This window comes from Caulobacter sp. P1_D6, assembly GCF_056406095.1.
In genome coordinates this window covers 1-52,571 of record NZ_JBFUAW010000036.1, presented here as the reverse complement: position 1 = coordinate 52,571, position 52,571 = coordinate 1, and the positions used below count along the sequence as shown (strand labels likewise).

The window sequence follows — 52,571 nt, the reverse complement described above, 5'->3', positions numbered from 1 at the left end:
CGTCCAGCTTGCTCTCGATCCGGGCCAGCGAGGCCCGGGTGGCGTCGGCCTGGGTCTCCAGCCGCGCCAGGCGCTCGGCGACCGGGGCCTGGGCGTCGAGGCGCTGGCGCAGGTCGTCGATCCGCGCCGAGGCCCGGCCGGCCCACATCAGGGCGGTCGCGGCCTGCAGGGCCACGGCGACCAGCAGGCCGATGGAGACCTGGCGGTCCAGCCGCCAGCGGGTGGGTGATGTCATGGGTTCGTCCCGCTAAATCCCTCCCCCTGTGGGGGAGGCGGCCGAAGGCCGGTGGGGGGAGTATTGGGGTGGTCGATCCGGGAGGACGGCGCCTGCCGATCACTCTCCCCTCCGTCGCCTACGGGCGACACCTCCCCCACGGGGGGAGGGCCTAAGAGAAACGGCTCGGCCGCCTACCCCTCCAGCCCCGCCAACCTTCTCCGCTCGGCGTCGGTGAGGAAGCTGGCCCCCTCCAGCCGCGCCCACAGGGCGTCGCGCTCGGCGGACAGCGCCGGCACGGCGTCCAGGTCGCAGGCGATGCGGGCGCCGGGGAACTTGGGCTCCAGCCACGCCGACAACGCCCGCGCCGCCCGCTCGGCCAGGGGCACGACCGTGTGGCGCCAGAACGCTCCGTTGGCCTCGCGGTAGTTGGCGTAGGTCGCGTCGCCCGGCACGCCCAGCAGCTGGGGCGGGACCCCGAACGCCAGGGCGATCTCGCGGGCGGCGGCGTGCTTGCCGGCGATGAAGTCCATGTCGGCGGGGCTCAGCGACATCGGCCGCCAGTCGAGCCCGCCCTCCAGCAGCAGCGGCCGGCCGGCGTTGGCGGTCCCCGCGTGGGCGTCGGACAGCTCGGCCTTCAGCCGCTCGAACTGTTCGGCCGAGAGCCGGTCGCCGGCCTCGCGGTTGGCGTAGACCAAGGCCCCGGACGGCCGGGCCGAGTTGTCGAGCAGGGCCTTATTCCAGGCCCCCGAGGCGTTGTGCACGTCGATCGCGAAGGCCGCCGCCTCGAGCGGGCTGAAGCCGTAGTGATCGTCGGTCGGGTTGAACAGCCGCAGGTGCAGCACCGGCAGCCAGCCTGCGGCGTCGCGGCCGATCCGGGCGGTGCGGCCGGCGGCCTGGTAGTCGTAGGCCAGCGGCCAGCCGCGCGGTCCGGGGACGACGGTCATCCGGTCGGGGCGCAGGGCGTAGAGCTCGGTGGGGACGTCGTCATTTCCGCCCCCTGTGTCTTGGGCAGCTTCCAGATAGCCGTTCCCGGCCACCTGCAGATGCCCGAAGAACGCCTCCATCAGATCGGCCCCGCCCTGTTCGGGATTGGGGCCCTGCAGCAGCTTGCGCAACGGATGGTCGTCGGCCCGCTTGCCGCCGACGAAGACGGTCAACGGCACCGCGGCGGCGGCCTCGGCGATCATCCGCACGCAGCGATAGGCGACCGGGTTCTTGGCGAACCCCTCGGAGGCCAGGGCGGCGTAGTCGCGCGGCGTCCATTTCGGCCGTCCGGCCGTCGTGATGGCGATCAGCCGCGCGGCCCGGGAGTCCTTGGTCTCCGGCGGGCGTCGGGGTTTGAACAGGGGCATGGGGCGCCTCGCGGAGGTTGGGAACGAAAAGGGAACATGTTATGCGTGAGCTGTCGGAGAAACAGGCCCTCCCCCTGTGGGGGAGGCGATCGCGCAGCGATCGGTGGGGGGAGTGGAACGGCATGCGAGAACCCAAGGCCTTCGTCGCCAGGGCGCGCGAACTGCGGAAGGACATGTCCCTTCCAGAAAGGATCCTGTGGCGAGCGCTGCGCGGCTCGCAGCTCGACGGCCTGCGCTTCCGGCGACAGCATCCGATGGGCCCTTACATCTTCGATTTCTTCTGCGCGTCGGCCAACCTGGCGGTCGAAGTCGACAGCTACGCCCACTGGGTGGGCGATCGCCCGGAGCGCGACGCGGTGCGAGCCCACAGGGGGAGGGCCTAAGCTTTCTCGGTCCTCCCCCTGTGGGGGAGGTGTCGGCGAAGCCGACGGAGGGGGGAGCGTCCTGACCTACAACACCGACAACCGCGGCCGCCTCCCCACCCCCAGCATCAACTCGCTCACAGCCCAGACCAGAGCATCCGCCCGGTCCGGACTGTGATCCAAATCCCCCGACCCCAGGGCCATCAGCTCCTCCTCAAGGGCCGGAAACGCCCCGCAGTGGACCACCCGGCCCTGTTCGTACAGCGCCGCCACCGGCTCGGCCCGGGCCCGCTTGCCCACGGACGCCTTGACCAGTTTCACCGCGCACGGCGGGCCGGCCTGGGCGAGGACGGCGCGGACCATGTCGCCGCCCTGGTTGGCCTCGGCCGACCAGCGGACGGCGGCGTCCACCGCGCGCCTCGCCCAGCCGTTGGGCGACAGGCCTTTCGCGGTCCTGTCCGCCAACACGAACGCCCGGCCCTCGAAGCGACCGACAATAACAATCCCGCAGGCGTCGCCGCCCGCCGTGGCCGGCGGGTCGACGGCCACGACCACGCGGTCGAAGGCGGCCGGCGGCGCACCCCGGCAGCGGGCCAGGTCCTCGGCCCGGAACAGACCGCCCTCGCCCTCGACGATCAGGCCGTCCAACTCCTGGGCGGCCAGCCGCGTGCCGCCGTAGAGGCCCTGCAGCGTCGACAGGAAGGCCGGCGCCAGGTGGTCGGCGTTGGCCGACGTCGGGGCGCGCGTGTTCACGGCGCCCGGCTCGGCGATCAGATTGCGCAGGGCGCGGATCGGCCGGGGCGTGGTGGTGACCACCAGGCGGGGGTCGGTCCCCAGGCGCAGGCCGAAGCGCAGCATGGCCAGGGTCTCGGCGGGCTTGGGCCAGGCGCAGAACTCGTCGGCCCAGGCGGCGTGGAACTGCGGCCCGCGCAGGCTGTCCGGGTCCTCGGCCGAGAAGGCCTGGGCGACGGCGCCGTTGCTGAAAAGCAGACGTCGACGGGTGACCTCCCAGCGAGGGCGGGCGCCGACCGGATACAGGCTCTTTAGGCCCGAAGGGCCCTCGATCATCACCTCGCGCACGTCGTGGAAGGTGGGCCCGACAAGGGCCAGATGACCGCCCGCCTCGGCCTGCTGCTTGATCCAGGACGCCCCGGCGAAGGTCTTGCCGGCGCCCCGCCCGCCAAGGAACAGCCAGGTGTTCCAGGGGTCACCCGGAGGCCTCTGGTGCGCCTCCGTCCGCCTTAGCTTCGCAAAGCAATGCTCCACCAGCGACCACGGCGCCGCCTCCGTCCACCGATTTAGATTCTCGGGCTCCATCAACAACGCCCAGTCGGCGTCGGATTTCGGCGCGAACTTGCTCCACCCGTTCGGGGGTTCGACCAGAATCGTCATCCATTTCCATCTCCGGGTCGGTGTCGATTTCGTTTTCGTTGGCGGGCGCGGTCTTCGACGCCGAGGCCGCCGCCTTTGCCGGGCCAGCCAAACCCTTGTGGCTCGCCGCCAACGCGCCGCTGACGCGGCGGCTGGCCAAGCCCGCGCCGGCGATCAGGCTGTTCATCTCGGCCTTGGAGCATTGCGCGGCGTCAGCCTTGATCCGCTGGACATTGGCGGCGAACAGCGTCGCCAACTCAGTGTCGCTCTCTCGCATCAGGTCTTCGGGGCTCATCTCGCTTCTCCCGGCCATGACACAAAGATACGGGAGCAGCGGGCGCCGCTGATAAGTTCGGTCGAGAAAGTTCAGGGCGTTGATTTCGTTGGCGTCGACTCGCTGAACGCCGAGGATCGACGGCGCTCTATCCCCGTCAGGGCGCCGACGGGAGGCCGTCGACGGCTAGGCCGCCAACCCATTTGCTTCCGCCGCCGCCCCATCGCATATGAGGGCCATGGAAGACCCGTCGCGCACCGTGCTGGACGAACGCCAGGTGAATCTGATCGGCAAGGCCCTCGCCGAGCCGCGCCGCCGCCAGATCCTCAAGGAAATCGGCTCGGCCAGCGAGCCCACGCCCTGCGGCGCCGTCGCCCAGCGCCATCCGGTCAGCGCCGCCACGCTCTCGCACCACATGAAGGAACTGGAGCGCGCCGGCCTGGTCCGCATGTGCAGGCAGGGCAAGTTCACCTATCTGGTCCTGCAGCGCGACGTCCTGAACGCCTATCTGGCCCAGCTCGCCGAAATCTGACTCCGCCCGCGAAAAATCTCGCGGCTTCGCGCATTGAACTACTTCGATGGTTATCTAAGTATCGAAGCGTTCGCCACTAAGGGCGACCGGAGAGAGTTCATGAGCAAGCTTGCAGGCAAGACCGCCGTCGTCACGGGCGCGTCGAAGGGCATCGGGGCCGGCATCGCCAAGGCCTTGGCCGCCGAGGGCGCGGCGGTGGCGGTCAACTACGCCTCCAGCCGCGAAGGCGCCGACAAGGTGGTGGCCGAAATCGTCGCCGCCGGCGGCAAGGCCATCGCCGTCCAGGGCTCGGTGGCCAGCAGCGACGACGTCACGCGGTTGTTCGACGAAACCCAGAAGGCCTTCGGCGGCATCGACATCCTGGTCAACAACGCCGGCGTCTACGCCTTCGCGCCGATCGAGGAGGTGACCGAGGCCGAATACCGGCGTCAGTTCGACACCAACGTCCTGGGCGTGCTGCTGGCCACCAGCGAAGCGGCCAAGCGCTTTGGCCCGGACGGCGGCAGCGTGATCAACATCAGCTCGGCGGCCACCACCGTCGATATCCCGACCGCCTCGGTCTACACGGCCACCAAGGCCGCCGTGGACTCGATCACCCGCGTGCTGGCCAAGGAGCTCGGCCCGCGCAACATCCGGGTCAACACCATCGCGCCCGGCGCCGTCGAGACCGAAGGCACCCACACCATGGGCATCATCGGCTCAGAGCTGGAGACCCGGACGAGCCTCAGGGCCGTCCTGTCCGCTCGGCGCGGCGATTTCCGCGCGGCCTAGAACGGTTTCACGCAGGTGACGCCCGCGCGGACATTGCTGTCGTCGCCCCTGACGTCCGGATCGCCGCCCATGCGAGCGCGACAGCCCTTCTTCGGGCGGCGCAGCAGGAAGGGCTCCGGGTTCTTGGCGTAGCGGCCGGACAGGTCGAGGTTCAGGCGCGCCGTGACCGGGGCGGCCTTGGCCCAGCGCTGGGCTTCGCAGTCCTCGCGCTCCTGGCGTGTCAGCTCGGCCCGGTCGCAGCCGCGCAGGCCGCGAAGGGCCCTCGCCGCGACGTCGGCTTCGGTTGGCGAGGGCAAGGCGTCGCCGGGCGTGAAGGGCGCGACCTCGCCAGGGCGCGGCGCCGCGGCCTGAACGGGAAGCACCGGCGCGGCTCGGGCCAGGGCGTCGCGGTCGTCCGACGACGGAGGACGGAGGCGGTCGCGATGGATCGGACCTGGTCGATCCGGCGGCACGAGCATGGCCTGGATCGTGGGCGGCTCACGATGGGTCGGCGTTCCCCGCGCCGCGTAGCGCACCAGAAGGACCAGCAGGACCGCGTGAAGGACGCCCGACGCGACGAGCGCGGCCGTGCGTACGACGCCGCCCTGTGACCTCCCCCGTTTGAACATCCCGCCCCGCGCTCCCACGACCGCGGTGACTCCGCTCTAGATTGCGGACCGAAGTGTGGCCGCCGCCCGCCCAAGAAAAGCCGTCGCGCCTTGTCGGCTTCGGCGCTCCCCGACCGTCCTGGCATCGAGAACCACCTCCACGGAGCCGCCCCATGTCCTTCCAAGCCTATCTCGACACCATCCAGGCCAAGACCGGCCTCGACGCCGAGGGTCTCAAGGCGGCGGCCGACGCCGTCGGGCTGTCGGAGGGCGGCGCGCTCAAGCCCGGGGTGAAGGCCGGCCAGGTCGTGGACTGGGGCAAGGGCCAGCTGGGGTTGGGCCACGGGCACGCGATGGCGATCTACGCCCTGCTGTCGGGCAAGCGGGGGCCCGGCGACTGAGGGCCTACGACGGATCGACATTCAGCGCTTCAAGCTGCTGGACCAATCTCCAAACCACCTTCCAGCCGTCATTCCCGCCCTTGTGGCGGGAACCCCTGGTTCAGCCGACGGGGAGATGCCTTGGCGCGCGGGCGCGCCACATCACTGCCCTTGCGGCGGACAGAGGGGTTCCCGCCACAAGGGCGGGAATGACGGCCGAAGTTGGGGATCTGACCTGATGTCGATCAACCCTACCCCGCGATCGGCGACAGGGCCTTCAGCTCGTCCAGGCCCTTGACGCTGTTCTTGGCCCAGGTCTCGATCTGCCGGCTGAAGTCCTGGCGGTTGGTGACGCGGTTGCGCCATTCCATCGAGAAGTCGTCGATCGTGCGGCTGTCGACCGCTCGGCCCAGCAGGGCGCCGGTCATCGAGTCCCGCGCCTCGACCACCAGCGTCGCCCCGCCGGCGTCGCGGCTGTAGCTGCGCACGATCCCGGGACTGTCGGTGTCGGGCGAGGTGACGGTGATGTCGATCAGGGCCGTGCGCACCCGCAGGACGTCGGCCGCCGGCTCGCTGACCACCGGATAGCCGCCGGCCGCATAGGCCTTCTGCAGGATCTCGGCGGCGCCCTTGCGGCCCTCGTCGGCCATGCGCGCGATGTCCCGGTCGGACACCTGCAGCGACGAGCTCGCCGAGGAACTGTTGTAGTCGCGCTTCCAGTTCTTCTCGAACGCAATCTCGGTCGGGTCGAGGATCACCTTGGTGTAGCCGCGGAAGTCGGCGCCGGGCCGCAGATAGACCAACTCGAACCGCTTGGCCTTGACCTTGACCAGCCCGTCCCACTCGGCCGGCGGCTTGGCCGCCAGGGCGGGCCGAGCGGCGGCGAGGGCCAGGCCGGTCAGGGCGAAAGCGGTGAAATGACGTCTGTCCATCGTCCAGCTCCGGATCCTTGTCCGGCTGGACGATCCGGCGGAGGCCCGAGGGTGTCTATACGGGGGAATACCGAGTTCCCGCGGTGCAAACCCCGCCTCGTCGCCGGCCCATCGCACCGGTTGCCGAACCGCCGAAAACCCCTCAAAGCTTGACCATCGGATTCGAAGGAGCGTCGCGATGGGAACCATGTCCTGGCTGCATTGGCTGATCGTCCTGAGCACGGCGATCGCGTTCGGCGCCGCCTTCCTGTGGCCCGGCGTGCGGATTCTTCAGCGCGCCGGCTTCTCGCCGTGGTGGGTGCTGCTGGCCCTGATCCCGGGCGGCGCCTTCGTCGGCTATCTGCTGCTGGCCTTCGTCCCCTGGCCGGCGCTGGAGGCCGACGCCGAGCTCTAGTCCTCGGGGTCGTAGATCACGTCGCTCTTGTCGTACATCAGGTCGGTGGCGACGAAGTCCAGGGCGTCTTCGGGGTCGTCGAACGACAGCTCCGACACCGTCTGGTCGCGCACCGAGATGCCAGCCTTGTGGGTGCTTTCCGGGTCGCCGGTGATCAGCGGATGCCACAGCGGCAGGGTCTTGCCCTCGTGCAGCCGGCGATAGGCGCAGGACGGCGGCATCCATTCCAGGGTCTCGATATTGTGCGGCGTCAGCTTGATGCAGTCGGGCACGGTCTTGCGGCGGTTGGGATAGTCCTTGCAGCTGCAGCGATGCTCGTCGAACAGCTGGCAATGCACCCTGGTGGGGATGATCTCGCCGGTGTCTTCGTCTTCGAAGCGAACCAGGCAGCAAAGGCCGCAGCCGTCGCATAGACTCTCCCACTCGGGGACGGTCATCTGGTTTAGGGACTTCGTCTCCCAGAAAGGTTTGCGCGCCATCATCGCGGCGTCCTAAACCCAATTTAGCTTAAGACCAAACGGGACCATGGGGCCGACTTGAACGACTGGACGCTGCCGCCCTATCGCTTCGACGACAAGCCGGCGGGCCAACAGCCCGCGCGGCCTCCGGAATTCGCGTCCGCGCCGCCGCCTCCGCCCCCGTCCGAGCCCCCGCCGCAGAGGCCGCCGGAAGAGCCCTTCCGCGCTGATTTGAAGCACGCCAAGGCCAAGAAGGGCCGCTGGATCTGGTGGACGCTGGCCGTCGTCGTGCTGCTGATGCTGCTGACCGCCGCCTCGGGCGCCGGCTATGTCTGGTGGAAGTACCTGCGCGACGCCCCACCCCTGCCCTCGCGGGAGGCGCTGTTCGCGGTGAACCGCGCGCCCGGCATCCGGTTCGAGGACCGCAACGGCCAGGTGATCGCCACCCGGGGCCCGCGCTACGGCCAGCGCATCACCCTCGGCGCGGTGCCCAACTACGTGCCGCTGGCCTTCCTGGCGGCCGAGGACAAGCGCTTCTACAAGCACGGGGCCATCGACCCCTACGGCATCGTCCGCGCCGCCTGGATCAACCATCGGGCCGGCCGCACCGTGCAGGGCGCCTCGACCCTGAGCCAGCAGCTGGCCAAGGGCATGTTCCTGACGCCCGACCGGATCACCAAGCGCAAGGTGCAGGAGATGTACCTGGCCTGGAAGCTGGAGCGGGTGCTGACCAAGGACGAGGTGCTGGAGCTCTATCTGAACCGGGTCTATTTCGGGGCCGGCACCTATGGGGTCGACGGCGCGTCCCAGACCTATTTCAACAAGCCGGCCAGCCAGCTGACCCTGTCGGAATCCGCCCTGCTGGCCAGCCTGCTCAAGGCGCCCTCGCGCCTGGCCCTGACCCGCGACATGAGCCCGGCCCTGGCCCGCTCGCGCCTGATCCTGGCCAACATGCGCAAGGAGGGCTGGATCACCGCCGAGCAGGAGAGCCGGGCGCTGGACGACACGCCCAAGCTGTCGCCGTTGGCCGTGGCCGACGAGGGCGACTACGGCTGGGTGCTGGACTACGCGACCGGCGAGGCCGTGCGCATCGCCGGCCAGAACGCCCCCGACCTGGTGGTCCGCCTGACCATCGACCCGCGCCTGCAGCACGTGGGCGTCCAGACCGTGCGCCAGGCCATCGCCGTCGGCGGCGAGGGCGCCGGGGCCCGGCAGGCGGCCCTGCTGTCGCTGTCGGCCGACGGCGCCGTGCGGGCCATGGTGGGCGGGACCGACTATGTCGAGAGCCCGTTCAACCGCGCCGTCCAGGCCCGCCGCCAACCAGGCTCGACCTTCAAGCCGTTCGTCTACGCCGCGGCCCTGGAGAAGGGCGTCATGCCCACCGACATCCGCGTGGACGGCCCAGTGCAGTTCGGCGACTGGAAGCCCGAGAACTACGCCGGCGGCTATCGCGGCCCGATGACCGTGCAGGACGCCCTGGTCAACTCGATCAACACCATCGCCGTCAAGCTGGCCCAGGAGGCCGGCGGTCCGGCGATCGGGGACCTGGCCCGGCGGTTCGGGATCACGACCCTGCCCTCCAACCCCGACCTGTCGGTGGCGCTGGGGGCCTATGAGGTCAACCTGCTGCAACTGACCTCGGGCTTCCAGGTGTTCCAGCAGGGCGGCGTGCGCGTCCAGCCCTACGTGATCGAGAGCATCACCACCCAGGGCGGCGAGCCGATCTTCAGCCACACCGTCCCAGTGGCCTCGGGGGCCGCTCCGGCCAGCGTCTACGACATCAGCAAGGCCAGCATGATGGTCAAGATGATGAAGAAGGTCGTCGAGGTCGGCACCGCCAGGCGCGCGGCGTTCGGCTGGCCGGCGGCGGGCAAGACCGGCACCAGCCAGAACTGGCGCGACGCCTGGTTCGTGGGCTTCACGCCCGACTACGTGACCGGCGTCTGGGTGGGCAACGACGACGACCGGCCGATGAACCGGGTGGTCGGCGGCGACATCCCGGCCAGCATCTGGCGGCGCTTCATGCTGGCCGCGCACGAGGGGCTGGCGGTGCGCGACTTCCCCTGGCTGCTGCCCGATCCGGAACCGCTGTCGACGCCCGATCCCCGCAACGGCTTCTACGAGACCCTCGGCGCGGAGTTCGCCCGCTCGGCCTCGGAACTGGAGCCCGTGGCGCCGCCGGAGGGCGTGCCGGCGCCTGGAGCGGCGCCGGAGCAGCTGCCGTATTAGGGGATCGACCCTAGCCCCGTGCGTTCTCCTCGTCCTTCGACAAGCTCAGGATGAGGAGAATGGGGATGCCTTGCAACTAAAGCGCTAGCCTATAAAGTCGACCTCATCCTGAGCTTGTCGAAGGACGAGGTCGTGCACGGCGCCTGGGTTTACATTCTGAGATGCTCGGACGGCATGTACTATATCGGCTCCCACCGGGGCGACGATCCCCAAGGCCGGGCCTCGGAACACAATGCGGGGCTTGATCCCAAGGCCTTCGGGCCAAGAAGGAAGCGGTGATCCGAGGGGACTGGGACGCGCTTCCCGGCCTCTCGCGGAGCCGAAATCCCCGTCCTTCGACAAGCTCAGGATGAGGATTTCTACTGTTACCGCCGGCACAATGGTCATCGGCCCAAAGTGTCCACGCTCCCACAATGGTCCTCATCCTGAGCTTGTCGAAGGACGAGGACCACGCACGGCGCTATATGCTCACCCCGCCATCTCCAGCTCCGGCAGCCGCTCATCGGCCACCGCCGCGATCAGGGCGTAGAGCTGGCGCAACTCGATCGGCTTGGCGAGGCAGGCGTCCATGCCGGCCGCTCGGTATTCGACCTGGTGGTGGTCCTGCATGTCGCCCGACAGCGCCACGATCGGGGTGCGGCGGCGACCGGTGCGGGTCTCGTCCGAGCGGATGGCCCGGGTGGCCTCGACGCCGGACATGCCCGGCATCCGCACGTCCATCAGCACCAGGTCGAAGTCGTCGGCCGTCCAGGTCTCGACCGCCTCGGCGCCGTTGGAGGCCATCCGCAGGTCGACGTCCAGGCCCTGCAGCATGGCGCGCAGCAGCGCCTTGTTGGCCGAATTGTCCTCGGCCGCCAGGATCCGCAGGCGGCGCGAAGGAGCAACCGTCGATTCTTCTTCGGCTTCGACCTGGGGCGCGGCCCGGGCCCCGTCGGCGAGAATCCACTCCAGGGCCAGCGCCCGGCCGATGGCGCCCAGCAGCTCGTCGCTTTCGATCGGCTTGCTGACGAAGTCGTCGGCCCCCGCCAGCCGCGAGGTGGCCCGCGCCTCCTCGGCGTTGTTGGCCGACACGGCGATGATCGGCGCGTCCTTCAGCGGCTCGATCAGGCGCATCAGGCGCGTGGCCTCGTGGCCGTCCATGACCGGCATCTTCAGGTCCATCAGGATCAGGTCGGGCCGGACGAGCTGGGCCAGCCGCACCGCCTCGCGGCCGTCGCCGGCGGTCTCGATCTCGAAACCCAGGGGCAGCAGCAGGTCGCGCAGCAGGTCGCGGTTGTCGGGGTTGTCGTCGACCACCAGCAGGCGGCGGCGCTCGCCGGCGTAGCCGCGGATGTCGGCCAGGGCCGGGGCGGCGCCGGCTTGCGGCGCGTCGGCCAGGGGGAAGCGGGCCTCGAACCAGAAGCAGGCGCCCTGGCCCAGGCGGCTCTGCACCTGGATCGTCGCGCCCATCAGGCCGGCCAGCTGCCCGCTGATCGCCAGGCCCAGTCCCGTGCCGGCTTCGCGACGCTGGATCTCGCCGACCTGTTCGAAGGGCTGGAAGATGCGCTCCAGCTCGTCCTCGGCGATGCCCGGACCGCTGTCCTGCACCTCGAAGCGCAGGGTCGCGGCCTCGGCGTCCTGGTCCAGCACCGAGACGCGCAGCGACACCCGGCCCTCGCCGGTGAACTTCACCGCGTTGCCCAGCAGGTTGAGCAGGATCTGGCGCAGCCGCTTGTCGTCGGCCAGGACCGCCTCGGGCGCGTCGTCGTCGACCACGCACTGGAAGGCCAGGCCCTTCTCCTGGGCCCGCACCTGGACCATCTCGGCGACGGCGGCGATCGCCTGGCGCAGCCGCACGGGTCCGGCCCGCAGCTCCATGCGCCCGGCCTCGATCTTCGAAAGGTCCAGCAGGTCGGTGATCAGCGACAGCAGGTGCTCGCCGCTGCGATGGATGGTCCGCACGGCGCCGAGGTCGGCCGGGGCCAGCGCGCGGCGCTCCAGCAACTGGGCGTAGCCCAGCACGGCGTTGAGCGGCGTGCGCAGCTCGTGGCTCATATGGGCCAGGAAGTCGGACTTGGCCTCGCTGGCCCGCTCGGCGGCCGACTTGGCGGCGGCCAGGGCGGCCCGCGCCTCGGCTTGCGCCCGCTCCTTGTCCTGGGTGTCGCGGCGCGCGCGCTCGACCCGCACGGCCATGTAGAAGACGATCGCCACCGCCCACGAGGCCAGGATGATCAGATAGAGGGTGGCCGGCGCGATGCTGGAGCGGCGCAGGACCAGCGACTCGATCCGCATGTCGTAGCGGCCCGGCGGCGCGGTCGTGGCCGTGGACACCTCGACCGCCACGACGTCGTCGAACTGGGTGCGGGCCAGCTCGGGCGCGAAGTGCTTGCCCGACAGCCACCACTCCGCGACGCTGAAGTCGCGCGGGCCCAGCACCACGGTCTGGCGGCCCTTGCGGACCGAGAACTCGACCTTGTTGATCTTGGCGGTCGAGCGGTCGCCGATCGTGCTGTAGCGGGGGTCCTGGTTCTTCAGATAGAACCGCAGGGCCGTCGCCGGGCCGTCGTAGTCGATCGTCAGGGCGATGGCGTCCAGCGTGCGCAGGTCGACCCCGGGCAGCGCGCCGTTGCCGTCGAGCACGACCTCATAGCCGCAGAACAGCGAGGCCGACCCGCCGGTCTTCAGGTCGCAGGACCAGGTCAGCGGCCTGGCGGCCGCCTTGAAGGTGGAGCTGCCGCCGACCACCTGGTCGGCATAGCCGCTGTAGCCGTAGTTCGCGGCGGTGGCGTCGGTGACCACGATCTCGCGGTCGAACAGCTGGTGCTGGAAGCCGATGATCGCGGCGGTCAGGACGAACAGGACGATCAGGCACAGCTCGGCCCCGTGGCGGGTCCACGACCGGCGACGCGCGGACGTCGCGGAGACACCGCTGTCAGCCTTCTCGAACGTGTCGACCACGCCGTGCGCTGGGCACGGTTCCGGCAAGTCTGTCTCAGTGCTCACGGTTTCCCCCGACCCGAACCCCACGTTGTGCCGCAACGGGGTGGCCAAGAGCTTAACCGTGGTTGCGACGAACGGTCGCTGCCGGGGGCTGATCGAGCGGTTCGAGCCCTCCAGAGACTCGCTTTGTGCGGTTACACGTATCGATAATCGATCTCGGAATATCGACTTTCGATGAGCATTGTTACAATAGTTGCAGGCCTGTAAGGATTCATCTCAGATCACCAAGTTCTTCGAACCTTATTCATTACAGTCAAGCTTAGATATCAGCGTTTTATCTACGCCTCATTGCGCCGCTGACACCTAAAAGTCCCATTCTCGCCGCATTTGGGTATCGGCCGTTGCTTGGATGTGACAGGTCTTCGACATATTGATTACATAACAGCGTCCACGATTGACGGGCGTCTTTGACGGCTCCTATCCCAACGGCAACCGGGGACGGAGGTCCTCCGGGAAACCTGAAACTGACAGGGCGACGGGACGAGCGGGTCGATGAGGCCAAGCTCTGAGCGCCCGGAGGGACCGACATGAAATTGCACATCACCCGCGGGCGTCTGCTCGCGACGACGATGATCGCGGGGGCCGCCACCTTCGCCGCCTTCGCCGCGAACGCTCAGGAAGCCGCCCAACCGGCCGCCCCGGCCGACAACGAAGTCGAAGCCGTCGTCGTCACCGGTTCGCTGCTGCGTCGCACCGACACCGCGACCCCGTCGCCGGTCACGGTCCAGACGACCGAGGCGCTGAAGGCCCAGGGCATCACCACGATCGCCGACGCCATCCGCAGCCTGTCGGCCGACAACTCCGGTTCGATCCCCGCCGCCTTCGGCAACGGCTTCGCCGCCGGCTCGACCGGCGTGTCGCTGCGCGGCCTGTCGGTCAACTCGACCCTGGTGATGATCGACGGCCTGCGGAACGCCAACTACCCGCTGGCCGACGACGGCCAGAAGGCGTTCGTCGACCTGAACTCGATCCCGTTCAACGCGGTCGAGCGCATCGAGACCCTGAAGGACGGCGCCTCGTCGCTGTACGGCGCCGACGCCATCGGCGGCGTCGTCAACATCATCATGAAGTCCAACTACCAGGGCATGAGCGCCGACGCCTCGATCGGCGCCAGCGAGCATGGCGGCGGCGACCAGTACCGCTTCAGCGCCGACTTCGGCTACGGCGACCTGGATACCGACAAGTACAACGTCTACGGCGACTTCGAGTACCAGCTGGACAAGCGCATCCGCATCGACCAGCGCGGCTTCCCGTTCAACACCAACGACCTGACCTCGATCCCCGGCGGCCAGAACAACAACCCGCAAGCCGGCGGCAGCACCTTCTACGGCAACGTCAAGCCGGCCATCCTGACCGAAGCCGGCAACCTGGCCAGCGGCCAGGCCATCGGCGGCCTCGGCAACGAGTGGCGTCCGCTGCGCGCCTGCGCCCCCGACGCCCCGCTGACCGTCGACCCGCGCCTGGACGACGACACCGGCGCCTCGATCGGCAGCTACTGCGCCCAGAACATCGCCACGTTCGGCGACGTCCAGCCCAAGCAAGAGCGCATCGCCACCTACGGTCGCTTCACGATCAAGCCGAACGACAACCTCGAGGCCTACCTGTCGGGCAGCTTCGTGCAGAGCAAGACCTCGGTCACCGGCACCCCGGTTCCGATCTCGTCCAGCACGCCGCATAACCTGAGCAACATCGTCCTGCCGATCACCCTGACCGACGGCAGCCTGAACCCGAACAACCCGTTCGCGGCGGCCGGTCAGTACGCCCTGATCAAGTACCGCTTCAGCGACCTGCCGGCCGACGCCGAGTTCACCAACCGCATGGCCCGCATGGTCGGCGGCGTGAAGGGCTCGGCCATGGACTGGGATTACCAGGCCAACCTGGTGATCGCCCACGGCTGGCTGGAAAGCGCCCAGAACGGCTTCGTCAGCTACGACAACCTGATGAAGGTGATCGCCGACGGTTCGTACAACTTCATCGATCCGTCCAAGAACAGCGCCGCGGTCCGCAAGGCCCTGTCGCCGACCCTGGCCAAGACCTCGACCTCGGACCTGGACTCGATCAGCTTCCAGGCTTCGCGCAGCGTGTTCGCCCTGCCGGGCGGCGACGCTCAGCTGGGTCTGGGCGGCGAGTTCCGCTACGAGGCCACCAACGATCCGGCCCTGAACCCGGTCAACGACGCCCAGGGCCTGGGCAACGCCAAGACCATCGGCAACCGCACGGTCGCCTCGGCCTTCGCCGAGCTGGGCATGCCGATCACCGACAAGCTGGAAGTCAACGCCTCGGGTCGCTACGACCACTATTCCGACTTCGGCGACAACTTCTCGCCCAAGATCGGCATGAAGTTCAGCCCGACCAAGGAAATCGCGATCCGCGGTACGGTCTCGAAGGGCTTCCGGGCTCCGAGCTTCTCGGAATCGGGCGACTCGGCCGCCCAGGGCTTCACGACGTTCTCGTTCGACGACGCCTCGTTCGACGCCTTCCGCGCCGCCCACGGCGACAACGAGTACACCAAGGACTACTCGCTCTCGCAGATCACCACGGCCAACCCGGACCTGAAGCCGGAAAAGTCGACCAGCTACACGTTCGGCGCCGTGTGGGCCCCCACGCGTAACTTCAGCGTCTCGCTGGACTACTACCACATCAAGAAGACCGACGTGATCGCCCAGGCCGCGCCTGGCGTCGCCCTGGACGCCTACTATTCGGGCCAGGCCATCCCGGCCGGCTACACCGTCGTCGCCGACGCGGTGGACCCGGATCACCCGACCGCCCAGCGCCGGGTGCTGTCGATCGCCTCGCCGTACATCAACGCCGACTCGCTGGTCACCAGCGGTCTGGACCTCAACGTCCAGGCCAGCTTCTACCTGCCGTACGACGTGAAGTGGACGACGAACCTCGACGCCACCACCCTGTTCGACTTCAAGTACACGCAGGACGGCACGACCTATAACTACGTCGGCAAGGAAGCGCCGTACGCCCTGTCGTCGGGCGCCGGCACCCCGAAGAACCGCCTGTCGTGGTCGAACACCTTCGAGCACGGTCCGATCCACGTGACCGGCACGATGAACTACGTCAGCGGCATGCGCGAAGTCGACGACAGCGCCGCCAACGGCTGCCTGTACGGCGACGACGACTTCTACTGCCGCGTGAAGTCGTTCACGACCGTCGACCTGACGGGCGCCTACGACGTGACCGAAAAGGCCAGCGTCTACGCCGACGTCATGAACCTGTTCGACGCCGGCCCGATGTTCAACCCGGCCAACTACGCCGCGGTGAACTGGAACCCGACCTACTCGCAGTCGGGCATCGTGGGCCGCTACTTCCGGGTGGGCGTCCGCCTGAAGTACTAGTCGAGAGAGATCTCGCGTACGGGGGCATCAGTTCGCTCCCGATGAGGTGGAAAGGGGTCGTCCGAAGGACGGCCCCTTTTTCCTTTCGCCCTGACGGGGACATGCCCTTGGGCGTGTCCCCACCCTCATCCCAGACGCATCTTGCCTCGCAACCAGAAATAGAACAAAATAGGAACACAATGAGAGGAAGCCATGCCAAGGCCGCCGCGCATCGTGATCCCCGGAATGCCCCATCACGTCATTCAGCGAGGCAACCGTCGGCAGCCGACCTTCTTCGGTCCCGATGACTATCAGACCTATCTGGACATCGCCGCCGAAGCCTTTACGGCGGCCAAGGTCGAGGTCTGGGCCTATTGCCTGATGCCAAACCATGTCCACCTGATCGCCACGCCCGACACGGAGGATGGCTTGGCCAAGGCCGTGGGCGCCACGCACCAGCGCTACACTTGGCTGATCAACCAGAAACAGGGTTGGACCGGGCACCTTTGGCAGGGTCGCTTCGGGTCCTCGCCGATGGACGAGCCTTATTTTCTCATGTGCGCCCGGTATGTCGGCCTCAACCCCGTTCGGGCGGGTTTGGTGTCAAAGGCCGTCGAGTGGCCCTGGTCCAGCGTGAGCGCGCATCTGATGGGACGGGCCGACGATTTGCTGTCGCCCGCGCCATTGGCGGCTCTCCTGGGATGCGAGATGGCGACCTTCTTTGATGTGGACGTTCCTGAGCGTTGCCGACAGCGATTTCATGACGCGCTCGGGTCCGGTCGTCCGCTGATTCACTCGAACGGCGGTGATCCGGCTGGGGACACGCCCAAGGGCATGTCCCCGTCGTAGCCTGAGGTGTCGGCAGGCGCTCATGCCGCGACAAGAAAACCCCCCGCCCCCTCGCCTGCCCTGCTATACGCCCCCATCTCCTCCCTCCTCGCCGACAGTAAGACCTCCCGATCATGGCCTCCCCGACTCGCGCCCCTGTCCTGGCTCTCAAGGACGTTCGCCTCGCCGATGGCGCCAAGCCGCTGTTCGACGGCGTGGACCTGGCGCTGGAGCCGCGGGTGCGCGCCTGCCTGGTGGGTCGCAACGGCGCGGGCAAGTCGACCCTGCTGAAGATCCTGGCCGCCCAGGGCATCGAGGCCGACAGCGGCGAGCGCGCGGCCCAGCCCGGCGCCAAGATCGTCTATGTCAGCCAGGAGCCGGACATCACCGGCGAGACCCTGCTGGACTACTGCACGGCCGGCGGCGCCGAGGACTACGAGGCCCACGCCACCCTGGCCGACTTCGGCCTGGACTACGCCAAGAGCACGGTGGGCCTGTCGGGCGGCGAGCGCCGCCGCGCCGCCCTGGCCCGCGCGTTCGCCGAACAGCCCGACGTGCTGCTGCTGGACGAGCCGACCAACCACCTGGACATCTTCGCGATCCAGACCCTGGAAGAGGAGCTGGCCGGCTCCAAGTGCGCGGCCCTGATCGTCAGCCACGACCGCGCCTTCCTGAACCGCGTCACCCAGCGCACCTTCTGGCTTGAGCACCGCAAGGTGCGCCGCCTGGACAAGGGCTTCGCCGAGTTCGAGATCTGGAGCGAGCAGGTGCTGGCCGCCGAGGCCGACGAGGAGCGTCGCCTCAACAAGCAGCTGGAGAAGGAAAACGCCTGGCTGGCGCGCGGCGTCCAGGGTCGCCGGGCCCGCAACGAAGGCCGCCGCCGGGCCCTGATGGACCTGCGCAGCCAGAAGCGCGACCTGCAGGCCGACAAGCGCGGCAGCATGACCCTGGCCGTCGAAAGCTCGGGCACGTCGGGCAAGCGCGTGGTCGAGGCCAAGCACGTCACCAAGAAGTTCGGCGACCGGGTGATCGTCGAGGACTTCTCCACCCGCATCCTGCGCGGCGACCGCGTGGCCCTGGTCGGCCCGAACGGCGCCGGCAAGACCACCCTGGTGCGCATGCTGCTGGGCGAGATCCCGATCGACGCCGGCGACATCAAGCTGGGCACCAATCTGGAGATCTCCTACGTCGACCAGAACCGCATGGCGCTGTCGGAGAAGATGACGCTGTGGGACTTCCTGACCCCCGGCGGCGGCGACTCCATCCTGGTGCGCGGCATCCCCAAGCACGTGGCCGGCTACGCCAAGGAGTTCCTGTTCACCGAGGCCCAGCTGCGCCAGCCGGTCACCAGCCTGTCGGGCGGTGAGCGCAACCGCCTGCTGCTGGCCCGCGCCCTGGCGACGCCGACCAACCTGATGGTCCTCGACGAACCGACCAACGACCTGGACATGGACACCCTGGACCTGCTGGAAGAGGTCTTGGCTGATTTCGAGGGAACCCTCATCCTGGTCAGCCACGATCGCGACTTCATCGATCGCCTGGCCACCTCGACCATCGCCATGAACGGCCACGGCAAGGTGCTGGAGACCCCCGGCGGCTGGAGCGACCTGATCGACCAGGCCCCGGACTTCTTCAAGGGCGCCCGCGGCGCGGCCGGCGACTTCGCCACCGGCACAGGCTCGCACAAGGCCATCGTCACCCCCGCCGCCCCGCCGGCGCCGAAGAAGACCGTCAAGCTGTCCTACAAGGATCAGCGGCGCCTGGAGGAATGCGAGGCCCTGGTGGCCGCCAGCCCCAAGATCATCGCCGACCTGGAGGCCAAGCTGGCCGACCCCGACCTCTACGCCAAGGACCCGGCCGGCTTCGACAAGCTGATGAAGGCCCTCGACAAGGCCCGCGCCGACCTGGCCACGGCGGAAGAGGACTGGCTGGCGCTGGAGGAAAAGCGCGAGACGATGGCCTCCTAAAACCCTCTCCCTGAGGGAGAGGGAGGGACCCAAGCGAAGCTTGGGAGGGTGAGGGGGTTACACCCTCGCCGATTCTCACGACCGCCCTGCCGGCACGCCGGCCGACGTCTTATCCCCTCCCCCTCCCACGCCTCCGGCGCGGGTCCCTCCCTCTCCCCATGGGAGAGGGTTCTCATTGTTCCGGCGCAGCTTTTGTCGCTTTTTCGACTTAGGAACGACCGTCGTTCCACCTCGTTCATCTCCCCGCCGGAAGCCTCCGGCGCGTATCAGGGAGCGACCACCATGGGCGACGAAGCCAACCGCGAAGGTCTGCAACAACAACCGTCCGACGATCAACGCCGGCAGTCCGACCAGCAGAACCAGCAGGGCGAGACCCGCACCCCGCAGCAGCAGCAGGACGACGCCGCGCGCAATGCGCCGGGCCAGCAGCAACGGCAGGGGGAGCGCCGTGACGACGGCCTCAATGAAGGCGTCGAGGGCACGCCCGTCGAAGGCCTCGACGACGGCCTGGAAGGCGGCGTCGACACCGGCGCCATCCAGCCCGGCAAGACCGACCAGCGCTGATCCGCGCGACCTAACGGCTCAGGCCGCCTCCTCGCGGGGGCGGCCTTTTCCGTCTCGAACCCAAAAACGACCTAGGAGCACGCCGTGTTTGGTGGCGAACGACTGGCGCGCATCGGCGCCTTCAGCCCGCAATTCCCCGACGCCGAAGCCCTGCACCGGGGCCTGGCCCACTGGAACCACCGCCGCCTGGCGGTCGGGACGCCCGATCCCGACTGGCGCGACGCGGTCTCGGACGAGGCCCGGATGAAGCGGCTGGAGGGCGACTATGTCGAGCAGTTCCGCGACCACATCCTGCCCCTGGTCGCCGGCGTGCCGACGAACGCCGACGACTTCGTGGCCTGGTTCGAGGACCTGCGCGAGACCGGCCCCGGCCAGGACGACCCGCTGTTCGACTGGCTGGAAGGCGCGGCGGGCCTGGAGGACATCAAGTGGTTCCTGACCCAGGAGGCGGCCGGCGAGGCCGGTTTCGACGACCTGGTGGCCATGACCCAGGTCAAGGTCAGCGACCGCGCCAAGCTGGAGCTGGCCCGCAACTACTGGGACGAGATGGGACGGGGCGCGGCGGCCGGCATGCACGGCCCGATGCTGACCCGCACGACGCAGGTGCTGGGCCTGACGCCGACCATCGACTCCACCCTGTGGCAGTCGCTGGCCCTGGCCAACACCATGACCGCCTTCGCCACCACCCGCCGCTACACCTACCAGTCGATCGGCGCCCTGGGGGTGGTCGAGCTGACCGCGCCGGGCCGCGTAGCCTGCGTCGACGCCGGCCTCAAGCGCCTGGGCGTCTCGCCCTCGGCCCGCAAGTACTTCGCCCTGCACGCCCAGCTGGACATCGAGCACTCCAGGGCCTGGAACGCCGAGGCCCTGCATCCCCTGGTCACCGAGTTTCCGGAGTGCGCGAGGTTCATCGCCGAGGGCGCGGTCATGCGGCTGATCTGCGGCGAGCAGTGCTTCGACACGTATCGAGCGCACCTGTGGGCGCACGTGCATCCCGTGGTCTACGCGGCGGAATAGCCGGAAATCACCCTCTCCCTTTGGGAGAGGGTTTCAATCATGCAGCGGCGCCTCGGCCTGCTTGCGCGACGGGTCGGTCGCCACCGTGCCCACCGAGGCGGCGATGACGAAGGCGATGGCCAGCCATTGGCGGGGCGCCAGGTGCTCGCCCAGCACCAGCAGGCCGGCCAGGGCGCCCACCGCCGGCTCCAGGCTCAGCATCACCCCGAAACTGCGCTTGGAGATGCCGCGCAGGGCGACCATCTCCAGCGAATAGGGGATGGCGCTGGAGACCACCGCCACCACCAGGCCCAGGCCCAGGGCGACCGGGCTCAGCAGGGCCGCGCCCGCCGTGGCCAGTCCGAACGGCGCCACGACCAGGGCCGCCGTGGTCATGCCCAGGGCCACCGAGCGGCCGCCGTGCAGGTGTCCGGTCCGCTGGCCGGCCACGATGTACAGCGCCCAGAACACCGCCGCCGCCGCCGCGAAGCCCACCCCGACCGGGTCGAGGTTCAGGCTGGTGTCGCCCAGCGGCAGCAGCAGGGCCAGGCCCGCCACCGCCAGGGCGATCCAGAGGAAGTGGATCGGCTTGCGGGCGTGGATCATCGCCAGGCTCAGCGGTCCGGTGAACTCGATGGCGATGGCCAGGCCCAGCGGGATGGTGCGGATGGCCATGTAGAAGCACAGGTTCATCGCCCCCATCACCGCGCCGTAGGCGGCCACGGCGATCAGGTCCTTGCGGGCCAGGGGGAAGCGCCAGGGCCGCCAGATCAGGCACAGCACCAGGGCCGAGAAGCCGACGCGGTAGGCGCTGGTCCCCTGCGCCCCGACCAGCGGGAATAGGGTCTTGGCGAACGAGGTGCCCGCGCACAGCGACACCATCGCGCCGACCAGGCAGACATAGGGCAAGGCGGCGCGGAGAAGCGGGGGCGAGGCGCGGGACATGCCGCGTCCTTAGCAGGCCAAGCCCCTTCCCCCTATGGGGGAGGAGCGCCGAAGGCGCGGAGGGGGCAAGTGTTCGCCGACCGTGCGGTTCCCACTCGCCCCCACCCGACCGCTTACGCGGTCTGTCCGCCCCCATCGGGGACGGAGCGCCCTAGGCTAGCGGCTGGATCAGCAGCAGGGACCGCCGTTGCAGCAGGCCGCGCCGAGGGCGCAGCAGGCTTCAACGGCCTTGGTCACGGCGTCCGGCGCGGCGGCGTAGGCGGCCGACGCCGAGACGAGCAGCATCAGCGCCGCCGTCGAGAGGATACGTTTCATGATGATTTTCCGATTTCAGATTGAAGGATGGGTTCTGAAGTCGGGTTTCACCGCGGCGGCGGAAGCTCCGGGGCCGGAGCGCGTCCGGTGGGCAGGCGGGAGGGCGCCGGGGTCGTGACGACGGAGCCCGTCTCGACGGGCCCGGCGACCGGCATCTCGGGCGCGGGGATGATCTGGCAGGCCACGACGCAGGCTTGCGGACACAGGGACTTGCCCAGGTCGTGGCCCAGGTCGTTACAGGGCGCCTCGTCGCAACAGGGGTCCATCGGCATGGCGGCGGCCGACATCGCCGGCGCGCCGAGCAGCAGGATCGCGCTCAGGAGCATCAGCCCCCGCGCCCACCAGCTCAGCCTCGATGCGCCGCGTTTCATGCCGGGAACACTACGCGCTTTTGAGGCCGACGGAAGCGTGGCCGCTCCTTACGTAACGCGGCCCTCTTTCCCCTCCGGGGGAAGACGATCGCGAAGCGATCCGTAGGGGGCAAGTGCTCGCCGCCGTGACGCTGAAGAGGGCCGTGGCTCACCTACTTGCCCCCACCTGACCGCTGCGCGGTCTGTCCGCCCCCATGGGGGGCGGAGGACGCGCGCCTTGCCCCGCTCCAAAACTGGTCCGGTTCCCCGAAACTGCTCAGGAGATCGCCCCATTTACGCGGGCCAAGCGTCGGCCAGGATAGGCCCACGCCAGGAGACCGCCCGTGGCCGCCGTCCGACGATATGCCGCCGTCCTGGCCGCCACGCTCCTGCTGGGCGCCTGCGGGAGCACGCCCAAGGGCTTCCTGATCCCGACCGCCGCCTCGGCGCCGGGCGCGACCCAGATCGACATGCTGGTGGTCACCACCCGCGCCGCCTCGCCCGTGCCCGGGGTGATCTACGGCGGCGAGCGCGACAACAGCGCCTCGGGCACCGAGATCGTCGTCTCGGTGCCGCCCAACCACAAGGTCGGCGCGGTGGAATGGCCCAAGGGCGCCGCGCCCGATCCGGCCACCGAGTTCACCACCGTCAGCGTCGCGCCGTCCAGCCGCGAGAACACCCTGGCCTGGTTCGACCGCATGGGCGGCAAGCACGCGCGGCTGCTGGTGTTCGTGCACGGCTTCAACACCCGGTTCGAGTCGTCGGTCTACCGCTTCGCCCAGTTGGTCGCCGACTCCAAGGCCGACGCCGCGCCGCTGCTGTTCACCTGGCCCTCGCGCGGCAAGCTGTTCGACTACGAGTACGACCGCGACAGCGCCATCTATTCCCGCGACGCGCTGGAGGAGGCCCTGGCCAAGGCGGCCGACGCGCCGGACGTCAAGGAGATGACCGTGGTGGCCCACTCGATGGGCACCTACCTGACCATGGAGGCCCTGCGCCAGCTGGCCATCCGGCGCGGCGGCCTGCCGCCCAAGCTCAACAACGTCGTCCTGGCCTCGCCCGACATCGACCCGCAGGTGTTCAGCCAGCAGTTCCACGCCCTGGGCCCGAACCCGCCGCACATCACCATCTTCGTGTCGCGCGACGACCGGGCCCTGCTGATCTCGCGCCTGCTGGCCGGCAACCTGCTGCGCCTGGGGGCCATCGACCCGACCCAGGAACCCTTCCGCTCGCGCCTGGAAGCCAACGGCCACATCACCGTCATCGACCTGACCAAGCTGAAGGCCGGCGACAAGCTCAACCACGGCAAGTTCGCCCAGAGCCCCGAGGTGGTGAAGATGCTGGGCGCCCAGCTGATCAACGGCCAGGTGCTGACGGAGGAGGAGTGATGGGGGGGAGCCTGGACGTCCTCTTCCCCCTTTGGGGGAAGACGGCCGCGCAGCGACCCGTAGGGGGCAAGTGTTCGCCGCTATGGCGTCTGACGAGGACCGTGGCTCACCCACTTGCCCCCACCTGGCGACTTCGTCGCCTGTCGCGGCGAGGGGGCGGAGGATGCGCGCTCTGGCTAAGCCCTAGAAAGCCTCGTCTTCCTCGACGCCCTCTTCCTCTTCGCCGCCCATGGCCGCTTCCAGGCTTTCGATGATGTCGTCCATCTGGTCCGGCGTGATCGAGACGTAGAGCGCCTCGCCGCCGACCGCCGAGACCAGCAGGCGGTAGCCGTCCTCGGTTTCCTGCAGGCTGAAAGTGTCGAGAAGCTGCAGCTTGGCCATGATGAAGTCCTGGGTATTCGCGGAATGAGGCGCGGATATAGGGGTTGATCGCCCCTTCCGAAACCCTCTCCTACCTCAGCGCCCCGCGCCGCAGCATCGCGATATGCCCGGCGATCAGCGCCTCGCGTTCGACCCACGGGAACTCCGGCCTCGCGATCAGCAGCGAGGTCAGGCCGTGCAGGCCCGCCCACAGGGTCTGGGTCAGGCGCAGGGGATCGTCGTCGGCCGTCAGCCCCGCCGCGTGCAGGTCGGCGATCATCGACACGAAGCACTGGAACGCCTCGATCCCGGCCGCCATCGGCCGCCCGCCCGTCCGGGCGTGGAACGAACCGTCGTGGCTCTTCTCGACCATGAAGGCCACGCGATAGGCGTCGGGCTGCTCCAGGCCGAAGTCGATATAGGTCCGCATGGCCCTGTCGAAGGCCTCGGGCGTCGGGGTCCAGTCCGCCCTGCCCGCCGCCATCCGCGCCAACAGGGTGGCGAAGGCCCGCACGCACAGCTCGGCGATCAGGTCGTCCTTGGTGGCGAAATAGGCGTAGAGCGCCGGCTGGCTGATCCCGGCCGCCTCGGCGATCTGCCGGGTGGAGACCGCGTGGACGTCCTTGGCGGCGAACAGCTTCAGGGCCGCGTCGAGGATCTCCTCGCGGCGCTCGGCGCCTTGACCCTTGGGCTTTCGGGGAGATCGGACCTGCGGCGGCTTCATCGTGTTCCAGCCTTTCCCAGGCTCGACCCGGCTTGACAAGCCGCGATAATCTATCACTGATAACTTATCACTGATCGATAGTCGAGGGGCGAGACTGTGCGTGGACGGATCGAGGATCTCGCGAGCTCCACAAACGGCTGTCATCCCGGACAAGCGCGCAGCGCGCCGATCCGGGACCGACGCCTGAGCTCAGCGCTTCCGGCGGTCCCGGGTCTTCGCTTCGCTACGCCCGGGATGACAGCCGTTTTGGCCCTGGCCTTGGCGAGCTGCGGCCCCGCCAAGACCCCCGCCGCCCCGCCGCCGCCCCAGGCGGTGGAGGCGGTCGCCGTCAGCGCCCCGCGCGCGTCCGGCGGCGTCACCGCCACCGGGACCCTGGAGCGCCGCCGTGAGATGGCGTTGTCGTTCCGCATCGCCGGCGTCCTGACCAAGGTCAACGTCGAGGCCGGCGACAGCGTCCGCGCCGGCCAGGTGCTGGCCACCATCGACCCGGCCGCCGTCGACGCCCGCCAGCAGGCTTCGTCGTCCGACCTCGACAAGGCCCGCCGCGAGCTGGAGCGCGCCAAGACCCTCTACGCCAAGGGCTATGTCGCCAAGGCCCGGCTGGACGACGCCGAAAGCGCCGTGCGCTCGGCCGGGGCCGCCTACAATTCCGCCGCCTTCGACCGGCGTTGGGCGCAACTCGTGTCCCCCGCTTCCGGCGTCGTGCTGGAGCGCAACGCCCAGGCCGGCGAGGTGGTCCAGCCCGGCCAGGCCGTGGTCAGCGTCGCCGACCTCGCCAGCCCCCTGGTGCTGCGCGTGCCCCTGCCCGACCGCGACGTGGCCGGGATCGGGATCGGCGCGCCGGTCGAGGTGAGCGTTGACGCGCTGCCCGGTCAGGCTCTGAACGGCCGCGTCACCCGCGTGGGCCAGTCGGCCGACGCCCGCACCGGCGCGGTGACGGTCGAGATCGAGGTCGCCGCCCGGCCCGAGCTGCGCAGCGGCCAGATCGCCACCGCCCGCCTGGCCAGCCGGGTCGCGACGACCACGGGCCCGGCCTTCGCCCGCATCCCCGCCGAGGCGGTGCTCGAGGCCTCGGGCGTCAAGGCGGCCGTGCTGCGCCTCGACGGTGGAAGAGCCCGCCGCACGCCCGTCCAGTTCGGCGGCTTCGACGGCGACGACGCCCTGGTCGCCGGCCTGCCCGACGGCGCCCGGGTGATCACCGCCGGCGCCGGCTTCGTCTCGGACGGCGACCGGGTGACGGTGACCGATCCGAAGGCGCTGGGGAAGGTGGCGGGCAAATGAGCGCCGCCGCCTGGGCCGCTGAGGCGCCCGCCTTTCAGCCCCCACCGCTCGGGAACGTCCTCGTCCTTCGACAAGCTCAGGATGAGGACGAATTTGGCGACCGTGCAGTAGAAATCCTCATCCTGAGCCTGTCGAAGGACGGGGATTTCTTCCCACCACTCATGCGCTCTCGCTCAATTTCAGCCCGTCTTCCCGGCGAAGGCCGGGACCCAGATTCATCCGGAGCGGCTCGTGGGTTTCACCTAGGCCCCGGCCTTCGCCGGGGAGACGGGGCAAGGGTCCGTGATCCAGACGCGAAGAGCCACACGCCAGAGCGAGGACCTTCGCAATGAAGTTCGACCTCGCCGGCTTCGCGGTTCACCGCTGGCAGTTCACCCTGGTCGCCTTCGGCCTGCTGGTGATGCTGGGGCTGAACGCCTTCATGAACGTGCCGCGCTCGGAGGATCCGCACTTCCCCGTGCCGATCGTCATCATCCGCGCCGTGCTGCCCGGGGCCGAGCCCTCGGAGATGGAGCAACTGGTCGCCGACCCCATCGAGGACGCCGTCGACGGCCTGGACGACATCGACAAGGTGGAGTCCACCAGCCTGGACGGGGCGGCGGTGATCCGCGTCCATTTCAACTGGAACGTCGATCCCGAGCGCAAGTACGACCAGGTGGTCCGCGAGGTGAACGCCATCCGCGGGAACCTGCCGTCGGGTCTCGCCCGCCTCGACATCGACCGGGTGCGCACCACGGAGGTGGCCATCGTCCAGGTCGCTTTGACCAGCGACGTCCTGCCGATGCGCCGCCTGGAGAAGGTGGCCGATCGGCTGCGCGAGCGCCTCGACCGCGTGCCCGGCGTGCGCCAGTCCCGCTACTACGGCGCGCCGTCGTCCGAGGTGCGGGTGTCGCTGGACCTGGCGCGGCTGTCGGCCCTGAAGCTGCCGGCGACCGCCGTCTCCGACGCCCTGAAGGCGGCCGGGGCCGAGGCCCCGATCGGGGCGGTTCAGGCCGGCGACCGGCGATTCAACGTCAAGGCCGGCGGGGCCTTCCGCTCGCTGGACGTGGTCAAGGACACCCCGGTCCGCTCGATCGGCGGCCAGGTGGTGCGGGTGCGCGACGTGGCCGAGGTGGCCTGGGCCCAGGACGAGCCGACCCATCTGACGCGCTTCAACGGCAAGCGGTCGATCTTCGTCACCGTCACCCAGAAGGACGGCCAGGACGTCGCCCGGATCACCAAGTCCGTCGACCAAGTGCTGGACGACTACGAGAAGACCCTGCCGGCGGGCGTGAAGCTGGAGCGCGGCTTCGTCCAGGCCAGGAACGTCGAGCACCGCCTCAACAACCTGTTCCGCGACTTCGGCATCGCCCTGCTGCTGGTGCTGATCACCCTGCTGCCGCTGGGCCCCCGCGCGGGCCTGGTGGTGATGGTGTCGATCCCGCTGAGCCTGCTGATCGGCCTGGTGCTGCTGCAGGCGTTCGGCTTCACCCTGAACCAGCTGTCGATCGCCGGCTTCGTGCTGGCCCTGGGCCTGCTGGTCGACGACAGCATCGTCATCACCGAGAACATCGCCCGCCGCATCCGCGAGGGCGAGGAGCGCACGGCCGCGGCGGTCAACGGCGCCAACCAGATCGCCCTGGCGGTGCTGGGCTGCACGGCCTGCCTGATGCTGGCCTTCCTGCCGCTGATGGCCCTGCCGGCCGGCTCGGGGGCCTATATCAAGTCGCTGCCGGTGACGGTGCTGTGCACGGTGGGCGCCTCGCTGCTGGTCTCGATGACCATCATCCCGTTCCTGGCCAGCCGGGTTCTGGACAAGCACTCCGATCCCGAGGGCAACCCGCTGCTGCGGGCGGTGAACGGCGGCATCCACCGCTTCTACCGGCCCGTGCTGCACTTCAGCCTGGCGCGGCCGTGGCTCTCCCTGGCGATCATGCTGGCCATCTGCGCCACCACGGTGCCGATGCTGAAGATCGTCGGCTCCAGCCTGTTCCCGGCCGCCGAGACCCCGCAGTTCCTGGTCCGGGTCGAGACCCCCGACGGCAGCCCCCTGGCCCGCACCGACCGCGCCCTGCGCTTCGTCGAAGCACGGCTGCGCACCGAGCCCGACATCACCTGGCAGGCGTCCAACCTGGGGCGCGGCAATCCGCAGATCTTCTACAACGTCACCCAGCGCGAGAGCGCCACCACCTATGCCGAGGTGTTCGCCAGCCTGAAGGCCTGGGAGCCGGGCAAGAGCGAGCACGTTCTGGACCGCCTGCGCGAGGACTTCGCCCGCTTCCCGGGGGCGCGGATCAGCGTCGTCACCTTCGAGAACGGCCCGCCGATCGACGCGCCCGTAGCCGTGCGCCTGACCGGCCAGAACCTGGAGGTGCTGAAGGCCCTGGCCGCCCGCACCGAACAGGTCCTGAAGGCCACGCCCGGCACGCGCGACGTCGCCAACCCCGTGCGGCTGGACCGCACCGACCTCGACCTCGGCGTCGACGAGGGCAAGGCCGCCGCCCTGGGCGTGCCGGCCGGGGCGCCACGCCGCGCCGCCCGCCTGGCCCTGTCGGGCGAGGAGACCGGCCGCTTCCGCGATCCGGACGGCGACGACTACGCGGTCAAGGTGCGGCTGCCCCTGAACACCTTGGCGGGCGGGACCACGGGGAGCTTGGAAGGCTCGCGCAACGCCCTGGCCGACCTGTCGAAGATCTACGTCCCCACCGCCGAGGGCGAGGCCGCGCCGCTGGGCTCGATCGCCAGCCCGACCCTGCGCTCCAGCCCCGCCCGCATCGACCGCTTCGACCGCGAGCGGACGGTGACGGTCAGCTCCTACGTCCAGACCAGCTACCTGACGGCCAAGGTCACCCAGGACGTCGTGGCCCGCCTGAACCGCGACCTGCCCATGCCGCCCGGCTACCGCCTGACCCTGGGCGGCCAGGCCGAGGCGCAGTCGGAAAGCTTCGCCGGCCTGGGCGCGGCGGTGATGGTGGCGGTGTTCGGGATCCTGGCGGTGCTGGTCCTGGAGTTCCAGAAGTTCAAGACCGCCCTGGTGGTGGCCGGGATCATCCCGTTCGGGCTGTTCGGGGCCGTGGCGGCGCTGTGGATCACCGGCTACTCGCTGAGCTTCACCGCGACGATCGGGCTGATCGCGCTGATCGGCATCGAGATCAAGAACTCGATCCTGCTGGTCGACTTCACCGAACAGCTGCGGCGCGACGGCATGGGCCTGCACGACGCCATCGAGAAGGCCGGCGAGGTGCGCTTCCTGCCGGTGCTGCTGACGTCCGTCACGGCGATCGGCGGGCTGCTGCCGCTGGCGATGGAGGGGTCGGGGCTCTACTCGCCGCTCGCCATCGTGATCATCGGCGGGCTGATCACGAGCACCGTGCTGTCGCGGGTGGCGACGCCGGTGATGTACTGGCTGACGGCGCGGGGTGGCGAGCGGGGCTAATCCCCCTCAGTCGCTCCGCGACAGCTCCCCCAGAGGGGGAGCATCTGGTGCGTAGATCCTCCCCCTCTGGGGGAGGTGGCCCGGAGGGCCGGAGGGGGATCGCCCCTTACGGCATCAAACCCGCCGCCCTGTAGGCGTCGATCGTCCGGTCGAACACGGCGATGTCGCCCCGCCCGCGGGCCACCAGCTGGGCCCCTTCGATGGCGGCGAACACGGCCAGCGCTCGCGCTTCGTCCGACCCCGCCACCTGCACCAACCACCGCACATTGGCGGCGCTGAACCCATCGACGGCCGCCCGCACCTCGGGCGGCAGGTCGCCGTACTCCGCGGCCATGATCCCGTACAGGCACATGCGGTTGTCGTTCAGCAGGGCGGCGCGAAACACGGCGATGTAGCGCTGGAAGCGGGTCTCCAGGTCCAGCGGCTCGGCCAGCAGCTGATCGAAGTAGCCGACCGCGTCGTCGGTGTAGCGCCTGGCCAGGGCCGCTCCCAGGTCGCCCTTGGTCGGGAAATAATAGTGGATGCTGGCGCTCTTGACGCCGATCTCCTTGGCGATCTCGCGGAAGCTCAGGGCGTTGTAGCCGCGCGCCTGCACCATGGCCTTGGCCACGGTCATGATCGTTTCCCGCGTATCGTTGGTGCTCACGTCGCCGCTCCAGTTACCTATCGATAGATAGGCGTTGACTCCGCCAAACGAAAGGACCTTATTGCGCTATCTACCTATCGATAGGTAGACAAACGCAAAGGCCCCATCCCATGAAGATCCACGACATCCCCGGCTTCCCCAATCCGCTGCGCATCCGCATCGCCCTGGCCGAGAAGGGCCTGGCCGACCAGGTCACCTTCGTGAAGGTCGACCTGCCCGCCGCCGAGCACAAGCAGGACGCCTTCCTGGCGCTCAACCCGACGGGGACGGTGCCGGTCCTGGAACTGGACGACGGCCTCTGCCTCTCCGAATGCACCGCCATCACCGAGTATCTCGACAACCTCGACGGCGACCCGGTCTTGACCGGCAAGACCGCGCGCGAGAAGGGCGTGATCCACATGATGCAGAAGCGCGCCGAGTCCGAGCTGATCGATCCCATCGGCGACTATTTCCACCACGCCACCCCGGGGCTTGGCCCCGTGCTGCAAGCCTACAAGAGCCCCGACTGGGGCGACCGCGAAGCCTGGGGCCGCCGTCAGGGCGACAAGGCGATCGCCGGCATGCGCTATTTCGACAAGGTGCTGCGGGACCAACCGTATGTGGCCGGCGAGGCGTTCTCGATGGCCGACATCACCGTGCTGGAAGGCCTGGTCTTCGCCGGCTATGCCAACCTGGCCGTGCCGGAGGAATGCACGGCGCTGATCGCCTGGAACGCGCGATTGCAGGACCGGCCCAGCGTGAAAAACCCGGCCTAGGTGGGGCGGCCCACTTGCCCCTACGGGTCGCTTCGCGACCGTCTTCCCCCAAAGGGGGAAGAGGAGGTGCGCGTCCTCCGCCCCCTATGGGGGCGGACAGGCGGCGAAGCCGCCAGGTGGGGGCAAGTCGGCGAACCCCACCCTCTTGCCTATTTTACACTCGTATAGCAACCTCCCCTGACCATCGGGGAAACGACCATGAACACCGCCACCCAGCACCGCGACGCGATCATCATCGGCGGGGGTCACAACGGCCTGGTCTGCGCCTTCTACCTGGCCAGCGCCGGGCTGAAGGTCACGGTCTGCGAGGCCCGTGACGTGGTCGGCGGGGCGGCCGTCACCGAGGAGTTCCATCCCGGCTTCCGCAACTCCGTGGCCAGCTACACGGTCAGCCTGCTCAGCCCCAAGGTCATCGCCGACATGGACCTGCACGGCCACGGCCTGCGGATCCTGGAGCGGCCGATCTCCAACTTCCTGCCCATCGACGACACCAGCTACATGAAGCTGGGCGGCGGGCTGGAGCGCACCCAGGCCGAGTTCCGCAAGTTCTCCGAGAAGGACGCGGCCGCCCTCCCCGCCTATTACGACATGCTCGACGAGATCGGCGACGTGCTGCGCGACCTGGCCGGCGAGACCCCGCCGAACCTGGGCGACGGCCTGCCGGGCCTGCTGCGGGCCCTGCGCCAGGGCGGGCGGATGGCGGGGCTCAGCCGCGAGCGCAAGCGCGACCTGCTGGACCTGTTCACCAAGAGCGCTCGCGACTTCCTGGACGGCTGGTTCGAGAGCGACGCGGTCAAGGCCAGCTTCGGCTTCGACGCCGTGGTCGGCAACTTCGCCAGCCCCGACACCCCCGGCTCGGCCTACGTCCTGCTGCACCACACCTTCGGCGAGGTGAACGGCAAGAAGGGCGCCTGGGGCCACGCGGTGGGCGGCATGGGCTCGATCACCCAGGCCATGGCCAAGGCCTGCCGCGCCAAGGGCGTGGAGATCCTGCTCAACGCCAAGGTCGAGGGTCTGCATGTCGAGGACGCGCCCCAAAGAAATGGAAAGAGTGGCGGCGGCAAGCGCGTCGTAGGCGTGCAGTTGGTCGACGGCCGCCAGATCATGGCCCCGATCGTCTCGTCCAACCTCAACCCGGCCCTGCTGTACGGCTCGCTGGTCCCGCCCTCGGCCCTGCCCGCCCCGTTCAGGAAGGCGATCAAGGGCTATAAGAACGGCTCGGGCACCTTCCGGATGAACGTGGCCCTGTCGGAGTTGCCGGACTTCACCTGCCTGCCCGGCAAGGCGGTGGCCGAGCACCACCAGTGCGGCATCGTGCTGTCGCCGACCCTGGACTACATGGACGAGGCCTATCGCGACGCCAAGGCGACCGGGATCAGCAAGCGGCCGATCGTCGAGATCCTGATCCCCTCCACCCTGGACGACAGCCTGGCTCCGCCCGGCCAGCACGTGGCCAGCCTGTTCTGCCAGCAGTTCGCCTGGGACCTGCCCGACGGCCGCTCGTGGGACGACGAGCGCGAGGCCGCCGCCGACCTGATCATCGACACGGTCAACCAGTGGGCCCCGAACTTCAAGGCGTCGGTCCTGGGACGGATGATCCTGTCGCCGGTCGACCTGGAGCGGAAGTTCGGCCTGGTCAACGGCGACATCATGCACGGCCACATGTCGCTGGATCAGCTGTGGGCGGCCCGGCCGGTGCTGGGGCATGCGAGCCACCGGGCGCCGATCAAGGGGCTCTACATGTGCGGCGCCGGGTGCCATCCGGGCGGCGGGGTGTCGGGCAATCCGGGACGGAACGCGGCGCGGGAGATCCTGCGGGACAAGGACTTCGCGACGGCGGTGAAGCTGAGCTTGGTGGGGCGGTGATGGATTTCCACCACCCTCCTACGTCCAACATCCCGGCGAAGGCCGGGACCCAAGCTGGATCTCCGAATAGGCCCAGGCTGCTCGGTCCTCAACGGAACACGCTCAAGCTCAGCTTGGGTCCCGGCCTTCGCCGGGATGTTGGGATTAAGGAGTGTCGTTGATGGACATGATCCCCAACCACGACCCCGACGCCGACTGGGGCCTCCCCGGCTGGCTCTACGACAACGCCCGGTTCTTCAAGGAAGAACAGGACAAGGTCCTGCGCCCCTCCTGGCAGATCGTCTGCCATCTGAACGACGTCCCCAAGCCCGGCGACTTCCACACCTTCGACTTCCTGGGCGAGAGCACCGTCGTGGTGCGCGGCAAGGACGGCGGGGTCAAAGCCTTCGCCAATGTCTGCCGGCACCGCGCCGCGCGCCTGCTGGACGGCCCCTCCGGCCACTGCGGCCGGATCGTCTGCCCCTACCACGCCTGGACCTACGCCCTGGACGGCCAGCTGATCGGCGTGCCGTACGCTGAGACCTACCCCGCCCTGGAGATGGACAAGCAGGGCCTGGCCCCGGTCCAGGTCGAGGTCTATCGCGGCTTCGTCTTCGTGCGGCTCGAGGGCTCTCTTTCGAAAGAGGGGGGCCCCAGCGTCGCCGAGATGATGGCCCCCTACGACCACGAGCTGGAACCCTACCGCTTCGAGGAGATGGTGCCGTTCGGCCGCGTCACCCTGCGACCGCGCGAGGTGAACTGGAAGAACATCAGCGACAACTATTCCGACGGCCTGCACATCCCCATCGCCCACCCCGGCCTGACCCGGCTGTTCGGGCGCGGCTATGGCGTGGAAGCGCAGACCTGGGTCGACAAGATGTGGGGCCGGCTGATCGAGGAGCCGTCGCGCAATCCCTCGGAGAGGATGTACCAGCAGGTGCTGCCCGACGTCGAACACCTGCCGGCCGAGCGCAAGCGGCTGTGGACCTATTTCAAGCTCTGGCCCAACCAGGCGTTCGACATCTATCCCGACCAGGTGGACTTCATGCAGTTCATCCCGGTCTCGCCGACCAAGACGATGATCCGCGAAATCGCCTATGCCCTGCCCGACGCACGGCGCGAGATGAAGGCGGCGCGGTATCTGAACTGGCGCATCAACCGCCAGGTCAACGCCGAGGACACCGAGCTGGTGGCCCGCGTGCAGCAGGGCATGGCGTCGCGCAGCTTCACGGCGGGGCCGCTGGCTTCGAGCGAGGTGTCCCTGCGCAGCTTCGGCCGGAAGATGCGGGCGCTGATCCCGCAGGCCCGGCTGCCTCGGCCGCCGGAGGGGTGGTGATCTTCACACCCACGCCTTCAACCACAAACGGTTGTCATCCCGGGCGTAGCGAAGCGAAGACCCGGGACCGGCGGAAGCATGGCGCTCAGGCGTCGGTCCCGGATCGGCGCGCTGCGCACTTGCCCGGGAAGACAGGCTTTGTTGGCGCCCATCGGCTTCATCCATGACCCGCGCCCCCTTCACCCGCGAAACCCCCGACGTCCGCCGCACCGCCCTGATCGAGGCCGCCGCGCGGGTTCTCGCCGCCAGGGGCGTGGCCGGCGCCTCGGTGCGGACGATCTGCGCCGAGGCGGGGGTCAGCGCCGGGTTGCTGCGGCATTATTTCGAGGGGGTGGATGCGCTGGTCGCGGCGGCCTACGAGGCCACTGGGGCGCGGATCGACGCGGCGCTGGAGGCGGCGGTCGAGGCGGCGGGCGGCGATCCCCGCGCGCGTCTGTCGGCCTACCTGACCGCCAGCTTCGCCCCGCCGGTTCTGGACCCGGACCTTCTGGCGACCTGGCTGGCGTTCTGGAGCCTGGTCAAGGTCGACCCGGCCATCGCCGCCATCCACCGGCGGACCTATGCCGGCTATCGCGCTCGGCTGGAAGAGCTGCTGAGCGCCTGCGACCCGAAGGTCGATGCGAGACTGGCCGCCATCGGCCTGACGGCCGTCGTGGACGGACTATGGCTGGAGCTGTGCCTGGACGCGACGGTGTTCACGCCGGCCGAGGCGGGCGCGATCGCGGAGCGGTTGGCGGCGGGGTATCTGGGGTAACTTGCCCCCTACGGGTCGCTTCGCGACCGTCTTCCCCCAAAGGGGGAAGAGGAGAACCGCGCGCGTCCTCCGCTCCCTATGGGGGCGGACAGACGGCGAAGCCGTCAGGTGGGGGCAAGTGGGTGTGATCCCACGCCCCCGCCTTTCTCTTTAAGCCGCGGCCTGGGCGCCGCCGAGGTTGGTGCGGCCCCAGCTGGTGCGGCGGGCTTCCGGTTCGGAGACCGAGACCCGGGCGGTCTTGCCCTGGGCGCGCATGTGGCGGGCCAGCATCTCGGCCACGCCAACGGCTTCGGGCTGGCAGGGATAGGAGCCGATCAGGTCGAGCGTGTCGTTCCAGGTGACGTGCCAGACGCCGGAGACGGGTCGGACGAAGTAGGTGTGTTCGTCGGCCATGGTACTCACTCCTTGGTGCTCACTTAGCATCGGTCCTACAGCAGCTGCGTGACAGCTGTATCAATGCTGCACAGCAACATCTTGTTGCATTGCACACTGCAGGAGCGGAGCCAAGGGCATCAATGGTGAATCTGGGTGCAAGAATAAGGCGTGCCCCCTGAAATGAGGACACGGACGCGCCCGACGGTCCGCGAAAAACTCTGATCGCGAAACGCGTGCGGCGCTCAGTGCTTCCAGACGAAAAGCGAGACCACGCCGAGGATCAGGCTGACATAGAAGCCCAGGCCCCACATCAGGTGCTCGCCCTCGTCGTCGCTGTAGCGGGCGTCGAGCAGGCGATCGCCGAGCGGCAGGGCCGCCCCGAACGAGACGACCAGCTGGCCGGTGGCGATGAGGAGACGCGTGATCATGGTACGGACGGTGCGCCCGAAAGGTTAACGGGACGCTTAAGTTGTAGGTTGCATTTCGCTCAACGAAACTATGTCGCACCCCTCCTGAAACCTTCTCCCGGAGGGAGAAGGAGGGACCCGCGCCGCAGGCGTGGGAGGATGAGGGGTTACGCCCTCAACGGAGCGCCGGCACGCCGGTTGACGCCTTAGCGCTCTCCCCTCCGGAAGAGGGTTCCCTTATGGTGACGCCATGACCTTGACCGACGCGCTCCTGCTCCTGGGGTTCCTCATAGCCAACATTGCGTGCGGAGCCGTCGCCATGTTCCGCTACGCCCAGGTGAGTTCGATCGTGGCGCAAAGCCATCCGGAGATCTGGCGAAAGATGCAGGGGTATTCCTTCGCTGCCCGCGATGCAGCGGGGCGCTTCTATTCCAGCCTTGCCCCGTTCCGGCTGAACGACCCTGCGTTGTCACGGGCTCTCATCAAGGCTTGGATCGCAACAGGCCTTTGGTTCGCCGTGGTCATAGCCGCCTTCCTAACGGCGGCGGTGCGGGAGTCAGCGGGTCGCTAAACCCTGCCAGCACGCCGTCGGGCGCCGTCACCCCTCACCCTCCCATCGCTTCGCGACGGGTCCCTCCCTCTCCCCTCCGGGAGAGGGTTATTTCACCACCACCCCGCCCTTCATCACCGCGCTGACATGCTCCAGCACCGAGATGTCGGCGATGGCGTCGCCGTCCACGGCGATCAGGTCGGCGTAGCGGCCGGGGGCGACGGCCCCGACGTCGGTCTTCTTCATCAGCTCGGCCGCCACGGTCGTCGCCGACTGGATGGCCTGCATCGGGGTCATGCCGTAGCGGACCATGTAGGGCAGCTGGCGGGCGTTCAGGCCATGGGGATAGACGCCGGCGTCGGTGCCGTAGGCGATCTTGACCCCGGCCTTGACCGCCTTGCGGAAGCCCTCGCGCTGGGCCTCGGTGGTCTCGTAGTTCTTGCGCAGGGTCTCGGCCGGCCAGGCGTGGGCCTTGCCGTAGGCGTCGATCCAGTCGCCGTCATAGATGTCGGCCACCAGGAACACGCCCTTGGCCTTCATCATGGCGATGGCCTCGTCGTCCATCAGCGAGCCGTGCTCGATCGAGCGGACGCCGGCCCGCATGGCCGACTTCATGCCCTCGGCCCCGTGGGCGTGGGCGGTGGCGTAGGTGCCGCGCCGGGCGGCCTCGTCGACAGCGGCGCGCATCTCGTCCTCGGTCAGCTCCTGCTGGCCCGGCTCGGTGCCGACGGTCAGGACGGCGCCGGTGGCGATCAGCTTCAGGAAGTCGGCGTGGTGGGCCAGGATGTTGGCCGCCTTGCGCCGGGCGTCGGCGGCGTCCTCGACCACGCCCACCCGCATCTCGTCGGGGATCTTCACGTCGGCGGCGATGCCGGTGATCTCGCCGCCGCCGCCGGGGATGGTGATGTAGGCGCCGGCCACCGACATCCGAGGCCCGGGCACCAGGCCGGCGTCGATGGCGTCGCGTAGGGCCACGTCGCCGAACGCCCGCCAGGTCCCGACGTCGCGCACGCTGGTGAAGCCGGCCTCCAGGGTCACGCGGGCGTGGGCGGCGCCGATATAGGCCTGGTAGGCGGCGGTGGTCAGCAGCGGCTCGGCGATGTTCTCGGTCTGCTCCTGGTCGACCAGGTGGGTGTGCATGTCGATCAGGCCGGGGAGGACCATGCGGGTCGACCAGTCGATGACCTTGCCGTCGGTGGGCGCGGCCTTCCAGGGCGTGACCGAGACGATCCGCTCGCCGTCGATCTTGATCAACTGGTCGGTCAGGACCTTGCCCTGCAGGGTGTCGACCAGCTTGCCGGCGTGGACGTAGACGGGGGCGGCCTGTGAGGCGAACGGCGTGAGCGCCAGGGCAGCGACCATCAGGGCGGTGCGGATCATCATGTTCGTCCTGCGAGGCCGGGGGTTGAGAGGGGGACACACACTCACCCCGCGACCTGTGTGAAAAGGGCTAGGCGGTGGGGTGAGTGTGTGTCCCCGCCTTCGCCCCGCCGGGATGAGCGGATATTTTGAAGCTCATGGCGCGACCGAACGCCCCCGCGTCAGCCAGTAGAACGGCGCCCCGATGGCCAGCAGGCCCACGCCCAGCGCCACGGCCTGGCCGCCGGCGCCGAACAGGGTCCAGACCGAATAGATCCCGGCCAGGATGGCGATCACGGTCAGGGCCGTGGTCGGGGCGATGCGGCGGCCGGCCTGCAGCTTCAGGGCCGCCAGGGCGCAGGCCAGGTAGGTGAACAGCGAGGCCGTGGTGGCCAAAAGGGCGATGAAGGTGAAGATGTCGGCCATCGACTTGGCGTAGTTCATCAGCACCAGGACCGTGAGAAAGCCGGCCGACAGCAGGTGGGCCCGCACCGGCGCGCCGCGCTTGGACTCCTTGGCCAGGAACGCCGGGAACACCCCGCCCTTGGCCATGGCGTAGGGCATCTCGCCCTGCAGCAGCACCCAGCCGTTCAGGGCTCCGAAGGCGCTGATCGCCGCGAACAGGGCCAGGACCTTGCCGGCGTTTCCGCCCCAGTAGAGGCCGACGAAGTCCGACAGCGGGGCGTTAGAGGCCTTCAGGCTGTCGGTCGGCATCAGCAGCACCACGGCCGAGCAGACCAGCAGGTAGATCACCCCGGTGAACACCGCCCCCACCAGGGTGGCGCGGGGGATGGTGCGCTCCGGATCGACCACCTTGCCGGCCGGCACGGTGGCCGACTCCAGGCCCAGCAACGCCCACAGCGTCAGGGCCCCGGCGGCGGTGACCCCGCCCAGGTGGATGTCGGAAGCGCGGAACGGCGTCAGCGTGGCCCCGCTGTCGCGGCCGATCACCCAGAAGGCCAGGCCGGCCACGGCGACCAGCGGCAACAGCTTGAGCACGGTGGTCACCACCTGCACCCCGCCGGCCAGGCGGGCGCCGGCGATGTTGATCCCGACCATCAGCCAGACCGCGCCCAGGGTGACCAGCAGGTGCATGCCCGGGATGTCGGCGATGGCTGGGAAGATCACCGACAGGTAGCTGACCGCCCCGGTGGCGATGGCCGCGTTGCCGACCCACAGCGAGATCCAGTAGCTCCACGCCACCATGAACCCCACCAGCGGCCCGAAGGCTTCCTGGGTGTAGGCGTAGGGCCCGCCGGCCCTGGGGAACTCGCGCGCCAGGCCCGCGAACACGAAGGCCAGGCACAGGGCGCCGCCGATGGTCAGCAGCCAGCCGAACACCGCGTTCCAGCCGTAGGGGGCCAGGGACGCGGGCAGCATGAACACCCCCGAGCCGATCATGTTGCCGACCACCAGGGCCGTGCACATCCAGAAGCCCAATTCTTTCGAGGAGGCGGCTTTTGGCGCCGTGATCTTGGGGATGGGGACCTTCTGGGGGGTCTCTGTCATGCGGTTACGCTTTCACGGACAGACAGCGGATGAAAGCCCCCTCCGGCCCTCCGGGCCACCTCCCCCAGAGGGGGAGGATTTACGCCGAGCAGATGCTCCCCCTCTGGGGGAGCTGTCGCGGAGCGACTGAGGGGGCCTCGCGGGCGCTAGAACTTCTGCCCGAACTTCACCCCGATGGTCCGCGGTTGCAGCGGCACCGAATAGACCTGGGCGCCGCAGACGGACTCCACGCATTCGGTGCTGCGCGTCAGGCTGCCCCGGCTGTCGTTGAGGTTGGTGACATAGGCCTGGAACGTCCAGTTCGACCGGCCCAGCCCCGCCGACAGGTCGGTGGTGATGTAGCCGGCCTGCTTGCCCAGCACGTCGCGGGCGAAGGTGCGCAGGTCGGCCCAGGCGTCGGTCTGGCCGACGATGCCGCCCTGCACGAACGCGTCGAACCCGTTGAGGTCGAACTCGTAGCGCGCGTTCAAGGTGGCCTTGAACTTGGGCGTCACCGGCAGGCGCTGACCGGCCGGGGCGCGTTCGGGATATTCGTCCAGGTCGACCGGACAGTCTGTGATCGGCTCGCCGCTGGCGGGGTCGACCTTGCCGCAATAACCGTCGGTCAGGGTGGCGTCGATGTAGGACGCCGCGCCGTTGACCGTCAGGCCCTGCATCACCGCATAGCTGAAGTCGGTCTCCACCCCGTTGATCTCGGCCGAGACGGCGTTCTTGATCTCGGTCAGGCCGTTGGCCCCGACGATCGAGAACTGGAAGTCGTCCCAGGTCTGGTGGAACACCGCGCCGTTCCAGCGCAGGCGGTTGTCGGCCCAGCTGGTCTTCCAGCCGAACTCGTAGTTCTTCAGGAAGTCGGACTGGTACGGCGGCAGCGTGCCGCGACGGTTGATGCCGCCCGGCCGGAAGCCCTCGGAATAGGTGACGTAGACCAGCTTGTCGGAGTCGATCTTGTAGGTGAGGTTGAACTTCTTGCTGTTGCCGTTCTCCTTGACCCGCTTGTCGAGGTTCGTACAGGGCGCGCCCTCGATCTCCGAGGGCTTGAAGCACGCGCCCTCGCCGGTGCCCGAGCTGTAGCCCAGGCCATAGCCGTAGAAGCCCTTCAGGCTGTTGTCCGACTCGAAGAAGCGGATGCCGGCGGTGAAGGTCAGCTTGTCGGTGATGTCGAACGCCGCCTCGCCGAACACCGCGCTGTCGCGGTCGATGCGCTTCTGTTCGGTCAGCCAGATCGTGCCCGGATTGCCCGGCACCGACAGCGACGGGCCCAGGTCGTCGATCCGGTAGTTCTGATGGATGCCGTGGGTCTGGCGCTGGTAGAACAGGCCGCCGACCACGCGGAAGCGGTATTCCTGCGGGGTCGAGACGCGCAGCTCGTGGCTGAGCTTCATGTAGGCGTCGTGGCCGATGATGTACTGCGACGGATCGACCGGATTGCCCGCGTCGTCGGTCCAGTAGGCGCCGTAGCCGGCCAGGGTGTCGTAGAAGAACGAGTAGTCGGTGTAGTCCTGGCGGGTGTCGACGTCGCGGTCCAGGTACGAACCGGCATAGGTGACGTCGAGGTTGCTGATCTTGCCCTCGACGGTCATGGCTGCCTGCCACCACTTGTCGTCGGAGTTTTCCGGATAGTAGTGGGCGACCTTCAGCGCGCCCAGGCTGCGGTCCTCGGCGAAGATGCCGCCGACCTTCTCGACCTGGCCCATGACCTGGGGCGTGATCACCCAGTTGTCGCCGGCCTCGATCTTCATGGCCGCCCGGCCGCCGTAGATGTCGACGTCGTTGTAGTCCTTCTTGACCCGGTCGGCGTTGGTCACCGTGATCCCCGAAGTGGGGTAGGTGCGCGAGCCGGCGACGTTGTCGATATAGCCGCCCTGGTGCTCGGCCCAGCCCACAAGGCGCACGGCGACCTTGTCGTTGATCGGCTGGTTGACAAAGCCCTCGGCCACATAGCCCGCATCGCCGTGGGCGATGGTGTTGGCCTCCAGGTCATAGCCGGCGCTGAAGCCGGCCGTGCTGGGCTTGTTGGTGATGATGCGCAGGGTGCCGGCCTGCGAGCTGGCGCCGTACAGCGTGCCTTGCGGACCCGACAGCGCCTCGACCCGGGCGATGTCGTAGATGTGGATGTCCAGGGCGCCCTGGATGGTGGTGACGGGCTGTTCGTCCAGATAGACGCCGACGCTGGGCAGGGAGCCCGAGTGGTTGCCGTCGCCGCCGCTGGCCACGCCGCGGAAATAGACGTTGGAGAAGCCGGGCGAGGTGGTCTGGAACGACACGCTGGGCAGGTACTTCACATAGTCGGTGAAGTTGCTGACCTGCAGCTCCTCGAGCTTGGCCTCGCCGAAGGCCTGGATGCTGACCGGCACCTCCTGCAGGTTCTCGGAGCGCTTCTGGGCGGTGACGACGATCTGGTCCAGCGCCACCGAGCCTGATGCGGTCTGGGCTTGGACGGTCACCGCCGTGAGCATCGAAGACGCCAGCAGGGCTGTCGTCCAAATCGCCGTCTTGGACGATCCGTGCGCACTACGCTTAATCAACGGCATTATCGCTCCCCCGAACTGGTTAGGTGAACGATGGTCTTCCTGTGATTTGGTCCTCGCAAGGATCAAAATTCAAACAAACGTCAATTCGGCTGACTGTTGCAGAAATGGCAGGGTTCGAAGCGGGTGATCAAAATTCAGGCGCGGCGGGATATCGGGATAGGACCGGTCCCAGGGCGGTCTTGAGCGGGTCCAGCCACGACTCGTAGTTCTGCCAATGCTCGACCGCGTCCTTGAAGATGGGACGCCTGACCTGTTCAGAGCTTGCGGTGCGCACGGCCCGGTCGTTTTCGTGGAAATTCAGGCAAGATTCCTCGAACGGCAGGCCGCAATAGGCAAGCAGGGCGCGGATCTGCGCTTCCGGATCCTCGATCATCGATTCGTAGATCACCCGGTGCACGCGGCCCGGCAGCACCGCGTCGAAGTGGGCCATCAGCTCGACGTAGTCGGCGTAGTAGCGGCCGATGTCCTCCAGGCCGTAGCTGAAGGTCTGGCCGCGGGCGAAGTGCTGCTTGAAGCCCGAGAAGCAGCAGCCCATCGGGTGGCGCCGGGCGTCGATGATCTTGGCGTTGGGCAGCATCAGGGCGATCAGGCCGATGTGGGCGAAGTTGTTGGGCATCTTGTCGATGAACAACGGCCTGCCGGTCTTGCGCTGCACCCGGGTGCGGTCGAGGAACTCCTCCCCCAGCGCCTCGAGGTCCTCCGGACCCAGGGTGGTCAGGATCTCGGGATAGGCGGACGGATCGCGCGACGACTTGGCGCCGCCCAGCCGCTTGGCCATGGCGCCGACGTCGGGCAGCTCCATCGTGCCCTCGACCGCCGAGTGGCTGGCCAGGATCTGCTCGACCAGGGTCGAGCCGGCGCGCGGCAGGCCCAGGATGAAGATCGGGTCGGGCGCGGGGCAGCCCTGGCCGGCGCGCGAGGCGAACAGCTGCGCCGTCAGCGCGGCCTTGCTGCGCGCTACATGCTGCGTCATCACCGCCGGATCGTAGTGGACCTGGGCCCGCCGCTGGGCCGCGCCCTGGGCGTAGTGCTCGAACGACTCGGCGTAGCGGGCGGCGTCCTCGTGGGCCTTGCCCAGGGCGTAGTGCAGGTGGAAGCGGTCGTCCTCGGCCAGGTCCTCGCGGGCCAGTTGGGCCTCCATCGCCGCCAGGTCCGCCGCGTCGAAGCGGTAGGTCTTCATGTTGGCCAGGCTCCACCAGGCCTCGCCCAGCGACGGGGCCTGGTCGACGGCCTTGCGGTAGGCGCTGGCGCAGTCGGCCGAGCGGCCGATGGTCTTCAGGGCGTGGCCGTAGCTCATCCAGCCCTTGGGCTGCTGGGGATAGCGGCCCAGCACGTCCTCATAGATCGCGATCGACTGGGCGTATTCGCCGATCCGCGCCAGGGCGGCGGCCTTCAGATTGAGGTGGGCCGGGTTGCGCGGGTCCTCGGCCAGCAGGCTGTCCAGCTGGTCCAGCGCCGCCTCGGACCGGCCCAGCCGGTACAGCACGGTGGCCAGGTTCTGGCGCGCGGCGGTGAAGCCGGGGGCGATCTCCAGGCAGCGGACCAGCAGGGTCTCGGCCTCCTCCTGGCGGCCCAGCCGCGCGACGGCCTCGGCCAGCATGCGGATCGCCGCCGGCTCGTCGGGGCGGGTCTCCAGCAGGGCGCGCAGGGTCTTCTCGGCCTCGCCGGGCTTGCCGTCGACCAGGGCGGCGGCGGCGGCCATCAGGGCCGGGTCGCGGATCCCGCCCTTGATCTGCCGGGCCCGGGCGGCCAGGGCGCCGTCCTCGTCGCCGACCAGCTCCAGCGCCTCGGCCAGGCCGCGCCAGGCCTCGGGCAGGTCGGGGTTCAGGGCCAGGGCGCGCTTGAAGGCGGCGATGGCGGCTTGGGTCTGGCCGGCGGCGGCCAGGATCCAGCCGTGCTCCAGCTGGACCGGCGGCGACTGGACCAGGGCCCGCGCCATCGGATCGATCACCCGCAGGGCCTGTTGGGTGTCACCCGACAGCCGCAAGGCCGTCGCCAGAATGAGCACCGCCTCGGCGTGACGCGGCACGGCCTCCAGGATCGCGATGGCCTGCTCGGCGGCCATCCGGGGGTCGCTGGCCAGCAGGCGCTGAGCATGGGCCAGGGCGGTGGCGACGCTGCCGGAGGGCTCGGTGGTGGTGGTCGTGGACGGCATGGGAGGATGGGATGGCGGACAGTCCGTGAAGTCAACGGCCGGCCCGGCAAGTCCCTCCCCCTGTGGAGGAGGTGGTCGCGTAGCGACCGGAGGGGGGAGTGATCGGGCATCCGTCGCCCTATCCCCCCACCGACCCTTCGGGTCGCCTCCCCCACAGGGGGAGGGACTAGTGCGTCAAATCCGATCCCTAAGCGCATACCAGCTCAACCCCGCCACCGTCAGCGGCCACCGCAGCAGCCGCCCTCCGGGGAACGGCGGCGTCGGCAGCCGCGACAGCAGCTCCACCCCCTCGCCCTCGCCCAGCGCCGCGTCGGCCAGCAGCTTGCCGAACCACGGCGCCAGCACCACGCCCTGTCCCGAATAGCCGGCCGCGATCCGCACGCCCGGCGCCAGCTCCCGCACGAACGGCGCGCGGTGGACGGTGATGCCCAGGGTCCCGCCCCAGGCGTGGGTGACCTCCACATCCGCCAGGTCCGGATAGACCTGCAGCATGTGCCGCCGCACGAAGGCCTTCAGGTCCGGTGGGAAACCGGGCCGGTAGTTCTCGCCGCCGCCGAAGATCAGCCGGCCGTCGGGGCTCTTGCGGAAATAGCTTACGACAAACCGGCTGTCGGCGACGGCGGCGTTGGAGCGGATGATCGTGTCGGCCCGCTCGCCCAGGGGCTCGGTGGCCAGGATGAAGTTGTTGATCGGCATCACCCGGGCCCGGGCCGCGCCGCCGACCAGGTCGTCCAGATAGCCGTCGCCGGTCAGGATCAGCTGGCCGCAGATCACGCGGCCTTGCGGTGTCTCCACCACGATCGACCCGCCCTCGCGACGCCAGGCCGTGGCGCGGGTCTGTTCGTGGATCACGGCCCCCGCCGCCATCGCCGCCCGGGCCATGCCCAGCGCCAGGTTCAGCGGATGCAGGTGGCCGCCGCCGTGGTCGACCAGGCCGCCGTGATAGACGTCGGTCCCCAACTCATGGGCCAGGGCGGCCTCGTCGATCAGGGCCAGTTGGTCGTAGCCGTAGCGGTCCTGCATGAACGCGACATGGGCCGCGTCCTCGGCCTCGCCGCCGCGCTTGTGGCGGGCGTGTATCATGCCGGGGCGGAAGTCGCAGGCGATGTCGTGCTCGGCGATCAGGGCCAGCAGGTGGGCGCGGGCGTCCTGGCTCATCGTCCAGAGGCGCAGGGCGTCGTCGCGGCCGAGCGTCTTCTCCAGCCAGGCCTGGTCGTTGCGCTGGCCCGTGTGGACCTGGCCGCCGTTGCGGCCACTGCCGCCGGAGCCGACCTGGGCGGCTTCCAGGAGGACGACCGACACCCCGCGCGTAGCCAGTTCGAGCGCGGCGCCCAGGCCCGTGTAGCCGGCGCCGACGACGCAGACGTCGGCGCGGGTGTCCTGTTGGAGCCCAGGGAGCGTCGGGAAGGGCGTCGCGGTCTGGGCGTACCAGGAGGTGGCGGGGTGGCCGGTATTCATCTCACCCTCTCCCATGGGGAGAGGGAGGGACCCGCTAAGATGGTGGAGGGGGGGCCGGCACGCCGGTTGGCGGCGTAACCCCTCATCCTCCCACGCCTAACGGCGCGGGCCCCTCCTTCTCCCTCTGGGAGAAGGTGAAAATTACACATTCAGCAACAGGAACTCCCGCTCCCACGGGCTGATCGTGCGCATGAAGGTCTCGTACTCGGCCTGTTTCACCGTGGCGTAGGCGTTGCAGAAGGTGACCCCCAGGATGTCGACCAGCGGCTTGGCGGCCTCGAACAGCGCCACCGACTCCAGCAGGCTGCGGGGCAGTTCGATGCCCCGGATGTTGGCGTCGGTGTCGACCGGGGCCGAGGGGGTCAGGTTCTGGGTCATGCCCAGATAGCCGGCCGCCAGGGTCGCGGCGATCGCCAGGTAGGGGTTGGCGTCCGACGAGGGAATGCGGTTTTCCAGCCGGCGGTTGGCCGGGTCGGACGGCGGCACGCGCAGGCCGCAGGTGCGGTTGTCATAGCCCCACTGGGTGTTGACCGGCGCGCCGGAGTCCCGCGCGATCCGGCGGTAGGAGTTCACGTACGGCGCCAGGATCGCCATGATCGCCGGCAGGTAGCGCTGCTGCCCCGCGATGAAGGCGTAGAACAGCGGGGTGGCCTCGCCGCTCTTGGGGTCCGAGAACAGGTTCTGGCCGTCCGTGTCCAAGATCGACTGGTGGATGTGCATGGCGCTGCCGGGCTCGGCGGCCATCGGCTTGGCCATGAAGGTGGCGTAGATCTCGTGCTCCAGCGCCACCTCGCGGATGGTGCGCTTGAACATGAACACCTGGTCGGCCAGCTCCAGCGGACTGCCGTGACGCAGGTTGATCTCCATCTGGGCCACGCCGCTCTCGTGGATCAGGGTGTCGATCTCCAGCCCCTGGCGTTCCGAGTACTCGTACATGTCCTCGAACAGGGCGTCGAACTCGTTGACCGCCGCGATCGAGTAGCCCTGGCGGCCAGTTTCCGGCCTGCCCGAGCGCCCGATCGGGGGCTTGAGCGGGTAGTCGGGGTCGGTGTTCTTCTCGACCAGGTAGAACTCGATCTCGGGCGCGACGATCGGGTCCCAGCCCTTCTCGCGGAACAGGGCCACCACGCGGCGCAGCACCTGGCGCGGGCTTTCCTCGACCGGGCGGCCGTCGGGATGGAAGGCGTCATGGATCACCTGGGCGGTCGGATCCTGGGCCCAGGGCACCACGGCCAGGGTCGCCAGGTCAGGGGTCAGGAAGATGTCGGTGTCGGACTGCACCGAATTGACCGCTCCCTCGAATTCGGGGAAGTCGCCGGTGATGGTCTGGTAGAACACCGCCAGCGGCAGGTTCATCGACGGCGTGGCCAGGAACTTGCGCACCGGCATGATCTTGCCCCGCGCCACGCCGGCCAGATCGGGCACGACGCACTCGATCTCCTCGATGTTCTGCCGCGCGAACCAGTCCTTGGCGTCATCGAGGGATGCGACCCCGCGGGTGGTCTTGGGGGCGGGCTTGGATTTCTTTTCTTTGTACTTCATGGGGCGCTCCTCGCGCTTTTCGAAGTCTAGTCTCTTGAGCTTTGGCGACAATCTCTCCGGGTGCGCGGCCTCGTCAGGAGGTATTTTCGACACCCCCATCGCTGTCATCCCGGACGAAGCGCAGCGAAGATCCGGGACCGCCGGAAGCGCCGCGCTCCGGGTCGGTCCCGGATCGGCGCGCTGCGCGCTTGTCCGGGATGGCAGGAAGGACGGAGATCAAGACACGGGCTCGACCTTCAACGCCCGCAGCACCGGCTCGGCCTCGTCCAGCGACTTCCTGATGATCCCCACCAGGTCGTCGATCTGGGCGTGGGTGATGATCAGGGGCGGGCAGCAGACGATGCTGTCGCGGATGGCGCGGACCATCAGGCCGTTGGCGATGCACAGGTCGCGCACGATCGGCCCGGCCTCGCCTTCCTTGTCGAGGAAGCGGTGGTTGGTCCCCTTCTCGCGCACGATCTCGACCGCGCCGATCAGGCCCAGCGAACGGGTCTCGCCCACCAGCGGGTGGTCGTTCAGCGTGGCCAGGGCCCTGGCCAGATACGGCCCGGTGTCGTCGCGGGTGCGCTCGACCAGGCCCTCGCGCTCGATGATCTCGATGTTCTTCAGCGCCACGGCGGCGGCGGTCGGGTGGCCCGAATAGGTGAAGCCGTGGATGAAGTCGCCGCCCTTCTCGCGCAGCTCGGCGACGATGTGGTCGGCCACGCCGACGGCCGAGATCGGCAGGTAGCCGGACGACAGGCCCTTGGCCATGGCGATCATGTCGGGCTTGATCCCGTAGTGCTGATGGCCGAACCACTGGCCCAGCCGCCCGAAGCCGCAGATCACCTCGTCGCAGACCAGCAGGACGCCATACTTTCGGCAGAGCGCTTCGACCGCCGGCCAGTAGCCGTCCGGCGGGATGATCACCCCGCCCGCCCCCTGCACCGGCTCGCCGATGAAGGCGGCGACATTCTCGGGGCCGACCTCGAGGATCTTGTCCTCGATTTCCTTCACGGCGCGGTCGCGGAAGGCGGCCGGACCCTCGCCGAAACCCTCGCCGAACTGGTAGGGCTGCATGACGTGGTGGACGCCGGGGATCGGCAGGTCGCCCTGGGCATGCATGTGCTTCATGCCGCCCAGCGAGACGCCGGCCACGGTCGAGCCGTGATAGGCGTTCCAGCGGCTGATGAAGGCGGTGCGGCCGGGCTGGCCCTTCAGCTTCCAGTAGTGGCGGGCCAGGCGGAAGACCGTGTCGTTGGCCTCCGAGCCCGACGAATTGTAGAAGACGTGGGTCAGGTGGCCGCCCATCTTCTCGGCGATCTTGGCGGCCAGCTTCACCGGCGGCGGCGTCGCGGTCTTGAAGAAGGTGTTGTAGTAGGGCAGCTCCAGCATCTGGTCGTAGGCCGCCTTGGCCAGCTCGTCGCGGCCGTAGCCGACATTGACGCACCACAGCCCGGCCATGCCGTCCAGGATCTGGTGACCCTCCCCGTCATGGATGTAGACGCCGTCGGCCCGGGTGATGATCCGGCTGCCGCCCAGCTCCGCCAGCACCTTGTGGTCGGCCTGGGCCGGCAGGTGGTGGGCCAGGTCCAGGCGCTTCAGCTCGGCGATGTCGTGGTTGCGGATCGGTACGGTCATCGGGGTACTCTCCTGGGTCGTCTAGTTTCTTGTTTTGCTTTTCGGTCCGTCTTCCCGGCGAAGGCCGGGATCCAGGTTCATCCTGAGCCTTGGCAGGGTTGCACCTGGGCCCCGGCCTTCGCCGGGGAGACGGGATAGAGCTAGGCGGGAGGCCGCAGCCCCTCGCCCCGCAGCGCGCGGCCGAACACCTGGAAGAACGCCTGGCTCTGCGGGTTGCGCTCAGTCTTCCATTCGGGATGCCACTGGACGGCCAGCACAGGCGCGCCGTTGACCTTGGCCGACACCGCCTCGACCACGCCGTCGGGCGCACGGGCCTCGACCAGAAGGCCCTCGCCCAGGCGGTCGACGCCCTGGTAGTGCACGGAATTGACGGTCGCCGCCTCGGCGTTGAAGGCCCGGGCCAGCACGCCGCCGGGGGTGAGGTCGACGCGGTGCTCGTGGTCGAACATGCCGTTGAAGTCGACCTCGTCAGGGGCGTGGTGGGCGATCAGCTCGTCGGCCTGAGCCATGTCCCGGCGCAGGGTGCCGCCGAACGCGACGTTGATCTCCTGGAAGCCGCGGCAGACGCCGAACACCGGGCGGCCCAGGTCGAGCATGGCCTTGATCAGGTCGGCGGTCATGGTGTCGCGCGCCGCGTCGAACGGACCTGGGGCGTCGGGGACCTCCTGGCCGTAGAGGGCGGGGTCCATGTTCGAGGGGCTGCCGGTCAGCATCAGGCCGTCGAGGCGAGAGGCGACTTCCGAGGCCTTCATCAGCTCGGGCATCGAGGGCACCAGCAGGGCCGCGGCGTCGGCGTAGCGCATGGCGCTGGCGACATAGCGGTTCATCACCGCCTGGGCCGGCTCGATCCCGACCGTGCGGGTGCAGCAGATGATCCCGGCGACGGGGCGGGTCATAACTTACCCCCTACGGACCGCAGTCCCTCCCCCTGTGGGGGAGGCGATCGCGTAGCGATCGGAGGGGGGAGTTGTCGGATCGAAGATCGCAGACCCGGCCAGTTGCCGATCACGCCCCCCTCCGTCGCCCTTCGGGCGACACCTCCCCCACGGGGGGAGGGACTTGGCGTGCGCAGCCGCCAGGTGGGGGCAAGGGGGGGAGCCACCGTCATCAACTCAACAACACCGCCGGCGAGCACGCATGCCAGCCCAGCCACACGGCCTCGCCCAGCTTGAAGTCCTCCTGGTCCCATCGCGTCAGGTTCGGGCGCGTGACCTTCACCCGCCGGCCGCTCTTGATCTCCACCTCGTAGACGCTCGTCCCGCCCAGATAGGCCTCGTGCTTGATCACCCCGGCCACAGCGTTCTGGCCGACCGGGCAGTCGCCCATGTTCGGCGGGGGCGAGCCGTCGGCGCGCTTGTGCAGCTCGATCTTCTCGGGCCGCAGCGCCGCCCAGACCGTGCCGCCGCGCGCGCCGGTGACGCCGTGATCGAGGAAGATGTCGCAGTCCAGGTCGGGCGATTTCACCACCGCGTGGCTGGGCTCGTCGACGGCCAGCACGCCCTCGAACAGGTTCACGCTGCCGATGAAGTCGGCCACGAAGCGGCTGTTGGGGAACTCGTAGAGGTCGCTGGGGCCGGCCACCTGCTGCAGCACGCCGCGGTTCATCACCGCGCAGCGCGACGCCAGGGCCAGGGCCTCGTCCTGGTCGTGGGTGACCATGATGAAGGTGATGCCGACCTTCTCCTGCAGGGTGCACAGCTCGGTGCGCATCTGGTCGCGCAGCTTGGCGTCCAGAGCCGACAGCGGCTCGTCGAGCAGCAGCACGCGGGGCCGTTTCACAAGAGCTCGCGCCAGCGCAACACGTTGCCGCTGGCCGCCGGACAGCTGGTCGGGCCGGCGCTGGGCCAGGCCGTGCAACTGGACCAGATCCAGCGCCTCCTCCACCCGCCGGTCGCGCTCGGCCTTGCTCACCCGGTCGACCTTCAGGCCGTAGGCGACGTTGTCGTGCACGCTCATGTGCGGGAACACGGCGTAGGACTGGAACACCATGTTCACGGGCCGCTTGTTGGGCGGAACGGTCGAGACGTCCTGGCCGTCGATCAGGATGCGGCCCTCGGTCGGCGTCTCGAACCCGGCCAGCATCCGCAGCAGGGTGGTCTTGCCGCAGCCCGACGGACCCAGCAGCGAGAAGAACTCGCCCTCCTGGATCGACAGCGAGACGTTGTCGACGGCCACCATCTTGCCGAAGCGCTTGGTGACGTTCTCGAAGGTGATGATGGGTTGGTTGGTCGCAGCGCTCACCCGATTGCCCCCAAAAATTCCGTCTCCCCGGCGAAGGCCGGGGCCCAGGTGAAACCCACGAGCCGCCCAGGATGAATCTGGATCCCGGCCTTCGCCGGGAAGACGGCGGTAGGGCGATTGAAAGAGAAGCTCATTTGCCGTCCCCATGCCCGCCGGCCACGCCCGCCGGGTCGCCCTGCAGCTTCAGCGCCACGGCGGTCAGGATCACGGTCAGCACGATCAGGATGGTCGAGGCCGCGTTGACCTCGGGCGTCACCGAGAACCGCACCATCGAATAGACCTTCACCGGGAAGGTCACGGTGTCCGGCCCCGCCGTGAAGAAGGTGATGACGAAGTCGTCCAGGCTGAGCGTGAAGGCCAGCAGGGCGCCGGCCACCAGCGAGGGGGCCATGTGCGGCAGGATCACGTCCTTGATCGTGCGCCATTCGCCGGCCCCCAGGTCGCGGGCCGCCTCCTCCATCTCGCGGTTGAAGCTGGCCATCCGGGCGCGGACCACCACCGCCACGAACGGGAACGAGAACGACACGTGGGCGATGGTGATGGCCCCCAGGTTCAGCGGCCAGGGCAGGCCCACGGGCCAGGGCAGGACCTTGGCGAAGAACACCAGCATGGCCACGCCCATGCAGATCTCGGGCACCACGATCGGCAGGGCCAGGGCCCCGTCCAGCACCGTCTTGCCAGGGAAGCGGAACCGCCACAGCACCAGGGCGACCATGGCGCCCAGCGCCACGCTCAGCACCGTGCACAGGGCCGCGATGGTCAGGCTGTTGGCGAAAGCCTCGATCAGCCCGTCGTTGTTCAGGGCCTTCTCGTAATATTTGAGGGTGAAGCCCTTCCAGACGATGTTGCGCCGGCTGTCGTTGAAGCTGAAGGCCATCAGGGCGATCAGCGGCGCGTAGAGGAAGATCCCCACCGCCGCCAGCCAGGCCTGCATCTGCCAGCGGCGGAGGTATTCCAGGGGACCGGGGGGACTGCGCTTGGTCATGCGAAATCTCCCCGAGCGACGCAGCTCAGGCCCTCCCCCTGTGGGGGAGGCGGCCGAAGGCCGGTGGGGGGAGTTTTAGGGTCGAGGATCCGGGGCGCGGTCGTCTGCCGAACACTCCCCCCTCCGATCGCTGCGCGATCGCCTCCCCCACAGGGGGAGGGCCTAGAGGGGCGCGGCTTCAAGACGCTCATGCCTGAGCCCCCTTCTTGCCGCGCGAAAGCAGCGCCTGCACCGCGATGGCCACGAAGGTCAGGTACATCAGCAGGAAAGACAGGGCCGCGCCGAAGGGCCAGTCGTTGGCGCGCTTGAATTGGCGCTCGATGACGTTGGCGATCATCTGGCTGTCGGGGCCGCCCAGCAGGTCGGGGGTCAGATAGGCCCCCAGGGCCGGGATGAAGGTGATCAGGACGCCCGAGGCGATGCCCGGCAGGGCCAGCGGCACGACCACCTTGAACAGGGTGCGCATGTGCCCGGCGCCCAGGTCGAGGCTGGCCTCCAGCAGCGACTTGTCCAGCCGGTCCAGCGCCGAATAGAGCGGCAGCACCATGAACGGCAGGTGGACATAGACCAGGCCGACGATCACCGCGAAATTGGTGTGCATCATCTCCAGCGGCTGGAACGGCTGGAGCGGCATGATCTTGGCCGCCAGGTCCCAGACCGCCTCCAGGCCCTTGTTGATGTAGCCCTCGTTGCGCAGCACCGCGATCAGGGCGTAGGTGCGGATCAGCAGGTTCGTCCAGAACGGCAGCATGATCAGCAGCAGCAGCCAGGTCTTGGCCTTCTGCGAGGCGAAGGTGATGGCCAGGGCGACGGGGAAGCCGATCACCAGGCACAGGCCGGTGGTCAGGGCCGCCACCCCGGCCGATTTCAGGAAGATCTTCAGGTACAGCGGCTCGATCGCCCGGGCGTAGTTCTTGAACGTGCCGGTGATGGCGATCTGGGTCAGGCCCTCGTTGTGGCCGAAGCTGTAGGCCCAGACGATGGCCAGCGGGACCAGGAAGAACAGCACCAGCCACACCAGCGGCGCGCTGAGCGCCGTGGCGAAGACGGACTTTGCCTGTTTCCAGCTCTGCTCCATCGCGTGGTCCCCTTTCTCAGTTCCTCCCCCTATGGGGGAGGCGGCCCGAATGGGCCGGTGGGGGGAGCGGACCCACCTCGGCCAACTCCCCCCTCCGTCGCCTTCGGCGACACCTCCCCCACAGGGGG

General features: G+C 68.9%; 44 protein-coding genes and 3 pseudogenes. 20 read left to right on the top strand and 27 right to left on the bottom strand.

Going from position 1 to position 52,571, the window contains the following annotated elements; all coding sequences use genetic code 11:
- A partial coding sequence (locus AC1DYP_RS19305) for a hypothetical protein (protein WP_477047698.1) occupies positions 1–235 on the bottom strand: 235 nt, incomplete at its 3' end.
- A gap of 173 nt (positions 236–408) precedes the next feature.
- Positions 409–1,693 (bottom strand): annotated as a pseudogene (locus tag AC1DYP_RS19300) (phage portal protein).
- Here AC1DYP_RS19300 and AC1DYP_RS19295 point away from each other — a divergent pair.
- The gene (locus tag AC1DYP_RS19295; protein WP_477047697.1) at positions 1,692–1,952 is read left to right on the top strand and encodes an endonuclease domain-containing protein; all 261 of its coding nucleotides are present in this window, start codon (positions 1,692–1,694) and stop codon (positions 1,950–1,952) included. The pseudogene AC1DYP_RS19300 and the gene AC1DYP_RS19295 overlap by 2 nt on opposite strands.
- A gap of 66 nt (positions 1,953–2,018) precedes the next feature.
- Here the strand turns inward: AC1DYP_RS19295 and AC1DYP_RS19290 are convergent.
- Together AC1DYP_RS19290 and AC1DYP_RS19285 are read right to left on the bottom strand one after the other, a co-directional pair.
- Positions 2,019–3,146: pseudogene (locus AC1DYP_RS19290) on the bottom strand (DNA-packaging protein); the annotation flags it as partial.
- A complete protein-coding gene (locus tag AC1DYP_RS19285) occupies positions 3,139–3,597 on the bottom strand; it encodes a hypothetical protein (RefSeq protein ID WP_477047696.1) in 459 nt (152 codons plus the stop codon). The gene AC1DYP_RS19285 and the pseudogene AC1DYP_RS19290, both read right to left, overlap by 8 nt.
- Before the next feature lie 208 nt (positions 3,598–3,805).
- On the opposite strand from AC1DYP_RS19285, the gene AC1DYP_RS19280 reads away from it, so the two are divergent.
- Both AC1DYP_RS19280 and AC1DYP_RS19275 read left to right on the top strand, forming a co-directional pair.
- Complete coding sequence (locus tag AC1DYP_RS19280) at positions 3,806–4,108, top strand: ArsR/SmtB family transcription factor (RefSeq protein ID WP_477031847.1); 303 nt, start codon at positions 3,806–3,808, stop codon at positions 4,106–4,108.
- A gap of 99 nt (positions 4,109–4,207) precedes the next feature.
- The gene (locus AC1DYP_RS19275; RefSeq protein WP_477047695.1) at positions 4,208–4,879 is read left to right on the top strand and encodes an SDR family NAD(P)-dependent oxidoreductase; all 672 of its coding nucleotides are present in this window, start codon (positions 4,208–4,210) and stop codon (positions 4,877–4,879) included.
- Here AC1DYP_RS19275 and AC1DYP_RS19270 read toward each other — a convergent pair.
- Entirely contained in the window at positions 4,876–5,487 is a 612-nt protein-coding gene (locus tag AC1DYP_RS19270) for a hypothetical protein (protein ID WP_477047694.1), read from the bottom strand. The two genes, AC1DYP_RS19275 and AC1DYP_RS19270, sit on opposite strands and share 4 nt — an antisense overlap.
- A 152-nt stretch (positions 5,488–5,639) precedes the next feature.
- Here AC1DYP_RS19270 and AC1DYP_RS19265 point away from each other — a divergent pair, with 152 nt between their 5' ends.
- The gene (locus AC1DYP_RS19265; RefSeq protein WP_477031844.1) at positions 5,640–5,867 is read left to right on the top strand and encodes a DUF4287 domain-containing protein; all 228 of its coding nucleotides are present in this window, start codon (positions 5,640–5,642) and stop codon (positions 5,865–5,867) included.
- A 230-nt stretch (positions 5,868–6,097) separates the two neighbouring features.
- Here the strand turns inward: AC1DYP_RS19265 and AC1DYP_RS19260 are convergent, their stop codons facing one another.
- Positions 6,098–6,778 (bottom strand): DUF3313 family protein, encoded by a 681-nt coding sequence (locus AC1DYP_RS19260; RefSeq protein ID WP_477047693.1) that lies wholly within the window; start codon positions 6,776–6,778, stop codon positions 6,098–6,100.
- Between the two features lie 178 nt (positions 6,779–6,956).
- On the opposite strand from AC1DYP_RS19260, the gene AC1DYP_RS19255 reads away from it, so the two are divergent.
- Entirely contained in the window at positions 6,957–7,172 is a 216-nt protein-coding gene (locus tag AC1DYP_RS19255) for a hypothetical protein (RefSeq protein WP_477047692.1), read from the top strand.
- Here AC1DYP_RS19255 and AC1DYP_RS19250 read toward each other — a convergent pair.
- Positions 7,169–7,654 carry a YcgN family cysteine cluster protein gene (locus tag AC1DYP_RS19250; RefSeq protein WP_477031840.1) on the bottom strand — a complete coding sequence of 162 codons (486 nt, stop codon included), beginning with the start codon at positions 7,652–7,654 and terminating at the stop codon, positions 7,169–7,171. The two genes, AC1DYP_RS19255 and AC1DYP_RS19250, sit on opposite strands and share 4 nt — an antisense overlap.
- A 54-nt stretch (positions 7,655–7,708) precedes the next feature.
- Here AC1DYP_RS19250 and pbpC point away from each other — a divergent pair, with 54 nt between their 5' ends.
- Positions 7,709–9,859 carry a multimodular transpeptidase-transglycosylase PbpC gene (pbpC, locus tag AC1DYP_RS19245; RefSeq protein WP_477047691.1) on the top strand — a complete coding sequence of 717 codons (2,151 nt, stop codon included), beginning with the start codon at positions 7,709–7,711 and terminating at the stop codon, positions 9,857–9,859.
- A gap of 174 nt (positions 9,860–10,033) precedes the next feature.
- Positions 10,034–10,138: a hypothetical protein gene (locus tag AC1DYP_RS19240; protein ID WP_477047690.1), complete on the top strand. Its 105-nt coding sequence runs from the start codon at positions 10,034–10,036 to the stop codon at positions 10,136–10,138.
- Between the two features lie 189 nt (positions 10,139–10,327).
- On the opposite strand, the gene AC1DYP_RS19235 is transcribed toward AC1DYP_RS19240, so the two are convergent.
- Positions 10,328–12,841 (bottom strand): response regulator, encoded by a 2,514-nt coding sequence (locus AC1DYP_RS19235; RefSeq protein WP_477047689.1) that lies wholly within the window; start codon positions 12,839–12,841, stop codon positions 10,328–10,330.
- Between the two features lie 524 nt (positions 12,842–13,365).
- On the opposite strand from AC1DYP_RS19235, the gene AC1DYP_RS19230 reads away from it, so the two are divergent.
- From AC1DYP_RS19230 to AC1DYP_RS19210, 5 genes are all read left to right on the top strand, one after another.
- A complete protein-coding gene (locus AC1DYP_RS19230; RefSeq protein ID WP_477047688.1) occupies positions 13,366–16,185 on the top strand; it encodes a TonB-dependent receptor in 2,820 nt (939 codons plus the stop codon).
- 192 nt (positions 16,186–16,377) lie between these two features.
- Entirely contained in the window at positions 16,378–17,013 is a 636-nt protein-coding gene (locus AC1DYP_RS19225) for a transposase (protein WP_477047687.1), read from the top strand.
- 113 nt (positions 17,014–17,126) lie between these two features.
- Positions 17,127–18,959 (top strand): ABC-F family ATP-binding cassette domain-containing protein, encoded by a 1,833-nt coding sequence (locus AC1DYP_RS19220; RefSeq protein WP_477047686.1) that lies wholly within the window; start codon positions 17,127–17,129, stop codon positions 18,957–18,959.
- 282 nt (positions 18,960–19,241) lie between these two features.
- Complete coding sequence (locus tag AC1DYP_RS19215; RefSeq protein ID WP_477031833.1) at positions 19,242–19,523, top strand: hypothetical protein; 282 nt, start codon at positions 19,242–19,244, stop codon at positions 19,521–19,523.
- Between the two features lie 84 nt (positions 19,524–19,607).
- A complete protein-coding gene (locus AC1DYP_RS19210; protein WP_477047685.1) occupies positions 19,608–20,540 on the top strand; it encodes an iron-containing redox enzyme family protein in 933 nt (310 codons plus the stop codon).
- 33 nt (positions 20,541–20,573) lie between these two features.
- Here AC1DYP_RS19210 and AC1DYP_RS19205 read toward each other — a convergent pair whose 3' ends face one another.
- The 3 genes from AC1DYP_RS19205 to AC1DYP_RS19195 form a co-directional block, all read right to left on the bottom strand.
- On the bottom strand, positions 20,574–21,464 hold the full coding sequence (locus AC1DYP_RS19205) for an EamA family transporter (RefSeq protein WP_477047684.1): 891 nt from the start codon (positions 21,462–21,464) through the stop codon (positions 20,574–20,576).
- 168 nt (positions 21,465–21,632) lie between these two features.
- Entirely contained in the window at positions 21,633–21,779 is a 147-nt protein-coding gene (locus AC1DYP_RS19200; protein WP_477047683.1) for a hypothetical protein, read from the bottom strand.
- Positions 21,780–21,826: 47 nt separating this feature from the next.
- Positions 21,827–22,105 carry a hypothetical protein gene (locus tag AC1DYP_RS19195; RefSeq protein WP_477047682.1) on the bottom strand — a complete coding sequence of 93 codons (279 nt, stop codon included), beginning with the start codon at positions 22,103–22,105 and terminating at the stop codon, positions 21,827–21,829.
- Positions 22,106–22,473: 368 nt separating this feature from the next.
- On the opposite strand from AC1DYP_RS19195, the gene AC1DYP_RS19190 reads away from it, so the two are divergent.
- The gene (locus AC1DYP_RS19190; protein ID WP_477047681.1) at positions 22,474–23,517 is read left to right on the top strand and encodes an alpha/beta hydrolase; all 1,044 of its coding nucleotides are present in this window, start codon (positions 22,474–22,476) and stop codon (positions 23,515–23,517) included.
- 183 nt (positions 23,518–23,700) lie between these two features.
- Here AC1DYP_RS19190 and AC1DYP_RS19185 read toward each other — a convergent pair whose 3' ends face one another.
- Together AC1DYP_RS19185 and AC1DYP_RS19180 are read right to left on the bottom strand one after the other, a co-directional pair.
- Complete coding sequence (locus tag AC1DYP_RS19185) at positions 23,701–23,898, bottom strand: hypothetical protein (protein ID WP_477047680.1); 198 nt, start codon at positions 23,896–23,898, stop codon at positions 23,701–23,703.
- 70 nt (positions 23,899–23,968) lie between these two features.
- Complete coding sequence (locus AC1DYP_RS19180; RefSeq protein ID WP_477031828.1) at positions 23,969–24,601, bottom strand: TetR/AcrR family transcriptional regulator; 633 nt, start codon at positions 24,599–24,601, stop codon at positions 23,969–23,971.
- Between the two features lie 234 nt (positions 24,602–24,835).
- On the opposite strand from AC1DYP_RS19180, the gene AC1DYP_RS19175 reads away from it, so the two are divergent.
- On the top strand, positions 24,836–25,882 hold the full coding sequence (locus tag AC1DYP_RS19175) for an efflux RND transporter periplasmic adaptor subunit (protein ID WP_477047679.1): 1,047 nt from the start codon (positions 24,836–24,838) through the stop codon (positions 25,880–25,882).
- Positions 25,883–26,210: 328 nt separating this feature from the next.
- Positions 26,211–29,297 carry an efflux RND transporter permease subunit gene (locus AC1DYP_RS19170; RefSeq protein WP_477047678.1) on the top strand — a complete coding sequence of 1,029 codons (3,087 nt, stop codon included), beginning with the start codon at positions 26,211–26,213 and terminating at the stop codon, positions 29,295–29,297.
- A gap of 106 nt (positions 29,298–29,403) precedes the next feature.
- On the opposite strand, the gene AC1DYP_RS19165 is transcribed toward AC1DYP_RS19170, so the two are convergent.
- Positions 29,404–29,943: a TetR/AcrR family transcriptional regulator gene (locus AC1DYP_RS19165; RefSeq protein WP_477047677.1), complete on the bottom strand. Its 540-nt coding sequence runs from the start codon at positions 29,941–29,943 to the stop codon at positions 29,404–29,406.
- Positions 29,944–30,053: 110 nt separating this feature from the next.
- On the opposite strand from AC1DYP_RS19165, the gene AC1DYP_RS19160 reads away from it, so the two are divergent.
- From AC1DYP_RS19160 to AC1DYP_RS19145, 4 genes and pseudogenes are all read left to right on the top strand, one after another.
- On the top strand, positions 30,054–30,698 hold the full coding sequence (locus tag AC1DYP_RS19160) for a glutathione S-transferase (RefSeq protein WP_477047676.1): 645 nt from the start codon (positions 30,054–30,056) through the stop codon (positions 30,696–30,698).
- A gap of 198 nt (positions 30,699–30,896) precedes the next feature.
- Positions 30,897–32,564, top strand: a complete 1,668-nt coding sequence (locus AC1DYP_RS19155; protein ID WP_477047675.1) for a phytoene desaturase family protein — start codon at positions 30,897–30,899, stop codon at positions 32,562–32,564.
- A gap of 113 nt (positions 32,565–32,677) precedes the next feature.
- Positions 32,678–33,879 (top strand): annotated as a pseudogene (locus tag AC1DYP_RS19150) (aromatic ring-hydroxylating oxygenase subunit alpha).
- A 163-nt stretch (positions 33,880–34,042) separates the two neighbouring features.
- Complete coding sequence (locus tag AC1DYP_RS19145) at positions 34,043–34,633, top strand: TetR family transcriptional regulator C-terminal domain-containing protein (protein ID WP_477047674.1); 591 nt, start codon at positions 34,043–34,045, stop codon at positions 34,631–34,633.
- Positions 34,634–34,783: 150 nt separating this feature from the next.
- Here the strand turns inward: AC1DYP_RS19145 and AC1DYP_RS19140 are convergent, their stop codons facing one another.
- The gene (locus AC1DYP_RS19140; protein ID WP_477047673.1) at positions 34,784–35,026 is read right to left on the bottom strand and encodes a hypothetical protein; all 243 of its coding nucleotides are present in this window, start codon (positions 35,024–35,026) and stop codon (positions 34,784–34,786) included.
- 224 nt (positions 35,027–35,250) lie between these two features.
- Positions 35,251–35,436 carry a hypothetical protein gene (locus AC1DYP_RS19135; protein WP_477031821.1) on the bottom strand — a complete coding sequence of 62 codons (186 nt, stop codon included), beginning with the start codon at positions 35,434–35,436 and terminating at the stop codon, positions 35,251–35,253.
- 229 nt (positions 35,437–35,665) lie between these two features.
- Between AC1DYP_RS19135 and AC1DYP_RS19130 the strand changes: the two genes are divergently transcribed.
- A complete protein-coding gene (locus AC1DYP_RS19130) occupies positions 35,666–35,986 on the top strand; it encodes a hypothetical protein (protein ID WP_477047672.1) in 321 nt (106 codons plus the stop codon).
- 87 nt (positions 35,987–36,073) lie between these two features.
- Here AC1DYP_RS19130 and AC1DYP_RS19125 read toward each other — a convergent pair whose 3' ends face one another.
- From AC1DYP_RS19125 to AC1DYP_RS19075, 11 genes are all read right to left on the bottom strand, one after another.
- A complete protein-coding gene (locus AC1DYP_RS19125) occupies positions 36,074–37,345 on the bottom strand; it encodes a Xaa-Pro dipeptidase (RefSeq protein ID WP_477047671.1) in 1,272 nt (423 codons plus the stop codon).
- 135 nt (positions 37,346–37,480) lie between these two features.
- The gene (locus tag AC1DYP_RS19120) at positions 37,481–38,833 is read right to left on the bottom strand and encodes an amino acid permease (RefSeq protein WP_477047670.1); all 1,353 of its coding nucleotides are present in this window, start codon (positions 38,831–38,833) and stop codon (positions 37,481–37,483) included.
- A 146-nt stretch (positions 38,834–38,979) separates the two neighbouring features.
- Complete coding sequence (locus AC1DYP_RS19115) at positions 38,980–41,289, bottom strand: TonB-dependent receptor (RefSeq protein WP_477047669.1); 2,310 nt, start codon at positions 41,287–41,289, stop codon at positions 38,980–38,982.
- 202 nt (positions 41,290–41,491) lie between these two features.
- On the bottom strand, positions 41,492–43,519 hold the full coding sequence (locus AC1DYP_RS19110; RefSeq protein ID WP_477047668.1) for a tetratricopeptide repeat-containing sulfotransferase family protein: 2,028 nt from the start codon (positions 43,517–43,519) through the stop codon (positions 41,492–41,494).
- Positions 43,520–43,693: 174 nt separating this feature from the next.
- A complete protein-coding gene (locus AC1DYP_RS19105) occupies positions 43,694–44,977 on the bottom strand; it encodes an NAD(P)/FAD-dependent oxidoreductase (protein WP_477047667.1) in 1,284 nt (427 codons plus the stop codon).
- Between the two features lie 141 nt (positions 44,978–45,118).
- Positions 45,119–46,519, bottom strand: coding sequence for a glutamine synthetase family protein (locus AC1DYP_RS19100; RefSeq protein WP_477047666.1), 1,401 nt, complete (start codon positions 46,517–46,519; stop codon positions 45,119–45,121).
- A gap of 216 nt (positions 46,520–46,735) precedes the next feature.
- Positions 46,736–48,139 carry an aspartate aminotransferase family protein gene (locus AC1DYP_RS19095; protein WP_477047665.1) on the bottom strand — a complete coding sequence of 468 codons (1,404 nt, stop codon included), beginning with the start codon at positions 48,137–48,139 and terminating at the stop codon, positions 46,736–46,738.
- 140 nt (positions 48,140–48,279) lie between these two features.
- Complete coding sequence (locus AC1DYP_RS19090; RefSeq protein WP_477047664.1) at positions 48,280–49,035, bottom strand: gamma-glutamyl-gamma-aminobutyrate hydrolase family protein; 756 nt, start codon at positions 49,033–49,035, stop codon at positions 48,280–48,282.
- A gap of 211 nt (positions 49,036–49,246) precedes the next feature.
- The gene (locus AC1DYP_RS19085; RefSeq protein WP_477047699.1) at positions 49,247–50,317 is read right to left on the bottom strand and encodes an ABC transporter ATP-binding protein; all 1,071 of its coding nucleotides are present in this window, start codon (positions 50,315–50,317) and stop codon (positions 49,247–49,249) included.
- Positions 50,318–50,510: 193 nt separating this feature from the next.
- Complete coding sequence (locus AC1DYP_RS19080) at positions 50,511–51,365, bottom strand: ABC transporter permease (RefSeq protein ID WP_477047663.1); 855 nt, start codon at positions 51,363–51,365, stop codon at positions 50,511–50,513.
- Positions 51,366–51,552: 187 nt separating this feature from the next.
- Positions 51,553–52,443 carry an ABC transporter permease gene (locus AC1DYP_RS19075; protein ID WP_477031808.1) on the bottom strand — a complete coding sequence of 297 codons (891 nt, stop codon included), beginning with the start codon at positions 52,441–52,443 and terminating at the stop codon, positions 51,553–51,555.
- Between the last annotated feature and the right edge of the window lie 128 nt (positions 52,444–52,571).

Coding starts and splice junctions, on each gene's coding strand:
- AC1DYP_RS19195 (WP_477047682.1), bottom strand. CDS start 22,105: ATGCTCCTGAGCGCGATCCTGCTGCTCGGCGCGCCGGCGATGTCGGCC.
- AC1DYP_RS19140 (WP_477047673.1), bottom strand. CDS start 35,026: ATGGCCGACGAACACACCTACTTCGTCCGACCCGTCTCCGGCGTCTGG.
- AC1DYP_RS19280 (WP_477031847.1), top strand. CDS start 3,806: ATGAGGGCCATGGAAGACCCGTCGCGCACCGTGCTGGACGAACGCCAG.
- AC1DYP_RS19135 (WP_477031821.1), bottom strand. CDS start 35,436: ATGATCACGCGTCTCCTCATCGCCACCGGCCAGCTGGTCGTCTCGTTC.
- AC1DYP_RS19230 (WP_477047688.1), top strand. CDS start 13,366: ATGAAATTGCACATCACCCGCGGGCGTCTGCTCGCGACGACGATGATC.
- AC1DYP_RS19255 (WP_477047692.1), top strand. CDS start 6,957: ATGGGAACCATGTCCTGGCTGCATTGGCTGATCGTCCTGAGCACGGCG.
- AC1DYP_RS19175 (WP_477047679.1), top strand. CDS start 24,836: ATGACAGCCGTTTTGGCCCTGGCCTTGGCGAGCTGCGGCCCCGCCAAG.
- AC1DYP_RS19260 (WP_477047693.1), bottom strand. CDS start 6,778: ATGGACAGACGTCATTTCACCGCTTTCGCCCTGACCGGCCTGGCCCTC.
- AC1DYP_RS19090 (WP_477047664.1), bottom strand. CDS start 49,035: ATGACCCGCCCCGTCGCCGGGATCATCTGCTGCACCCGCACGGTCGGG.
- AC1DYP_RS19105 (WP_477047667.1), bottom strand. CDS start 44,977: ATGAATACCGGCCACCCCGCCACCTCCTGGTACGCCCAGACCGCGACG.
- AC1DYP_RS19075 (WP_477031808.1), bottom strand. CDS start 52,443: ATGGAGCAGAGCTGGAAACAGGCAAAGTCCGTCTTCGCCACGGCGCTC.
- AC1DYP_RS19270 (WP_477047694.1), bottom strand. CDS start 5,487: ATGTTCAAACGGGGGAGGTCACAGGGCGGCGTCGTACGCACGGCCGCG.
- AC1DYP_RS19115 (WP_477047669.1), bottom strand. CDS start 41,289: ATGCTCACGGCGGTGACCGTCCAAGCCCAGACCGCATCAGGCTCGGTG.
- AC1DYP_RS19095 (WP_477047665.1), bottom strand. CDS start 48,139: ATGACCGTACCGATCCGCAACCACGACATCGCCGAGCTGAAGCGCCTG.
- AC1DYP_RS19275 (WP_477047695.1), top strand. CDS start 4,208: ATGAGCAAGCTTGCAGGCAAGACCGCCGTCGTCACGGGCGCGTCGAAG.
- AC1DYP_RS19080 (WP_477047663.1), bottom strand. CDS start 51,365: ATGACCAAGCGCAGTCCCCCCGGTCCCCTGGAATACCTCCGCCGCTGG.
- AC1DYP_RS19285 (WP_477047696.1), bottom strand. CDS start 3,597: ATGAGCCCCGAAGACCTGATGCGAGAGAGCGACACTGAGTTGGCGACG.
- AC1DYP_RS19160 (WP_477047676.1), top strand. CDS start 30,054: ATGAAGATCCACGACATCCCCGGCTTCCCCAATCCGCTGCGCATCCGC.
- AC1DYP_RS19225 (WP_477047687.1), top strand. CDS start 16,378: ATGCCAAGGCCGCCGCGCATCGTGATCCCCGGAATGCCCCATCACGTC.
- AC1DYP_RS19265 (WP_477031844.1), top strand. CDS start 5,640: ATGTCCTTCCAAGCCTATCTCGACACCATCCAGGCCAAGACCGGCCTC.
- AC1DYP_RS19185 (WP_477047680.1), bottom strand. CDS start 23,898: ATGGCCAAGCTGCAGCTTCTCGACACTTTCAGCCTGCAGGAAACCGAG.
- AC1DYP_RS19200 (WP_477047683.1), bottom strand. CDS start 21,779: ATGAAACGTATCCTCTCGACGGCGGCGCTGATGCTGCTCGTCTCGGCG.
- AC1DYP_RS19120 (WP_477047670.1), bottom strand. CDS start 38,833: ATGACAGAGACCCCCCAGAAGGTCCCCATCCCCAAGATCACGGCGCCA.
- AC1DYP_RS19220 (WP_477047686.1), top strand. CDS start 17,127: ATGGCCTCCCCGACTCGCGCCCCTGTCCTGGCTCTCAAGGACGTTCGC.
- AC1DYP_RS19250 (WP_477031840.1), bottom strand. CDS start 7,654: ATGATGGCGCGCAAACCTTTCTGGGAGACGAAGTCCCTAAACCAGATG.
- AC1DYP_RS19145 (WP_477047674.1), top strand. CDS start 34,043: ATGACCCGCGCCCCCTTCACCCGCGAAACCCCCGACGTCCGCCGCACC.
- AC1DYP_RS19130 (WP_477047672.1), top strand. CDS start 35,666: ATGACCTTGACCGACGCGCTCCTGCTCCTGGGGTTCCTCATAGCCAAC.
- AC1DYP_RS19085 (WP_477047699.1), bottom strand. CDS start 50,317: ATGGTGGCCGTCGACAACGTCTCGCTGTCGATCCAGGAGGGCGAGTTC.
- AC1DYP_RS19240 (WP_477047690.1), top strand. CDS start 10,034: ATGTACTATATCGGCTCCCACCGGGGCGACGATCCCCAAGGCCGGGCC.
- AC1DYP_RS19155 (WP_477047675.1), top strand. CDS start 30,897: ATGAACACCGCCACCCAGCACCGCGACGCGATCATCATCGGCGGGGGT.
- AC1DYP_RS19110 (WP_477047668.1), bottom strand. CDS start 43,519: ATGCCGTCCACGACCACCACCACCGAGCCCTCCGGCAGCGTCGCCACC.
- AC1DYP_RS19205 (WP_477047684.1), bottom strand. CDS start 21,464: ATGTCCCGCGCCTCGCCCCCGCTTCTCCGCGCCGCCTTGCCCTATGTC.
- AC1DYP_RS19125 (WP_477047671.1), bottom strand. CDS start 37,345: ATGATCCGCACCGCCCTGATGGTCGCTGCCCTGGCGCTCACGCCGTTC.
- AC1DYP_RS19100 (WP_477047666.1), bottom strand. CDS start 46,519: ATGAAGTACAAAGAAAAGAAATCCAAGCCCGCCCCCAAGACCACCCGC.
- AC1DYP_RS19180 (WP_477031828.1), bottom strand. CDS start 24,601: ATGAAGCCGCCGCAGGTCCGATCTCCCCGAAAGCCCAAGGGTCAAGGC.
- AC1DYP_RS19295 (WP_477047697.1), top strand. CDS start 1,692: ATGCGAGAACCCAAGGCCTTCGTCGCCAGGGCGCGCGAACTGCGGAAG.
- AC1DYP_RS19170 (WP_477047678.1), top strand. CDS start 26,211: ATGAAGTTCGACCTCGCCGGCTTCGCGGTTCACCGCTGGCAGTTCACC.
- AC1DYP_RS19215 (WP_477031833.1), top strand. CDS start 19,242: ATGGGCGACGAAGCCAACCGCGAAGGTCTGCAACAACAACCGTCCGAC.